This window comes from Aquibacillus koreensis, assembly GCF_025154055.1.
Lineage (GTDB): Bacteria > Bacillota > Bacilli > Bacillales > Amphibacillaceae > Aquibacillus_C > Aquibacillus_C koreensis.
Map to the genome: position 1 here is coordinate 57672 of NZ_JAOALK010000033.1, position 57003 is coordinate 114674.

65 protein-coding genes and 2 riboswitches (2 of these 67 running past the window's edge) are annotated in these 57003 nt (G+C 36.7%); of the genes, 17 read left to right on the forward strand and 48 right to left on the reverse strand.

Annotated features, from left to right (window positions below):
* On the reverse strand, positions 1-123 hold the 5' end (the start) of the coding sequence (mobA, locus tag NYQ66_RS08930; protein ID WP_259868956.1) for a molybdenum cofactor guanylyltransferase. Its footprint begins 477 nt before the window's first position; 123 of the gene's 600 nt are visible here — the first part of the coding sequence; its start codon is at positions 121-123; its stop codon lies beyond the left edge, outside the window.
* 194 nt (positions 124-317) lie between these two features.
* On the opposite strand from mobA, the gene NYQ66_RS08935 reads away from it, so the two are divergent.
* Positions 318-1043 carry a Crp/Fnr family transcriptional regulator gene (locus NYQ66_RS08935; protein WP_259868958.1) on the forward strand — a complete coding sequence of 242 codons (726 nt, stop codon included), beginning with the start codon at positions 318-320 and terminating at the stop codon, positions 1041-1043.
* Between the two features lie 26 nt (positions 1044-1069).
* Here NYQ66_RS08935 and mobB read toward each other — a convergent pair whose 3' ends face one another.
* From mobB to NYQ66_RS09015, 16 genes are all read right to left on the reverse strand, one after another.
* Positions 1070-1576: a molybdopterin-guanine dinucleotide biosynthesis protein B gene (gene mobB, locus NYQ66_RS08940; protein ID WP_259868959.1), complete on the reverse strand. Its 507-nt coding sequence runs from the start codon at positions 1574-1576 to the stop codon at positions 1070-1072.
* A 148-nt stretch (positions 1577-1724) separates the two neighbouring features.
* Entirely contained in the window at positions 1725-1958 is a 234-nt protein-coding gene (gene moaD, locus NYQ66_RS08945; protein WP_259868961.1) for a molybdopterin converting factor subunit 1, read from the reverse strand.
* A 6-nt stretch (positions 1959-1964) separates the two neighbouring features.
* Positions 1965-2429 (reverse strand): molybdenum cofactor biosynthesis protein MoaE, encoded by a 465-nt coding sequence (locus tag NYQ66_RS08950; RefSeq protein ID WP_259868963.1) that lies wholly within the window; start codon positions 2427-2429, stop codon positions 1965-1967.
* Positions 2430-2470: 41 nt separating this feature from the next.
* On the reverse strand, positions 2471-3730 hold the full coding sequence (locus NYQ66_RS08955; RefSeq protein WP_259868965.1) for a molybdopterin molybdotransferase MoeA: 1260 nt from the start codon (positions 3728-3730) through the stop codon (positions 2471-2473).
* A gap of 414 nt (positions 3731-4144) precedes the next feature.
* Positions 4145-5161, reverse strand: a complete 1017-nt coding sequence (gene moaA / locus NYQ66_RS08960) for a GTP 3',8-cyclase MoaA (RefSeq protein WP_259868967.1) — start codon at positions 5159-5161, stop codon at positions 4145-4147.
* Between the two features lie 129 nt (positions 5162-5290).
* Entirely contained in the window at positions 5291-7009 is a 1719-nt protein-coding gene (locus tag NYQ66_RS08965; protein WP_259868969.1) for a PAS domain-containing sensor histidine kinase, read from the reverse strand.
* Positions 7010-7025: 16 nt separating this feature from the next.
* The gene (locus NYQ66_RS08970; RefSeq protein ID WP_259868971.1) at positions 7026-7496 is read right to left on the reverse strand and encodes a GAF domain-containing protein; all 471 of its coding nucleotides are present in this window, start codon (positions 7494-7496) and stop codon (positions 7026-7028) included.
* Positions 7486-8139: a response regulator gene (locus NYQ66_RS08975; protein ID WP_259868973.1), complete on the reverse strand. Its 654-nt coding sequence runs from the start codon at positions 8137-8139 to the stop codon at positions 7486-7488. The genes NYQ66_RS08970 and NYQ66_RS08975 overlap by 11 nt, the downstream gene beginning before the upstream one ends.
* Positions 8140-8152: 13 nt before the next feature.
* Positions 8153-8806: a sensor histidine kinase gene (locus NYQ66_RS08980; protein ID WP_259868974.1), complete on the reverse strand. Its 654-nt coding sequence runs from the start codon at positions 8804-8806 to the stop codon at positions 8153-8155.
* A gap of 39 nt (positions 8807-8845) precedes the next feature.
* Complete coding sequence (locus tag NYQ66_RS08985) at positions 8846-9112, reverse strand: hypothetical protein (RefSeq protein WP_259868976.1); 267 nt, start codon at positions 9110-9112, stop codon at positions 8846-8848.
* Positions 9113-9126: 14 nt separating this feature from the next.
* Positions 9127-9411, reverse strand: coding sequence for a hypothetical protein (locus NYQ66_RS08990; RefSeq protein WP_259868977.1), 285 nt, complete (start codon positions 9409-9411; stop codon positions 9127-9129).
* Positions 9398-9607 carry a hypothetical protein gene (locus NYQ66_RS08995; RefSeq protein WP_259868978.1) on the reverse strand — a complete coding sequence of 70 codons (210 nt, stop codon included), beginning with the start codon at positions 9605-9607 and terminating at the stop codon, positions 9398-9400. Before NYQ66_RS08995 ends, NYQ66_RS08990 begins: the two co-directional genes overlap by 14 nt.
* Positions 9597-10121 (reverse strand): Rieske (2Fe-2S) protein, encoded by a 525-nt coding sequence (locus NYQ66_RS09000; RefSeq protein WP_259868979.1) that lies wholly within the window; start codon positions 10119-10121, stop codon positions 9597-9599. Before NYQ66_RS09000 ends, NYQ66_RS08995 begins: the two co-directional genes overlap by 11 nt.
* Positions 10122-10132: 11 nt before the next feature.
* A complete protein-coding gene (locus tag NYQ66_RS09005; RefSeq protein ID WP_259868981.1) occupies positions 10133-10735 on the reverse strand; it encodes a 4Fe-4S dicluster domain-containing protein in 603 nt (200 codons plus the stop codon).
* Positions 10736-12910 carry a molybdopterin oxidoreductase family protein gene (locus NYQ66_RS09010; RefSeq protein WP_259868983.1) on the reverse strand — a complete coding sequence of 725 codons (2175 nt, stop codon included), beginning with the start codon at positions 12908-12910 and terminating at the stop codon, positions 10736-10738. It abuts the gene before it with no gap.
* The gene (locus NYQ66_RS09015) at positions 12897-13994 is read right to left on the reverse strand and encodes a hypothetical protein (protein ID WP_259868985.1); all 1098 of its coding nucleotides are present in this window, start codon (positions 13992-13994) and stop codon (positions 12897-12899) included. Before NYQ66_RS09015 ends, NYQ66_RS09010 begins: the two co-directional genes overlap by 14 nt.
* Before the next feature lie 241 nt (positions 13995-14235).
* Here NYQ66_RS09015 and NYQ66_RS09020 point away from each other — a divergent pair, with 241 nt between their 5' ends.
* Positions 14236-15783, forward strand: coding sequence for a hypothetical protein (locus NYQ66_RS09020; RefSeq protein WP_259868987.1), 1548 nt, complete (start codon positions 14236-14238; stop codon positions 15781-15783).
* Positions 15784-16337: 554 nt separating this feature from the next.
* Here the strand turns inward: NYQ66_RS09020 and NYQ66_RS09025 are convergent.
* A complete protein-coding gene (locus NYQ66_RS09025) occupies positions 16338-16772 on the reverse strand; it encodes a DUF86 domain-containing protein (RefSeq protein WP_259868990.1) in 435 nt (144 codons plus the stop codon).
* A gap of 115 nt (positions 16773-16887) precedes the next feature.
* Here NYQ66_RS09025 and NYQ66_RS09030 point away from each other — a divergent pair, with 115 nt between their 5' ends.
* On the forward strand, positions 16888-17169 hold the full coding sequence (locus tag NYQ66_RS09030; protein ID WP_259868991.1) for a hypothetical protein: 282 nt from the start codon (positions 16888-16890) through the stop codon (positions 17167-17169).
* Between the two features lie 35 nt (positions 17170-17204).
* Here NYQ66_RS09030 and NYQ66_RS09035 read toward each other — a convergent pair whose 3' ends face one another.
* Positions 17205-17480, reverse strand: a complete 276-nt coding sequence (locus tag NYQ66_RS09035; RefSeq protein WP_259868992.1) for a YutD family protein — start codon at positions 17478-17480, stop codon at positions 17205-17207.
* Positions 17481-17636: 156 nt separating this feature from the next.
* On the opposite strand from NYQ66_RS09035, the gene NYQ66_RS09040 reads away from it, so the two are divergent.
* Together NYQ66_RS09040 and NYQ66_RS09045 are read left to right on the forward strand one after the other, a co-directional pair.
* Complete coding sequence (locus NYQ66_RS09040; RefSeq protein WP_259868994.1) at positions 17637-18245, forward strand: YhcN/YlaJ family sporulation lipoprotein; 609 nt, start codon at positions 17637-17639, stop codon at positions 18243-18245.
* A gap of 114 nt (positions 18246-18359) precedes the next feature.
* The gene (locus tag NYQ66_RS09045; RefSeq protein WP_259868995.1) at positions 18360-19328 is read left to right on the forward strand and encodes a M23 family metallopeptidase; all 969 of its coding nucleotides are present in this window, start codon (positions 18360-18362) and stop codon (positions 19326-19328) included.
* 74 nt (positions 19329-19402) lie between these two features.
* Here the strand turns inward: NYQ66_RS09045 and NYQ66_RS09050 are convergent, their stop codons facing one another.
* From NYQ66_RS09050 to NYQ66_RS09130, 17 genes are all read right to left on the reverse strand, one after another.
* On the reverse strand, positions 19403-19507 hold the full coding sequence (locus NYQ66_RS09050; protein ID WP_259868997.1) for a MetS family NSS transporter small subunit: 105 nt from the start codon (positions 19505-19507) through the stop codon (positions 19403-19405).
* On the reverse strand, positions 19507-21057 hold the full coding sequence (locus NYQ66_RS09055) for a sodium-dependent transporter (RefSeq protein ID WP_259868998.1): 1551 nt from the start codon (positions 21055-21057) through the stop codon (positions 19507-19509). The genes NYQ66_RS09050 and NYQ66_RS09055 overlap by 1 nt, the downstream gene beginning before the upstream one ends.
* A gap of 233 nt (positions 21058-21290) precedes the next feature.
* Positions 21291-22835: a Na+/H+ antiporter NhaC family protein gene (locus NYQ66_RS09060; RefSeq protein ID WP_259869000.1), complete on the reverse strand. Its 1545-nt coding sequence runs from the start codon at positions 22833-22835 to the stop codon at positions 21291-21293.
* A gap of 244 nt (positions 22836-23079) precedes the next feature.
* Positions 23080-23267, reverse strand: a riboswitch (Lysine riboswitch).
* Between the two features lie 55 nt (positions 23268-23322).
* Positions 23323-24108, reverse strand: coding sequence for a sporulation protein YunB (gene yunB, locus NYQ66_RS09065; RefSeq protein WP_259869001.1), 786 nt, complete (start codon positions 24106-24108; stop codon positions 23323-23325).
* A 55-nt stretch (positions 24109-24163) separates the two neighbouring features.
* Positions 24164-25261 (reverse strand): HD-GYP domain-containing protein, encoded by a 1098-nt coding sequence (locus tag NYQ66_RS09070; RefSeq protein ID WP_259869002.1) that lies wholly within the window; start codon positions 25259-25261, stop codon positions 24164-24166.
* 556 nt (positions 25262-25817) lie between these two features.
* Entirely contained in the window at positions 25818-26123 is a 306-nt protein-coding gene (locus NYQ66_RS09075; RefSeq protein ID WP_259869003.1) for a YunC family protein, read from the reverse strand.
* A 57-nt stretch (positions 26124-26180) separates the two neighbouring features.
* Positions 26181-27572 carry a bifunctional metallophosphatase/5'-nucleotidase gene (locus tag NYQ66_RS09080; protein ID WP_259869005.1) on the reverse strand — a complete coding sequence of 464 codons (1392 nt, stop codon included), beginning with the start codon at positions 27570-27572 and terminating at the stop codon, positions 26181-26183.
* 45 nt (positions 27573-27617) lie between these two features.
* Positions 27618-28451, reverse strand: coding sequence for a sulfite exporter TauE/SafE family protein (locus tag NYQ66_RS09085; protein WP_311202016.1), 834 nt, complete (start codon positions 28449-28451; stop codon positions 27618-27620).
* 236 nt (positions 28452-28687) lie between these two features.
* Positions 28688-30085 (reverse strand): Fe-S cluster assembly protein SufB, encoded by a 1398-nt coding sequence (sufB, locus tag NYQ66_RS09090; RefSeq protein ID WP_259869009.1) that lies wholly within the window; start codon positions 30083-30085, stop codon positions 28688-28690.
* 86 nt (positions 30086-30171) lie between these two features.
* The gene (sufU, locus tag NYQ66_RS09095) at positions 30172-30609 is read right to left on the reverse strand and encodes a Fe-S cluster assembly sulfur transfer protein SufU (RefSeq protein ID WP_259869011.1); all 438 of its coding nucleotides are present in this window, start codon (positions 30607-30609) and stop codon (positions 30172-30174) included.
* Entirely contained in the window at positions 30599-31819 is a 1221-nt protein-coding gene (locus tag NYQ66_RS09100; protein ID WP_259869013.1) for a cysteine desulfurase, read from the reverse strand. Before NYQ66_RS09100 ends, sufU begins: the two co-directional genes overlap by 11 nt.
* Positions 31819-33126, reverse strand: a complete 1308-nt coding sequence (sufD, locus tag NYQ66_RS09105; RefSeq protein WP_259869016.1) for a Fe-S cluster assembly protein SufD — start codon at positions 33124-33126, stop codon at positions 31819-31821. Before sufD ends, NYQ66_RS09100 begins: the two co-directional genes overlap by 1 nt.
* A gap of 17 nt (positions 33127-33143) precedes the next feature.
* Entirely contained in the window at positions 33144-33929 is a 786-nt protein-coding gene (sufC, locus tag NYQ66_RS09110; protein ID WP_259869017.1) for a Fe-S cluster assembly ATPase SufC, read from the reverse strand.
* Between the two features lie 286 nt (positions 33930-34215).
* Positions 34216-34356 carry a hypothetical protein gene (locus tag NYQ66_RS09115; RefSeq protein ID WP_259869182.1) on the reverse strand — a complete coding sequence of 47 codons (141 nt, stop codon included), beginning with the start codon at positions 34354-34356 and terminating at the stop codon, positions 34216-34218.
* 236 nt (positions 34357-34592) lie between these two features.
* Positions 34593-35498, reverse strand: coding sequence for a MetQ/NlpA family ABC transporter substrate-binding protein (locus NYQ66_RS09120; RefSeq protein ID WP_259869018.1), 906 nt, complete (start codon positions 35496-35498; stop codon positions 34593-34595).
* Positions 35499-35567: 69 nt separating this feature from the next.
* On the reverse strand, positions 35568-36236 hold the full coding sequence (locus NYQ66_RS09125) for a methionine ABC transporter permease (RefSeq protein ID WP_259869019.1): 669 nt from the start codon (positions 36234-36236) through the stop codon (positions 35568-35570).
* Positions 36229-37254: a methionine ABC transporter ATP-binding protein gene (locus tag NYQ66_RS09130; protein WP_259869020.1), complete on the reverse strand. Its 1026-nt coding sequence runs from the start codon at positions 37252-37254 to the stop codon at positions 36229-36231. Before NYQ66_RS09130 ends, NYQ66_RS09125 begins: the two co-directional genes overlap by 8 nt.
* A 161-nt stretch (positions 37255-37415) precedes the next feature.
* Positions 37416-37527: riboswitch (SAM riboswitch) on the reverse strand.
* Between the two features lie 233 nt (positions 37528-37760).
* Between NYQ66_RS09130 and NYQ66_RS09135 the strand changes: the two genes are divergently transcribed.
* Positions 37761-38186, forward strand: coding sequence for a TlpA family protein disulfide reductase (locus NYQ66_RS09135; RefSeq protein WP_259869021.1), 426 nt, complete (start codon positions 37761-37763; stop codon positions 38184-38186).
* 15 nt (positions 38187-38201) lie between these two features.
* Here the strand turns inward: NYQ66_RS09135 and NYQ66_RS09140 are convergent, their stop codons facing one another.
* The 7 genes from NYQ66_RS09140 to NYQ66_RS09170 all read right to left on the reverse strand — a co-directional run bounded on the left by NYQ66_RS09140 (position 38202) and on the right by NYQ66_RS09170 (position 46057).
* Entirely contained in the window at positions 38202-38495 is a 294-nt protein-coding gene (locus tag NYQ66_RS09140) for a thioredoxin family protein (RefSeq protein ID WP_259869022.1), read from the reverse strand.
* Between the two features lie 10 nt (positions 38496-38505).
* Positions 38506-38856, reverse strand: coding sequence for a toprim domain-containing protein (locus NYQ66_RS09145; RefSeq protein WP_259869023.1), 351 nt, complete (start codon positions 38854-38856; stop codon positions 38506-38508).
* Positions 38857-39078: 222 nt separating this feature from the next.
* Positions 39079-39462 (reverse strand): glycine cleavage system protein GcvH, encoded by a 384-nt coding sequence (gene gcvH, locus NYQ66_RS09150; RefSeq protein WP_259869024.1) that lies wholly within the window; start codon positions 39460-39462, stop codon positions 39079-39081.
* A 61-nt stretch (positions 39463-39523) separates the two neighbouring features.
* The gene (locus tag NYQ66_RS09155) at positions 39524-39880 is read right to left on the reverse strand and encodes an arsenate reductase family protein (RefSeq protein ID WP_259869026.1); all 357 of its coding nucleotides are present in this window, start codon (positions 39878-39880) and stop codon (positions 39524-39526) included.
* 775 nt (positions 39881-40655) lie between these two features.
* Positions 40656-42440 carry an acyl-CoA dehydrogenase family protein gene (locus NYQ66_RS09160; RefSeq protein WP_259869027.1) on the reverse strand — a complete coding sequence of 595 codons (1785 nt, stop codon included), beginning with the start codon at positions 42438-42440 and terminating at the stop codon, positions 40656-40658.
* Positions 42441-42454: 14 nt separating this feature from the next.
* A complete protein-coding gene (locus NYQ66_RS09165; RefSeq protein ID WP_259869028.1) occupies positions 42455-43630 on the reverse strand; it encodes an acetyl-CoA C-acetyltransferase in 1176 nt (391 codons plus the stop codon).
* Between the two features lie 27 nt (positions 43631-43657).
* Positions 43658-46057 (reverse strand): 3-hydroxyacyl-CoA dehydrogenase/enoyl-CoA hydratase family protein, encoded by a 2400-nt coding sequence (locus tag NYQ66_RS09170; protein ID WP_259869029.1) that lies wholly within the window; start codon positions 46055-46057, stop codon positions 43658-43660.
* A gap of 312 nt (positions 46058-46369) precedes the next feature.
* Here NYQ66_RS09170 and NYQ66_RS09175 point away from each other — a divergent pair, with 312 nt between their 5' ends.
* The 8 genes from NYQ66_RS09175 to crcB (NYQ66_RS09210) all read left to right on the forward strand — a co-directional run bounded on the left by NYQ66_RS09175 (position 46370) and on the right by crcB (NYQ66_RS09210) (position 50924).
* A complete protein-coding gene (locus tag NYQ66_RS09175; protein ID WP_259869030.1) occupies positions 46370-46642 on the forward strand; it encodes a hypothetical protein in 273 nt (90 codons plus the stop codon).
* A 15-nt stretch (positions 46643-46657) separates the two neighbouring features.
* Positions 46658-46984: a spore coat protein gene (locus NYQ66_RS09180; protein ID WP_259869031.1), complete on the forward strand. Its 327-nt coding sequence runs from the start codon at positions 46658-46660 to the stop codon at positions 46982-46984.
* A gap of 172 nt (positions 46985-47156) precedes the next feature.
* A complete protein-coding gene (locus NYQ66_RS09185) occupies positions 47157-48137 on the forward strand; it encodes a metal ABC transporter solute-binding protein, Zn/Mn family (RefSeq protein ID WP_259869032.1) in 981 nt (326 codons plus the stop codon).
* Positions 48138-48156: 19 nt separating this feature from the next.
* Positions 48157-48912, forward strand: a complete 756-nt coding sequence (locus NYQ66_RS09190) for a metal ABC transporter ATP-binding protein (RefSeq protein ID WP_259869034.1) — start codon at positions 48157-48159, stop codon at positions 48910-48912.
* Positions 48913-48926: 14 nt separating this feature from the next.
* Complete coding sequence (locus NYQ66_RS09195; RefSeq protein ID WP_259869035.1) at positions 48927-49781, forward strand: metal ABC transporter permease; 855 nt, start codon at positions 48927-48929, stop codon at positions 49779-49781.
* A complete protein-coding gene (locus NYQ66_RS09200; RefSeq protein ID WP_259869036.1) occupies positions 49778-50185 on the forward strand; it encodes a Fur family transcriptional regulator in 408 nt (135 codons plus the stop codon). The genes NYQ66_RS09195 and NYQ66_RS09200 overlap by 4 nt, the downstream gene beginning before the upstream one ends.
* Entirely contained in the window at positions 50176-50571 is a 396-nt protein-coding gene (gene crcB / locus NYQ66_RS09205) for a fluoride efflux transporter CrcB (protein WP_259869037.1), read from the forward strand. Before NYQ66_RS09200 ends, crcB (NYQ66_RS09205) begins: the two co-directional genes overlap by 10 nt.
* Positions 50568-50924 carry a fluoride efflux transporter CrcB gene (gene crcB, locus NYQ66_RS09210; RefSeq protein ID WP_259869038.1) on the forward strand — a complete coding sequence of 119 codons (357 nt, stop codon included), beginning with the start codon at positions 50568-50570 and terminating at the stop codon, positions 50922-50924. Before crcB (NYQ66_RS09205) ends, crcB (NYQ66_RS09210) begins: the two co-directional genes overlap by 4 nt.
* Before the next feature lie 37 nt (positions 50925-50961).
* On the opposite strand, the gene NYQ66_RS09215 is transcribed toward crcB (NYQ66_RS09210), so the two are convergent.
* Positions 50962-51762: a VLRF1 family aeRF1-type release factor gene (locus tag NYQ66_RS09215; RefSeq protein WP_259869039.1), complete on the reverse strand. Its 801-nt coding sequence runs from the start codon at positions 51760-51762 to the stop codon at positions 50962-50964.
* Positions 51763-51942: 180 nt separating this feature from the next.
* Here NYQ66_RS09215 and NYQ66_RS09220 point away from each other — a divergent pair, with 180 nt between their 5' ends.
* Positions 51943-52167: a DUF1657 domain-containing protein gene (locus NYQ66_RS09220; protein WP_311202014.1), complete on the forward strand. Its 225-nt coding sequence runs from the start codon at positions 51943-51945 to the stop codon at positions 52165-52167.
* 56 nt (positions 52168-52223) lie between these two features.
* Here NYQ66_RS09220 and NYQ66_RS09225 read toward each other — a convergent pair whose 3' ends face one another.
* Both NYQ66_RS09225 and NYQ66_RS09230 read right to left on the reverse strand, forming a co-directional pair.
* Positions 52224-52640, reverse strand: coding sequence for a universal stress protein (locus NYQ66_RS09225; RefSeq protein ID WP_259869040.1), 417 nt, complete (start codon positions 52638-52640; stop codon positions 52224-52226).
* A 92-nt stretch (positions 52641-52732) separates the two neighbouring features.
* Positions 52733-52948 (reverse strand): hypothetical protein, encoded by a 216-nt coding sequence (locus NYQ66_RS09230; RefSeq protein WP_259869041.1) that lies wholly within the window; start codon positions 52946-52948, stop codon positions 52733-52735.
* Positions 52949-53050: 102 nt separating this feature from the next.
* Between NYQ66_RS09230 and NYQ66_RS09235 the strand changes: the two genes are divergently transcribed.
* Together NYQ66_RS09235 and NYQ66_RS09240 are read left to right on the forward strand one after the other, a co-directional pair.
* Complete coding sequence (locus tag NYQ66_RS09235; protein ID WP_259869043.1) at positions 53051-53521, forward strand: YndM family protein; 471 nt, start codon at positions 53051-53053, stop codon at positions 53519-53521.
* A gap of 440 nt (positions 53522-53961) precedes the next feature.
* A complete protein-coding gene (locus NYQ66_RS09240; RefSeq protein WP_259869044.1) occupies positions 53962-55107 on the forward strand; it encodes a glycosyltransferase family 4 protein in 1146 nt (381 codons plus the stop codon).
* A 35-nt stretch (positions 55108-55142) separates the two neighbouring features.
* Here NYQ66_RS09240 and NYQ66_RS09245 read toward each other — a convergent pair whose 3' ends face one another.
* Both NYQ66_RS09245 and NYQ66_RS09250 read right to left on the reverse strand, forming a co-directional pair.
* A complete protein-coding gene (locus NYQ66_RS09245) occupies positions 55143-56072 on the reverse strand; it encodes a M14 family metallopeptidase (RefSeq protein WP_259869045.1) in 930 nt (309 codons plus the stop codon).
* 73 nt (positions 56073-56145) lie between these two features.
* Positions 56146-57003 carry the 3' portion of an acyl-CoA dehydrogenase family protein gene (locus NYQ66_RS09250; protein ID WP_259869046.1) on the reverse strand. Its footprint extends 303 nt past the window's final position, so 858 of the gene's 1161 nt are visible here — the last part of the coding sequence; its start codon lies off the right edge, out of view; the stop codon is at positions 56146-56148.

The following is a 57003-nucleotide window of genomic DNA, read 5'->3' on the forward strand; positions in this document are numbered from 1 at the left end:
ACTTTTCAAAGCATCAATCGAGTATTGGTAAAATGGAAGATTTCCACGTTTTGCGAATGCCTTTGGCGATCCAAAACGCCTTGACTGACCACCTGCGAGAATAATCCCAGCCACCTCATCCATTTTTGCCCCTCCTTTTCCTTAAAAATTCATACCTTTCTCACTCCACTATAATGGATCACTTTTAAAAGTGCTATGCTCGTGCACAAAAGTCATAATATTGTAACCTTCCCCCCATGTATGAACGCTTAGAAATGATAAGATAAGTATAGATACTATTTATACTTATAAGTGAAATAATGCGAAGAGGTGATGACATGGGATCAGCTTTACTTCAAAAACAAAGAAATAAAAAATCGGATTTAATTTCCAACGAATTAAGAGATTTATTAAAATCAATAGGCGTAACAAAAAAAATGCATAAAAATAGATATCTTTTCCGCGAAGGAACAGAAGCACATGAAATATACCTTATCCAATCTGGTATTGTTCAAATTGGTAAACTTACTGCTGAGGGAAAAGAGTTAACATTACGGATTTGTAAAGCAGACGATATTGTTGGAGAACTTACTTTGTTTTGTGATGATCCAAAATATATGCTCAGTTCTAAGATCATAGAAGCTGGTGAAGTATTGGTTATCAGTAAAGATCGATTAGAGCAAGAATTGATGTACAATCCTTCTCTCACCTTCGAATTTATGAAATGGACGAGTAATCATATGAGAAAACTACAATCCAAGATGAGAGACTTGCTTCTTAATGGCAAAAAAGGAGCACTATATTCTACATTAATTCGTTTGTCAAATAGTTACGGCATCATGCAACCAAATGGGATCTTAATTGATATCGTATTAACAAACAGTGAGCTTGCAAAGTTTTGTGTTGCAACACGCGAGAGTGTCAATCGTATGTTAAGTGAGCTTAGGAAATTAGGGATTGTTTCCATAGATGATAAAGGAAGAATTACAATCCACGACCTCCAATATTTAAGAAGAGAGATTGGTTGTGAAAATTGCCCAATTGAAATCTGTAACATTGACTAAGAAACGAGGCATCTTGTCTCGTTTTTTTATTCCTCATGTTTTGCAAATAAATGAAGGTTATGCATGATCCAATTGATTGCCGCATCTGATGTTTCAAAAACTTGGTATTGCTCTGACTGTTCAATGGCTACCATACTAACAACTGCTACAACATTAGAAAGTTGTTTAAGTAAATCTAGATCCTCTTCCTCTCGAATTAATACTACTTTTCCAAAATGTTGTTGCTTAAAGCCTTCTATTACAACAAGTTCTACTTCCATCAGTTGATAAAACGTTAATATTTTTTCAATATCCCATATTGATTGTGAAAGAGAAAGTTGTAAAACACCCGCTCCCTCGACACCCGATACGACCGCTCCAGCTGCAAGATGTTTTTCGCTATCTGTATTTTCAAACCCTAGTGGAACACCTCCGTGTCCATGATGTTTTAACGAGGCTACCTGTATCTTTCGTTCTTTTAATGCCGCTATTAATTGACAGGAAAATGTAGTCTTTCCACTATTTTTGTATCCTACTATTTGGATTGGAATCATATGTACACCTGTTCTTTCTATATTATAAATAATTATACAATTTTAAAAGTGAACTAAATCACAAAAACTAAAATTATTTTTTCCGAACTACCGTCAACCATATGCAAAAGGATGCACCGTATTTAGAACGTGCATCCTTTTTTGCATATTATCCTCCACTTACTGGAGGTATAATGGCCACTGTATCACCTTTTTTAATTACATCATCATCTAACGCGTATTCTTCATTAACAGCGACCATTACTTGATCGAGCTTTGAAAGATTATAATCGGATTGCAATCTTTCTTTTAATTCACGTACGTTTATTTCATCTATATTTAATTCTAGTTGATCCGTACCAGCATCTTCTTGTAATTGTGCAAATAAAAGTACTGTTATCACTCTATATCATTCCTTTATATGAGGTTTTCCTTCTGGATAAGGAACATTTTCTAATTGATCACCAAGCCAAGTTTCTCCGTTTTCCCAGTGTTCTTTTTTCCAAATTGGGACGATTTGTTTGATTCGTTCGATCGCATATTCATTTGCCTCATACGCCGCTTTTCGATGTGGGGAGGAAACTGCAATTACAACAGCTATATCCGAAATATCCAAACGCCCGACACGATGTGTAATCGCTACTTCTGTGTTCGGCCATTTAGTTTGTATCTCTTTTCCAATCGTTGTTAGCATTTTAATGGCCATAGGTTTGTAAGCTTGATACTCTAAATAAAGCGTCCGTTTTCCTTTTGTCCATTCTCTAACCGTACCAATGAAAGTAGTAATAGCTCCTGCATCTCTGCTCTCCACTTTTTTAACAATTTCATCTACTTGAATTGGTTCATCACTTATTTGAAAAAATTCCTGTGTCATTGTGATGCTCCTCTCCATCTTGTATTTATTTCATATAGAAATCAGGAAGTAGTTCCTTCCTGGTCCTCTAATAATAGTACATCGACACCCATACCTTTTTCGTATGCTCGTGTTCCTCCTGGTAATTGAATCAATACATTTGCATGAGCTAAGGAAGTCACAACATTGGATTTATCTAATCCAGAAGGTGTAGCAATAAGTTGTCCATTCTCATAACGAAGATGTCCTCGAACAAATCGATCAAATGGATTAGGCTTCGGAAAATCAGCACCGAGTATTGCAACCGTTTTGTTTACATAAGGTCTACTTGATTGGAGGTGCGTCCGAATAATTGGTCTAACAAACAACTCCATTCCTACATAACACGCGGATGGATTGCCAGATAGACCAAATAGTAGCTTTCCATTTATTTCTGCGATCGTTGTTACACTCCCAGGGCGCATCGCAATTTTATTAAAAAGCACATTTGCGCCTAGCATCTTATAAATCTCTGGCAAATAGTCATAGTCACCAACAGAAACCCCGCCAGTTGTTATGAGAAAATCTACTTTTTCTAACGTATTTTTCACTTGTTCATAACACACTTCTAATTCATCACTAAATTGCCCGAAATAAATGGGATGTCCTCCAGCACGTTCAATTTGTGCATGGACCATATAGGCATTACTATTTCGTATTTTCCCAGGTTGAAGCGGTTCATCGACTTGCAAGAGTTCGCTTCCAGTAGCAATAATGCCTATTGTTGGTTTCTTACTGACAGGAACATACTTATAACCAAACGTAGCTAATAGTGCAACAATACCAGGATTAATATAAGTGCCCTTTGATGCAAGTACAGTACCTTTTTTTGTATCTTCCCCTTGGAACGAAATGTTCTCACCAGACTTCATCTGTTTCTTTAAATCGAAATACGGTTTTCCACCCTGTTCGAATTCATTGGCCAGTTCTAACATCACAACCGCATCACAATCATCCGGCATTTGTGCACCTGTCATAATTCTAACCGCTTGTTTCTTACCGACAGGGCCTTCAAACACGCTACCCGCACCAATTTCGCCAATCACTTCAAGTGTCACTGGGTTATTTCTATTAGCTTCTTTCGTATCCTCTGCTCGAACAGCAAAGCCATCGTATGGCGAACGATCAAACATCGGGACATCATGGTCCGCAACTAGTTCTTCGCCTAAAAAACGTCCGTAGGCTTGTTCAATTGGAATCTCTTCGATTTGGCCTGTTTTTGCGTAAGCCATCACTTTTTTTATTGCTTCATTTACTTTGATCGGTCTTCTTTTCTCAACCATACGCTTCTCCTTTCTAATCACCAAATTATGTAAGAATGTATTCTAATGTGTATTTATTTAATTTACATAGTTGTTATAAAATGCTTATAAATAACACTGCGAGAGACGCAGATACTAGCGTAACGAGTTAAATTGGCGACACTCCTACGGGAACAGCGCGAGCCGAAGATCCACTCAGGAGCGCTCTTTGCGACTGAGTTAGCTGAGGCCGTGCCCGCAAGAGGAATCTGAACTTAGAAAAATCCGGGTTCTGGGATTTTTCGTGATTCCTCCTCGGAAAGGGAGCCAATTTCACTTGTGTAGCGGGTGCGACAGTTACTGCGGAGTTTATATGAACTATCCAATACGATTATCTACTGAAATGCTTTGAATACTATTTTAATAGATAAATTACTCTACTCGCAAAGCAAGAGCCTAGCCGCCGATATACGACATCTCAATCTTCTTTCTTGATCTAGCTGTTTCTTCTGTTCGTTCGTCGGAATAGCGATCTCCTCGCTTTTTCCACGTGGGCACAATTGCTTCCTTTAATGTTTCATCACTTACGTTTGAGCGAAGCACCTGCTTTAAGTCTAATCCATCAGAAGCAAATAAACACGTATAAAACTTCCCATCTGCTGCAATTCTTGCACGTGTGCATGTAGAACAAAATGACTCGGAAACGGAAGTAATAAACCCTACTTCTGCGTTAGTGCCGGCATATCGATAACGTTTAGCTACTTCTCCCACATAGGCAGGGTCAACAGGTTCTAATTCAAAGTGTTCTACTAATTGTTGGTATAGTTCCTTTTTGGTTACTACCTTTGTGAAATCCCAACCATTATGTTGGCCTACATCCATAAATTCAATAAAACGAAGTGTAATCCCTTGTTCTTTGAAGTATTTTGCCATTGGAACAACTTGACTATCATTTAACCCTTTTTTGACAACCATGTTCACTTTGACCTCTAAACCAACCTCTTGTGCTTTTTTTATACCTGAAAGAATACGCTCTGTCCCTACACCACTATCATTTATCGATTTAAATAAATCATCCTCTAAAGCATCCAAACTAACATTCACTCGCTGTAGACCAGCTTTCTTTAAACTTTCAGCTTTCTTTTCCAATAAGGCGCCATTTGTTGTTAATCCAATATCTTCTAAAGGCTCAATGGCAACAAGCTTTTGGATTAATAAATCGATATCTTTACGTAATAAAGGCTCGCCACCAGTTAAACGGATTTTTTTAACTCCTAATTTTACAAACACCTTCGCTACCCGTTCGATCTCTTCAAATGTTAATAAATGTTCTTTGGGCATAAACGCAAAATCTTTACCGAATACATCTCTAGGCATACAGTATGTACACCTGAAATTACAACGGTCGGTTACTGAGATACGAAGGTCGTGTAATTCCCTACCAAACTTATCTTGAATTGGAGTATTTGTCATGGAATGATCGCTCCTACTTTATTTTTTCAAATAATATTGATGACCAAAATTGTTTAATTAGTTAAAACGTCGCTACGAGGATGTAGCGACGCTTTAACTAATTACAACGCTAATGTATATGTTAGGTAGTTATGTTGTGATCTCCAATACAACTATTGTACCTTTCCCTGGTTCAGAACTGATATCAAAATCACCATTCACTGATTTTGCACGTTCCTCCATACTAATTAAACCGACACCTGCATTCAACTGATCTCTAACGAAACCTTTTCCTTCGTCTTCAATCACAACTCGAATGGTGTTTCCATCTTCTCTTAGTGTAACAGTGGCATGTTCTACTTCGGCATATTTCCGAATATTCGTAAGTGCTTCTTGAATAATACGATAGATGGTTATTTCTACATCACTAGAAGGCCTTTGATTTAAGTAGCAGTTAAATAAAACGTCAATCTGATAACTTTCCGAAAATCGATTTAGAAAAGAGCGGATCGCAGGGACTAGTCCTAAATCATCAAGTACAGAAGGACGTAATTCCCATGAAAAGTCTCTCACTTCTTGAATTAAATTTGTAGCTTCATCAAGCATTTGATTAACTAATGGGTGGTCCACTTCTACACTCAACCGGTTTATTGTAATCAGATGGCTATACAGGTTTTGTCCAATACCATCGTGGATCTCTCTTGATAAGCGTTTTCTCTCATCTTCCTCAACATCAATGATTCTTGTCATTGTTTTTTGGAGTTCTTCTTCTACTTTTTTTCGTTTGGTTATATCAAAACGAATCGATAAGTATTGATAAGGTTTACCGTCCTCATCAAGAAATGGAACAATCGTTGTATCTACCCAATAGTAGTTACCATCTTTCGCCTGGTTCTTAATTTCACCTTTCCACACCTTACCTGTTCCAATTGTTCTCCATAAGTCTTTAAAAAAGGAACGAGGATGAAACCCAGAATTAATGATGTTGTGTGTGTTCCCAATAAGTTCTTCCCGTGAATATTTTGATACACGAACAAACTGATCATTCACATACGTAATTCTACCGCGACGATCCGTTATTGCTACAATAGAAGATTCATCCAAAGCAAATTTAATATCGACTAATTCTTCCACTGATTTTTTCAATTCATTAACGACACGTTTATGCTCGGTTATTTCTTTACGGATAGCTAAATACTGATGTGGTTTTCCATCTGCAGTTAAGAATGGAACAATCGTTGTATCAACCCAATAATAGGAACCGTCTTTTGCCTTATTCTTAACTTCGCCTTTCCAAACCTTCCCATTTGCAATCGTGCGCCACAAGTTTTTTATAAATGATTTAGAGTGATAACCTGAATTGATGATACGATGATCTTGGCCAATCAATTCTTCTTCACTATATTGTGAGATTTCACAGAACTTTTCATTTACATATTTAATCTTTCCTCTTTGATCGGTTATCGCCACTATCGTTGATTGATCAAGCGCATATTTAATATCTAACAGTTCGGTGAGTACTCTCTGAGGCTCCATGCCAGAAACAGAAAAATCGTTTCCTCTATGCATAACAAGGATCCAATAGGCTTCGTTATTAATCCTAAATTTGTTTATACGCAAAAATAAAGGGAATCGTTTCCCTTCTCTGTTTATTAAGTAATGTTGGATTATGGTTCCTTCTTTGACCTGTGTTAAGTCAAGGTCAGGTAGAAGTTGTTGTAAGTCATTACCTGTGTACTCCTCTTCTCTGATGGAAAAGACTTGTGAGGCTTTTTGGTTAATCGAGTGAATTTTCCCTAAATGATTGATAACAATCGTTGCATCACCAGGAGCTTCACCTTGTACTTGTATTTCATCTGTCTTTCTCATTGTCAGGCGATCCCCCCTAGTTTTCCGCAAAATATAAAGGAAGTAATTTTTCCACTTTTTTACCAAGTTCTTTTAAATTAACGTAGTCGTTTTCTTCTAAACGATGTTTGCTTCGATAGCCGATTAAGAGTGCACCTTTTGGAGAACCCTGCCATAATAAAGGCATGGCATACGCAGTAATCATTTTTTCAGCAAGCATAATTGGATATTCTGTTGACTTACCAATAATATTATCAGGAAATTGCACTATTTCCATTGGACTGCCACTCGCGATAACTCTGCCAGCAATTCCTTTGCCATATCGAACGGTAATGTACTTGTATTTCTGATTTCGATTACCACTAACAAATGGCCAGGTAATATCCACACCTTGGATTTTCTGCAAAGCCACTCCGGTAAAATCACAAGAAAGCTGTTGCCTTAATTGATCACATACTAGCAAAAATTGTTGTTCTAATTCCTGTACTTGTTCTTCTTTATATTCCATATCCAATTAAACCTTTCTTCAAGGCAAAGGCTACCAGTTCTGGCCTCGTTCTCATTTGAAGCTTTTCCATTAGATTACTTTTATGCGTTTCGACTGTTTTCACACTAATGATTAGTTGCTCTGCAATTTCTTTATTAGAATAGCCTTTTGCAATTAATGTCAATACTTCTACTTCTCGATCTGACAACAACTGGTAATGATCAGAACCCTCTTGCCTTACTGATTCTAAATACTGCTCCATTAACCTTTTCGTAGCAGCGGGATGAAGATATGCATTTCCATTGCAAACAGACTTTATCGCTTCAATAAGCTCATGATGTGGAGCACTTTTTAATACACACCCTGAAGCCCCAGCTTGGATTGCTCTAAACAAGTATTCCTCGTCATCATGCATGGTGAGTATTAGTATTGATATATTTGGAAGTTGTTTTTTTAATTCTGTCGTTGCGGTTAAACCATCTTTGCCATGCGGCATACTAAGGTCCATCAATACAACATCCGGCTTCAATTCATTAGCCAATTTGATACCTTCATTTCCCTCAGAAGCTTCACCGACGACCTCCATATTCTCAACTGCATTTAATAAAACTTTCAACCCCATCCGAACAACAGCATGATCATCCACTAGTAGGATTTTAATCATTGTTAACCCCCTCTTATTTCTGGATCGTTAATATAAAGGAAACGGTAGTTCCTTCTCCTTCACCAGAAAATAGACATAGTTCACCACCTGCAATGGACATTCTCTGTTTCATTGCGGCAATTCCCTTACACTTATTTAACCTGATAATTTCTTGAAGATCGAATCCAACCCCATGATCCGATATATCTATTTTCAACCTTTTTTCTTCCCATGTAAAGTGCACGGTTGCTTCAGAAGTATCTGCATATTTTGCTATATTAATTAGCGCCTCTTGACATGATCGAAATATGGCCATACTCTTCTGTTCCGTTAACTCCATTTCATTGCCTACAGTGCTTATATTAATAATAATACCAAAAGTAGAGGTAAACAATTTAATATAACTTTTTAATGCTGCATATAGCCCTAACGTTTTTAATGTTGATGGATAGAGTTCCACGGAAAGTAAACGTACTTCTTGTAACGTGCGACTTACAAGATCGGACATCTCTTTTGTATAGTCTTTGAGATGATCTTGTTCAACACCTGTACGGAGAAACTCTAACCCAGTATATAAACTATAGAGGTTCTGACTAATACCTTCATGGAGCTCAAGCGCAATTCGCTTAATCTCCTCTTCTTGAGATTCAATGATATAGGTACTGCCTTTTACATCTTTAAGCTCCATGTCGCCAAGCCTCCTTGCTTTTATCCCGCTCGTTCAGTTTTATAAAATATTTATGGCGTAGTACAATTTAGCATCCTGGTCATACGCTATCCATTCATTTTCGTTTTGTTCTACCGAAGCATGTAAAGGTACCGCGAAAAAATAATGATCATCAAAGTAAATTCTGACATGTGTTTGATCTGGACACAATTCTACTTTATACACCTTCTTATCTTGCCATGGTGCTTGGTCTTCTCCCTGTTTCCCGTGAATACAAACCTTAACAGCAGCATTTTTAAATGTATCTAAATCTTGTAATTCAATCATTTTCAACACCCTTTTCATACTGGAAGTACTTGGAATTGATACCCTTGTAGTGTCTTCCAAAACAGTTCATCTGCATTCTCTTCCAGATAGTCAATCACTTCTTGCTCGGATTCAAAACGACTCATGCCTTTTACCTCTGCTACTACTATTTCAGCTCCTGACTCTTCCTTCGCATCGAGGTACCAATGAAGGCGTTCATACTTAAATAGCTCCTCAAACATCGCCTGCACTTTCGTTACTAAGTCTCCTGTAACTTCTTGTATAAAGCAAAAATCTAAGTATGTCTCACTCTTTTTCATGAGAATGATCCCCTTTATACTTCTCTTTTTTATAGATCCATAGCGCTAATGGAAATAGTAAAAACATAATACCCATATAAGTTAGAACTGCTACATAATTCTCGAAGTAGTATTGGTGTACTAATAATTGTAAAAATACAATATTCATTAGCAAGATCGCACACAGTAAAATGACACCGACAAAACTACGCTTCATAACGCTTCACCCTTACCGCATATACTGCCTCATCTTTCACTTCAACTACTATTCCTGGTAATGGACGCCTTGGTGGTCCTGCAGTCGGGGCACCTGTGTTCACATCAAACTTTCCTTTGTGACATGGGCAAACCATCGTATGTTTCTCTTTCACCCAATATACTGGACATCTTAAGTGTGTACATGCATTTTGATAAGCCACATATTTGTTTTGTTCTAGTCGAATTAGAACAGCACTATCATGTTCACTTGGAAAATAGAATTCTACAGAATCTCCAACCGCGATGTCTTTTACATCAACAATCTTTTTGTGTGGATATTCTTTATCCGATAACCCCATTAGTTCTTTTGCAGCCAGTGTTCCCCATGGAAGAGAAGCAACTGCAAATACGCCAGCAGCTCCTACTAGGGTTTTCATAAAGCCACGTCGATCAAGTGACCTTTCGTTATTTCTATTTATATTGTGTGTATAATTGTCTTCTTCAACAGGAATCTTTCTTTTTTGATCCGTCATAGTAACCCTCCTTAAAAGAGCTTCGTGGTTCCTTGTAATATACCTGGTAGATTAACTGTTACGTGTGTTTCACCTTCAAGATGAGGTAAGCTTGTTACCCATTTGTCGTTGTCTAGTTCATGTTTTTGTTTCTTTTCTGCAATTTCTTCTTCCGTTAACCATTGAAGTGTATTGGACGGACAAACACTCGCACACATTGGTGGGATATCATCTTTTGTTCGATCAATACACAAATCACATTTATACATAAGGTTTTCTTCTTCATCAAACTTAGGGATACCGTATGGACAAGCGATGGTACAGTTTTGACATCCGATACATTTCTCTACAAGTGCGGAAAGAACAGCACCCGTTTCATGAATTTGGATTGCTTGTGCTGGACAGCTTCTAGCACAAGCAGGATCCACACAGTGTAGACACATTAGTGGCATTGTTTGTCTGTTAACTAACGGGTTTACATCGTACACATAGTTTCGATTTTTTTCTTCATGTCCTCCACATTGCGTACACGCTGACAAACATGATCTGCAGCCAATACAGTTTTCTAGCTCCATATATAGTTTTCTTCTTGTTTTTGTTTGTTCTTCCTTTACTTCTGGCATTATAAAAGTCATTTAGAGCACCTTCCCTGATTCAAGTTTCTCTATCTGAGCAGCACATACCTTGAATTCTGGCATTCTTGACATCGGATCTAAGGCTGCAATCGTTAATAGGTTTATAGATTCATCACCGCCAAAATGATACGGTACAAACACAGTATCTTTTCGAATTGCTTCAGTAATTTTCACTTTGTAATTACTCTTCCCACGTCTTGTATATAGAAGCACAAACTCTTCATGCTTAATTCCGTATTTCTCTGCCGTTTCTGGATGGACTTCGACATAAGGGTCAGGACACATATCCTTTAAGAATTGAATTCTTCTCGTTTGGTTTCCAGATAAATAGTGATAGACTACTCGCCCTGTTGTTAAACGAAGTGGATAGTTTTCACATGGTTCTTCCGCTGGTGGACGGTATGGAAGTGCACATATTTTTGCTTTTCCATCTGGATGATAGAATTTGTTATCATCATCAGTAAACATATGAGGTGTTCCTTTGTCATCCTTGTCTTTACAAGGCCAGAACACACCATCTTGCTCGTCGATTTTATCCCATGTTGCTCCGTAATAATCAGCATTTCCACCTTTTGTTGCAAGTCGGAATTCATCCGCTACATCTTTGGCTGTCTTCAAATGAGAGAAATGCTTCCCTTTTCCTAAACGCTCGGCTAACTCAATTTGGATTTGCCAATCTGGTTTGGATTCTCCAATCGGCTCTTGTGCTTTGTTGATTTTGATAATTCTACCCTCAAGATTCGTAACAGTACCTTCGTCTTCTGACCACGTTACAGATGGTAGAATAACATCGGCAAATTCAGCTGACTCTGATAAGAAGAAATCGGCACAAACCATAAAGTCTAAACCTTTCATAGCCTCTCTTACTACATTTAGGTTTGGTGCAGAAACAGCAGGGTTCGAGCATAATAAATATAAGCCGCGAATCGTTTTATTTTGCATTAGCTCAAACATTTCATAAGCAGATACACCCGGCTCCGGCATGTCTTCTGGGTTAATCCCCCATACACCACTAACGTGTTCAACTGCTTTTGGATCAGTAATTTTACGATAGCCTGGTAGTAGGTCAGATTTTTGACCGTGCTCACGACCACCTTGACCATTTCCTTGTCCAGTAAACGTTGCGACACCCGCTTTTGGTCGACCAATTTTCCCTGTTACGAGTGCCATGTTGCAGTATGCAGACACATTGTCTACACCTTTATGTTGTTGTTCTACACCTCGAGCAAACATAACAATCGCATTCGGTGCTTTGCCGTAAATTTCAGCAGCACGTTCTATTTTTTCAACAGAAACACCTGTGATAAAACTTGTGTGTTCTGGTGTGAAATCTTTTACTAATTCTTTTGTTTCATCAAATCCATTTGTGTGTTTATTTATAAATGCTTCATCTGTATAACCATTTTTAATTAATAAATGTAGGATTCCATTTGCAAGTGCTAAATCTGTACCTGGTTTTAAATCCAAGTGAACATCTGCTCTTCTCGCCACTGGTGTTTCACGAGGGTCAGCAACGATTAAGTAACCACCACGCTCTTGAACTGCCCAAACACGGAACATAGAAGTAGGATGACACTCCGCTGTGTTACTACCTGCTATAAATAAGCAATCTGTTTCATGAATATCTGTCCAAGGTAATGTCGAACCACGATCGACTCCAAATGTTCTTAAGAAGCCACCTGCAGCACTTGCCATACAAAAACGACCGTTATAATCAATGTACCTTGTACCTAATGCTACACGTGCAAATTTACCAGTTAGATAACATTTTTCATTTGTCATGGATACGCCACTAAATACTGATAAACTGTCTTTTCCATAATTGTCTTGAAGCTCGGTGAACTTTTTCGTGATTAAAGCGTAGGCTTCTTCCCAGCTCGCTTCACGAAAACCTTCTTTTGTTCCTTTTAAGGATGCATCATCACGAATTAAAGGTTTTAGGATTCGATCATCGTGATTTGTTTGTTGGTATGCTGTCACGCCTTTCGGACACATCTTTCCAACGGTTACTGGCCAATCATATCTTGGCTCTACTCCAATAATTTTGTTCGTTGTCGTATTTACTCGTAAATTCATCCCACACTGCATACCACAATAACTGCAGTGCGTTTTTACTAATGTTTCATTCGGATGTGTTACATTTTCTATTTCACGAAAAAACTTATCCCTTTGCATTCTGATTTGCCTCCTTGACTGGTACTTCATGTGTAGCGAAACCTGAAAATCTAGAAATGCGATATTTTCTTCTGCAAGGCAGACATAGTTCTGCTAGATTAAAACCATCTTCCATATTGAACGCTAGGTTGTTTGTTTCTAATACTTGAATAACATCATTAGACTGTTCTGTTGATACAAAGCCTTCTCCACAAACCTTACAATCCTTCATTTCTTTCTCGCCATAGTGTTCACGATAGTTTCGTGCGAATACACTTAGTGGACGGAAAGGGATGTGGGCTAACTTTCCAAAAGGCAAATAAATAAGCGTAATAATTACTGAATATTGGTGAATGAGAGACATCACATAATGACCTGCACCAGCTAAAAATACATTACTAAACGTTAAAGCTAATCCTGTAATGCTTATAAATAACAACAAGTATAGAGGCATAAAATCATAGATGAAGTTCTGTTCCGCTCTTGCTTGCATATTTTTTAAGCGACGATACATCGCCATACAAACACCAGCAATAACCATGAGAGCACTAAGATTAAGTGCATTATAGGACATAAAGGCAATGACACCATCGGCAGGAACAGTGATAAAGTCCATTCCCATCAATACAATCGTATAATAACCACCTTCTGGCATCGTAAAATACATCCAACCAAAAACAAGCGGAAATGTAACTAAACATGCTAAAACGCATCCCCATCCGATAAGGATGTGCTGTGTCCATCGGTAAATTCCCCTATTCCAGATAAACTTGTACGTTGCTAAATGGTTTGTAGCTGTCTTCGGTGTACTTTTTCTAAATATTAATTTGAAGCCCTTTTTGATAATTATCTTTGTTGGTGGTCTTTCTCCCCAAGCAATAAACCTGTAGAAGAATCCTCCTAGGAATACAATTGTACCTACCATGTATCCATATAAATTTAAATCTACGTGTGTAAACATTCTTGTTCCAATAAAAGAAAGGATCACAATACCTGTTATTGTAAGAAACATTGACTTTGCAAACTTAGAAGCGAATGCGTTGTTAATAGCGTGTGACTGTTTTGGCGACATGTCTTTCATTACATTTACGTTGTTTTCTTCCATGTTTTTCTCTCCCTCACTAAGCTTGATGCGCTCTTTAATCATATAATTAAATTATAGGGAGTAAGTCTCGTTTTCGTAATCGGGGAACCTCCTCATCTTCTAGGGGAAATTCCCCTATATTAGATTCTTCTTATTGAAAAGGTAAATAGTCTGGCTTTTTGACTTCCCAATTTTTAAAAACAGTGTTAAGATTTCCTATATATGTAAGATTAAAAATTTTCAAAAAGAGAAGGTATAGGAAATGATTCTAAGAAAACAACTCCCTTGGTTATTACCAACCATATTAGTAGCAATCGTCGTAAGCATCTTATTCTTTCAGAATTTAGAAGAAGTAACAGAGGTACCTGAAGAGAATTGGAGTAGAGCACTTCCAATTGGAGAAACAACTTTAACAAAATATCCATTTGTTCGAACTAGTTCTGAAGGAGAAATAGCAATAACCCAGTATGAAAATAATGCAATTAACAATCAAATCTATGATGAGAATTTTGAGAAGTTGGAGCAATTTACCTTCCCTGATATTGAGGTCACAAAGTGGGTCGATGCCTATACAAATAATGATAATCTAATCTACTTTGATTACGACAACATCATTGATGGTACAAGCGGTGAAGTAATTACTGCGGCAAATAAGTTCTATCCACTTCCAAATAGCGTTTTGTATCTAAAAGACAAAAGCCTATTCAAAATGGACCCTGTCACAAGGGAATCTACTTCATTAATACAATTGGATCGTGAATTTGATCGGATTATACCGATAGAAACAACGGATGGTCCCATAATCTTGACCTATTACAAAAATGACGAAGAAGAGAATTTAGCTTTAAACCTAATGAAGGTTACTGATTCTGGAACAGAACAACTGTACAATCAGATTATTTCTGTTCCCTATGGCTCAAAGATAAGCCATGTTACTCTTGCAGCTGATCAAGATAGCTTTGCTTTTCTTTTTAATACAACAGTAAATCGTGGTAAAGGTGAGCCACCGCTTATTACAACTCATTTTTATAACTCTGATACTGAAGTAATGGACCAAATAACTTTCTATGATCCAATTACGAACGATCAACTTCAATCGATAGATGATATTAAACTTAGCTTCTTTGATGAACAAGTTCGAGCTCTTTTTGTTGCTAAGGGCCAATCAAACACTCGTTATAAGGAATCAACTGTCTTTAATATATATGAAGCATTTTTTACAAACGAGGGTATTGAAGTACATCGCAGAAGTAATACACCTAACTATTCAATAAAGCCACAATGGTTGGAGGAAAATACGATTGCTTGGGTAGACAGGAGTGGCGAGTCACATGAAATACTCGTTAGCTCTAGTGACGAAGCTATTATTGATCAAGCAAAAGGAGCAAGTAAAGACGACTATATTAATGCGATCGGCAAAACCTTAGGAGCACTTACTGCAAGTTCCTTAGGATTTTTACTCTCCTTAACATGGATCGTTGGACCAATTATTACATTACTTATATTCAACAAAAGGTTAATGGATAAAGATCCACAATGGATTTACTATATCGGGATAGGATCTTACTTCTTGTCTTTCGTTATATTTAAAGATTGGTTTTTTATTGATACGATATATGCACAAGCACCAGGCTATCTAACATTTACTGGAAGTGGCTATGTATATTTCCTTGGCCTTGGAATAGTAGCTTTCCTCATTTCACGAATTAGCTCACGCATCAAAGACTGGAGCATACCTGTTACATTATTTTACTTCGTATTTATGCATATGATTATGATGACTGTTTTATTTGGTGCTTATATTCTCTAATGGATAGAACAAGAACCTCTCATTTGATTGAGAGGTTCTTATTGTTTACCTAGAAAGCAGTATTTTTAAAGGTCTTAACTTATGATGTACGTCCATCCCACACTCGAGATGAACCGGACATATTTTCCGCTATTTATTTATTTTTACTGATGAGAACTTTTCACGGACATTTATTCCTTTATTACATGTAAATCATAAGAAAACTTCAACAAACTGATGAAATAGCGGATCAAATGTCCGCAAAAGTACCAAAACGTGAATTTTAGTACAAATAAAGGAAAAAATGTCCGCTTATAAACTGGCCATCGCTACTATCGAATGTCCGTATAAGATTCCTAAGTATAGTTGAATGCCTCCTGCGAAATTTATGCTTAACAAGTGGTTATTAATGAGAAAAAAAGGAACACGAGGGATTTACGAAGTCGAATAAAAAATGGTTAGTAAGCATTGCGGGGTTTTATTAGTAACGATCAGATAATTTGTGCAGTGTGAAATAGAAATGTAACAAAATAAAGGAAGAGGGTCGTCTAGAATTGGCGCCCTTCTTCCTTTATTTAATTGGAGAACGTATTAGCGACTCCCATTTCGTTATCAAGATAAACTCTGATATGAGAACTAAATTCCTCCAGTGTCGCTTGATTTTTACGTATCGTATCCATTAATACTTGATGATTTATGCTAAGATATTCTTTCACTAATATTTTTCTCAATGCAATAATCTCTTTAAAGTTATCCGACTGATCATCTGGTATTACACGTTCATCCACAAGAATATCGATTATATCGTCAAAACTTCCTGGGTCTCGCATGATAAATCCATCGATCATTAAGTTTCCAACATCCAACATGGACTCAATTGTCATATGTATCATTCTTTCGAATCCAAATTTCTCCACTTGAGAATTGAATTCTTGGCTTGTCAATTCTTGCATTAATCCTTCCATATATAAGAGCGTTCTTTCAATTTGGCCTCGATCTACAAAATACATCCTGCTTACCTCCAAATTTTCGTATGAAATAATCATATCACACCGAGGAAGAAGGTTAAAACTTTTCATATTTACAGAAAAAAAGGTGACATTATATAAAAAGGAGGAATCAAAAATGGTTAAGAAGGAAGAAAAGAAGTACACAGATTTCTCGAATGTGGAAGACATGAAAAATTATTTAGTTCCTGAACAAACACCAGAAGGCCCCTACGGATCTCCGATTAACAAAGATACATTGGTATCAAATAAAAGTACACCTTGGCAAGAAGGGCAAAGGTATCATAGCGCATTTAATTATCCAAATAAAGACTTACATGAAGATTTACCTCGTCAAATAGACGGCGCTCACCCACTCCATGACCATGAAGGAGACGTAAAGCCAGAAGAAGAGTCTTAACAATGAAGGAAGCTACCCATTCTTTGGGTAGCTTTTTATTGAACGATCCGTTTTATCACAAAATAGGCACACCCAAAATTACAGTATTCATACAAATAATCATCCAACGTACTAATTTTAGTATCAAAAGAAGCTTTTGGATTTTGATCATCGTAAAATCCTTTTAGTCTTAATTGATCATAACCCCAATCGCCAACAATAAAATCATATTTACTTAAAATTTCACTATAACGCTCTTCAAATTTTTCATTTTGAAAACCATTTTTGTGATCCTCAATCATTTCATATTTATTGCCCTGTACTTCAATCATGGTCTCATCCACTCCTTAAACTGTATATAGTTTACCATGTTTTTCTTTGTTTAACTACCTACTACGTATTACAATGGTTATTATTTTTAGGTATGGATATATATATAAAGTTCACAATAAGAAATGGGGACAATTATTGATCAGGAGGTTATACCATTGATCTCAAAAAAAATCTTATACCCAACGTTATGTGCTATCACGTTAACCATTTCAGGCTGTACATCAAATGATGAGGCAGGCGATATGTTAGATCGATCCATCGATGGAAATAACGAATTTGATCAGTTCCAAGCACCAGATGCCAATAACGAAAACAATGAAATATCATCTCAACTTGGTTATGTTCACTACACGGAGGATGAAGTAAAGCTTGATCGTGAAACAGACCATTATATTTCCATTGACCGCAATCGATTAGCTGATACGATTACAAGGTTAATTCTACAATATGACGGATTTGAGGATGTGGCAACATTAGTCACAGATGAAGAAGTTTTAATAGCGTATGATAAACCTGAGGATATAGAAACCGAAAAAGCAGCATCGATGGTGAAAAAGTCAGCGGTGTCCGTTTTACCAAGTTTTTTTAATGTGTATGTTTCAGACCAACCTGTGACATTTAGAGACATACAAAGTCTAAAGAATTCTACAACAGTAGACGATGACTACGAAAACACGTTAGAGAATATCATTACAGAAATGAAGAAGTCACCTCAAGGCGAAGAGTACGATCATGTAAATGAGCATCTTAATGATGAAATGTAAACGAATAGCACCCAACCCATTTAAATGGGAAGGGTGCTTTTTCCATTTATGATTCTTAGAGAATTGTACACAATACTAACTAGAAAAGTCCAAATTCATTTGGGAGGTGAGACCATGAAAAAGCTAATACCGATTATGATTTACGCTGTATTCTTTCTATTTTTATTACCTCCGTTTATTTATGCAGAGGAAGATGAACAAAAAGTGGATCAAGAAAAGATGGCCCTATACAAAAAAACTGCAGCAATTACACAGATTCCATGGTACTACTTAGCTGCGATTGATCAATTTGAAGAAAATACACAAAAAGAAACAGCATCCGATGACTTAATAGCCATAACAATTGATCAGAATAGATGGTTCGGTATAGGCAATTCTATTCACAATACATCTATTGCTTGGGTATCGTTATTTAGTGGGTTTGGACAAGATGGAAATGGTGACAACTTAGCAGATCCTACAAATGATGAAGATATTCTATATTCTATGGCACATTATATCGAAAAAGAAGGTACATCTCATCGTGATATAAAAATTGCCTTATGGAATTACTACAAAAGGGATTTATCAGTACAAACAATCATGAATATAGCTAAAGTATATAAGCAGTTTGGTACGATTAGCTTAAATAAGACGGACTTCCCAATTCCATTACAACATAATTACAGTTATAAAAACACATGGGGAGATGCTAGAGGGTTTGGAGGAAGAAGAATCCATGAGGGTACAGATATCTTTGCAAACTATGGTGTTCCTGTAAAGTCAACTACCTATGGGGTTGTAGAATTAAAAGGGTGGAACAGATATGGCGGATGGCGAATTGGAATTCGTGATATTTATAACCGCTATCACTATTACGCCCATTTAAACGGATATAAAGATGGCCTCAAAGTTGGAGATGTGGTAGAGCCTGGAGATATAATCGGTTCTGTTGGTTCAACTGGATATGGACCTCCGGGCACAGCTGGTAAGTTTCCGCCTCACTTGCATTATGGCATGTATAAAGATAATGGATATAGTGAGTGGTCTTTTGATCCTTATCCTTATTTAAGAAAATGGGAACGAGCAGCGAGGAACCGGTAATTTTTCCTCTTTCATTAAAAGCATAAAACCCTTACCAAATCATGTTTGGTAAGGGTTTTGAATATATCCCATTATTATTGTTGTTTAGAAGTTCTTACCGCATGTACAACACTAGCAATAAGTCCTCCCCAGATGACTACGACTCCAATAACTGCCATTGTAATTGCTCCAACTGTCATTATTGAGCCACCTCCTCATCTTCAGACTCATTAGCTTTAGCTTCAGCAGTATTTTTAGGCCACTTTTTCAATGTGAATAGTGCACCAGCAAACATTGCAGCAATAGCTACAACCCAACCAAAATTAAACAAGAAATCGATTGGATAACCTTCATAGAAGACACGAGTACCTTCATCATTAACAGTACCAATTATTTCAGCTCTAAGGTTTTGGATCATCATATACCCTAGTACTACTGGTGTGATAAAGCTTAAACAAACTCTCCACCAAACACCAAGCTTAATGTCAGAAACACTATCTGCATGCTTCTGTAAATTTTTAAGTTCTTTCGCAAACCATGCAATTGCTACTACTTCAAATAGACCAGCTAATGCTACACCATAACTATTTATAAAGTGGTCAACCGTATCTAGAAGGAATAGTCCACCTTGATTAGCAAATGCTAATGAAATTACGGCTGCAAGACCGCCACCAAATGCAATAGCCTTCCCACGGGAGACATTAAATTTTTCTTGAACACCAGCGATATATGTCTCTGAAATCGAGATCATGGAAGATAAACCCGCTAATACTAAAGATCCAAAGAATAAGACTCCAAACAACCCAGATAAAGGCATTTGACTAATGATCTCAGGGAATACCATAAATGCTAAACCAATTCCACCAGCTACTACTTCTGATACTTCTTGACTGTTTTGTGAAGCCAAGAAACCAAGTGCAGCAAATACACCAATACCAGCTAATAACTCAAATGATGAGTTTGCGAAACCTGTAATAAATGCGTTATTTGTTATATCCGATTTCTTAGGTAAATAAGAAGCATACGTAATCATAATTGCAAATGCAATCGATAAACTAAAGAAAATTTGTCCGTAAGCAGCTACCCATACAGATCCATCTCTTAAACTGCTCCAATCTGGTGCAAAAAAGGCATCAAGACCTTCAAGAGCCCCTTCCAAAGTCACAGCACGAACAACAATAATTAGAAAAATAACTGCTAATAAAGGAATAAAGATTTTGTTCGCGACCTCGATACCTTTCTTAATACCACGACCAAGGACGAATAGTACAATTGCCCACACAGCAATAAGTGGTAAAAGAACGCTAGGTAAAAATTCACCGAACACGCCTGGTTCAGATAGGTTTAAGTAATCCCCCGTAAAGAACGCAGTTGCACTTTCTGAGTTTTCCCAGCTTTGTCCGAATGAAAAATAAGAATACATAATTGCCCAAGCAATAATTACCGGATAATAAGTTGAGATAATGAAAGATACAGCTACTTGCCACCAACCAATCCATTCCATACCCTTGCTTACTTTACTGTACGATCTCGGTGCAGATCCACGAAACTTATGTCCAATTGTGTATTCCATGATCAGTAACGGAATACCTGCTGTTAGAAGCGCGAATAAGTATGGTAAGAAAAAAGCGCCTCCTCCATTTTCATAAGCTGTTGCAGGAAATCGCCAGATGTTTCCTAGTCCAATTGCAGAACCCATCGCTGCAAGTAGAAAACCTAGACGCGTTCCCCATTGTGAACGGTTTTCCATAGTAACTTCCCCTTCCTGATTTGAAACTTACTAAAATCCTATGCATCTCTCTCTTTAGGAATGTTTCAAATTTTTCTTTTTTTCTGATATTTTAGATTATATCGATACGTTTATATGATGTCAAAGGAATATTCTACAATTAGATCAAATATTTTTTTTGGTGCAACATTCTTGTCAGAATTTATTACAATAAAAGAAACTTCTTCCAATCTTGAAAGAAGTTTCTTTCCATTTTACCTTTTTACAATTGCTTTTAAGGCAAGAGCAATAACGATCGTTGCAACCAGAGCGGCTAGTAATGACAAGATTAATTGTCCAGTCAAACCTAATATTAAATAACCAATGGCTGATGCGATGGCACAAATAAATGCATATGGTAACTGTGTAATCACGTGATCGATATGATTCGATCCTGCACCAGTTGATGACAAGATGGATGTATCCGAGATTGGTGAACAATGATCACCAAATACTGCACCCGCTAGAACAGCTGCCATGGCTGGTAAAACTAGATCCACGTCTGTAACGGCAGCAATTTCCCCAGCAATCGGAAGCATAATACCAAATGTGCCCCAAGAAGTTCCGGTAGCAAACGCCATAAAGCTTGCAACAACAAACAATAAAAGCGGAATATAATTAGCATCAATCGAAGCTTCTTGTACAAGTTCAGCAAGGTACTGACCTGTACCTAGACTGTTAATAATGGAACCAATCATCCAAGCTAAAAGCAGAATATAGATAGCTGGTAACATTGCTTTGAAACCTTCCTTGAAAATTTTGAAAGTGGAAGATTTTGGAATAGATTGTTCCATATATAATACTAGTGCAACGAGCACTGCAGATAACCCACCAATAAATAAAGAGAAGTTTACATCTGTATTTTCAAAAATGGATAAAATGCTCGCTTTGCCATCCGTATTTAAGATGCCAGTTATAACCATGGTCACTACTGTTCCTATAATTAACAACCCAATAGGAACAAGCAAATGATAAATTTTTCCTCCCTTGTGACTTTCTAACGCATCTTTTAAGTCACCAGGTATATTTCCTTTCTCCATATCAAACAATTCACCAGTAAGCTTTGCTTTATCTTCATGTTTTTTCATCGGTCCAACATTTAGATCTAATAAGATTACGATAAATACAAGGACTATCGCTGTAATAGCATACATATTAAAGGGAATCATTTTAACAAAAGCTTCTAGCGGTTGATAGCCAATAATTTCATTCGCTGTTAGAATGCCTCCAATTGTCCCTATAATGTAAGCTCCCCAACTTGAAATTGGTGATATAACCGTAATTGGCGCCGAAGTTGAATCAATAAAATAAGCTAGTTTCACACGCGACACTTTTTGACGATCCGTTACAGGACGAGCAACTTGACCAACTGCTAAGCTATTAAAATAATCATCAATAAAGATAATAATTCCCAAAATTGCTGGTAACAGTTGTGCACCTTTTCTTGTTTTTATTTTTCGAATTGCCCAGTCTCCAAATGCTTTACTACCACCAGAAGCTGTCATAAACGCTGTCGTTACACCAAGCAGTAATAAGAAACCTAATAAATAGATGCTGCCTGTATTTAATGCGCCATCTTCAAAAAATATTCCTAAGAATACTTGTACAATCTCATTGAAAGATGAAACTATATTAAATTCATGAAGCACAAAAGCACCAACTAAAACACCTACGCCAAGAGATAACAAGACACGTCTCGTTACTAGTACAAGTACAAGCATCAATAAGGCAGGTATTAATGAATAGACTGTCCCTTCCATTTGTAAACCTCCAAATATATTAGTAAGAAATTGAAGAAGTTTCAAGGTTATTATGTGTTAGTAATCCTAGCAAGATTCCTTACATGACAAGGTAATCCATTTTTGTTCATAAAATCACATATGGATACTGATCTTTTTTGCACACAAAAAGGCAGCAATAGAAAATAACTATTGCTGCCTGTAAGTGATAATGTTTTAGATTAAGAAAAAACATATCGATACAAAACGTTTCGTTATCGTCCATTCGATCAGTAGCTCTTCATGTAGGCTTAATTACGAACCACACATGACAGTACATTCCTTATTCAAGAATATACCAGTAAGAGAAAGTTTGACGACTCTTCCCTACTTCGGCAAAGAACCCTTTCACCAATCATCATCACAGTCAGTTCCTATTGGTTACTTATGTTATTTTGCACCTCTACCTCACCGATCTGATAAGGTATACCTATTCAATTTCCTCCGATATTATATCAACACAGATACCTTATTGCAAGGGGTCTATGGGAATGGAAAAATCTGTGTTACCTTCACTTGACCCACTATTATAAAACTCAGGAACTTCACCTTTATAACCGCCGCTACCTATTGGGATAATCTGTTCGATCTTAGCAACCTTTGATGCAAATGGAATAACAGTTCTAATTTCTACAATAATATGCACTACTGATTCAATATGCACATTATTGATCCCTACTTTTTCCACCCTTGTTTCTACTTCCGTACTTACATATCCCATTGATTCTAACTTAACAGGAACTTTAGGACCAAAGTTAGCTAGTAAAGGAATACCTAATACTTGGCCTAAAGGGATCTCCACTAAGCTAGTATTTTCCTTGGTAGCTTCAATGGATGTATCTTCTTCCCCTTCTAAATTAATATCAAATGGTTCATTTGATTTCGGTACATTTCCCTTTTCTAATTCACGCAAGAAGTTTTCTATTCTATTATGGATGCTATATTGCAAGCGATTTTGAACAGAAGCATCAATTTCATAGCTTACCGGGGTACCATTATCATCATATGTGTATTTAATTAGTTCCCCCTCTGCCAATTCATCATTCAATTTTTTATTGACTGCAATTCCCATTGCTAAATTAACGTATTGTTCATTTTTAGCTTGTGCTATGTTAATTAAAGTAGGTTTAATCCCTTCATTTACAATTAATATACTTACCGCCGTTGAAATGACAAAAAAGAGAAATGTTATCACAAAAATCGTTCTAGCTGGAGGCGGTGTTATTTGTCTTTTAAATTTTGGTCCTTTTCGCATAAAAAAACCCCCTCAAAAAACAATATGCATTTTGATTAGGGGTTAGAATTCCATATTAAACTTTATTTACGACACCTAAGTCGCAATTCACAATCATCACATTTAAAACTTTAGCTAAATCAATATCATATGGTTTAACATCTTGACCAAATTCTCTGATAATCCTTATAACAGGTCTTTCATATAGATTCTTATTTTGCTTTACTACAATTCCCTCTCGCCCATCACTTAATTCAACTTCAATCCCATTCGGGTAGACAGCGATCGTCTTTCTAAACGCTTCGACCATACCTCGATCAAATAAAGTTCCTGATCCGGAATATAGAATTTCAAGTCCTTCATGAGGAAGCATTGCATCTCGATATACTCGATTACTTGTAACAGCATCAAATACATCAGCAACCGCCAACAATTTACCATATGGATGGATATCATTTTCCATTATTCCTCTTGGATAACCTGAACCATCTAATCTTTCATGATGTTGGTAAGCACAGTGAGCAACTAACAAAGGTACCGTTGATGCTTTTCTTAGGAAATTGAAACCTTCTTCCGAATGTGTTTTTATTATATCAAATTCATGATTTGTTAATCTTCCCGCTTTGTTTAAGATTGGTTCAGGTATAAATACTTTACCTACATCATGTAACATGGCGCCTAAACCAATATGTTCGATTTTCTTAGGGGAATAGTTCAACTCGGATGCAATCGCTAATGCATATATGGTTACATTAATCGAATGCGAAAATATGTAATCATCACTAATCAGTATATCTGACATGATGGAAATGACTTCATCACGATTACTTACTTCATTTACAATATTGCCTACCATGTCTGCCATTTTGGCACTTGTTTTTTCAAATAAATAGGCATTCCTATTAAATCCCTGTTTTCTTATTTCATCAAAAGAAGTTCGCACCATTTGAACTGCTTCAATACGCAATTCTTCTGGTATTGGAGGGTCTATGATGATGTCTTCAGTAAAGGCGTCTTTAATATAGACATACGTAATACCCAAGTCCTGAAGACGTTTAAGCATTCTTTTGGTAAGTTTTATATCTCTTTGGATTAACACTTGCCCATTATCATTATAGATTGTTTTAGCTAGCTCGGATCCATCTCGAATTGTTTTCGTAGCTACTAGTCTCATATTGTTCTCCTAACTAATATGATATCATTAGACACCTTCTTTTAAATATTATCAAAAAAATGAATGTTAATCTACAAATTACTACATTTTCCCTCGTATTATTTCAAATTATTTATTGTTACGCTTATTTTTGATTTAATTTCTATAGATATGAGGCTAGTGTTTTTGGAAGATCAATGATAAAGATTATCTATTTAAGGTTGTTGTTGACGGTTTATGTATAGTCCTCGTCGTAACGTAAAGATGATGAGTGAATACAACGCAAGCGGTCATGAGATCCCTTATTTCCTTGTTTTTAGCCAATTTTGAATTTAAGCGGCTATACAGTACGCTATTTTAGCAAATTGACCACGTAATCAATGAAATCAGGGCAAATAAGGGCTCTGATAGCCGCTAAAATAATATACACTTAGATTTCGCACAAATAACGGATCTCATAGCCGACAAAATTGACCATAGATTAGCGGCTGCTATAGTTACGACAGATTTTATATCAAAAAAGAATAACTATGTACTAAAAAAAGGATCGTCTATGACGATCCTTTTTCCACATGTATTATTCCGCAATCTTCAATAACGCTTCTTTTGCAGGCATACCTTCATACCAACCTTTATTTTCTGCTTCAAGTGTCACCTTATCTAGTGGAGCATCTAGTAATTGTTCAATTGTTTTCACACCGGTAGCTCGTGCTGCTACAATTTTTCTTTCTGCAAGCTTATCATTAAGTAAGTCGACATCAAGTGCACCGCACATTATATAGCCAACTTCATTTGAGATTACCAGCAAATTTGTTTTAGGTAACTCTACACGAATTGCGGTAAAAGGATAGTTCTCAATGATTAAAGGTTTTACTGAAATCATTCACATGCACTCCCTTCTCCTTTCAATATATGGAGGATTAGGAGAGATGTGCACTATTTATTTAAACTTTTTCAATGTTTCGACTAATAGATCTCGTAGTAATTCAGGCATGAAAAACTGTTTCGATTTCGCTCTTGAAATTTCTGGTAATAGCTTACCAAATGTAAACATATCGGGTGTTGCTACTTTATACAACTTATCCTTTTGCAATGGTTCACCATTCATCATAACTGACTTCACGTGTATATCTTCTTTTTCCTTTTCCACCAATTCGACTTCAAGCCCTGCAAACACCATTCGTCCAATGACTTTTCCTCTAAAGCCAAAACCCTTAAGCTCTAATTCCATTAAAGCTTTCGTATAACTACCACGAACTACCTCAAGCAGTTCATTTCCTTTAAGCTCTACGACACAAGGATTAATTGGATGTGGACATATTCGATGTATGTCCCCGTAACTTACAGGACCAGCTTCTAGCCGATCTAAAATGACCCCTGCATTTAGTAATGCACAATCAGCTTTTGTCCAATCCTTTAGGGTTTCTACCAAATGCCTTATTATTGTCGTTTCTTTAAACCAATCCACTTCTAATGGTTCAGTTAAAGTTATTATAGAACGTTCAAGTAATGCATTAGAAGTTTGTGTGAATTTTTCTATATGATCAATAGTTACCTGATCTTTTTCTAAATGATCTATATTAGTAGTATAGGCTTCTTTTTTCACTAACATTTCACGCTGATGATTCCATGTTAAAATCACTTCACCAACATATTTGCCATGCTTTCCTGCTGCCGACAATAATGTTTTATTTATATACTCTCCAGTTCGGAAAAGATGGTGGGTATGACCACCAACAATTACATCCACCTCTGGATATCTTCTAGCTATTTCTTCATCTTCATTTATCCCAAGATGAGAGAGTAATATAACGATATCTGACTCATCGGCCAATTGTTTTATGTGTTTATCTAATGTTTCAAATGGAGACGCAACATGCCAGCCTAATAAATTGTAAAAAGCATTAAATGGAGCAGTTAATCCAATTATTCCAATAGTGACTCCACTCTTTGTTGTTAATTGATGCGTTGCCTCTAACCATTCAGGATTATGCTTGTTATTACTCTGTAAATTAGCACAAACCACTTTAAAATTTGCCTCATCATATAAGTGAAATAAATCATTATAATCTAAGGTAATTCCTTCATTATTGCCTAATGTTGCAACATCATAATTAGCATGATTTAGTAGCTGCACATTGGCTTTTCCTAAAAGTGCTTCCGCAATAATATGGACCCTGTCAACGTGATCTCCATTATCCAAAATAAAATAATCCTGATTTTCTCGCTGTCTTTGTATCTTTTTTTGATTCAGAAATTGAATCACCTTAGTCCAATTTTCAAAGTGGCTGTGAATATCACTTGTATAGTAAAAAAATATTTTTTCTTCCATAAACACGTACCCCTTTACATTATGACAGCAGTGTTAACTCCCACTTTATTGTAATCCTTGCCAAATAAGGCGAATACCGATAATCAGTAATAATATTCTTAAAAAGCCTTCAACTGTACTAGCCTTCATTTTTTGATTTACTTTTGCACCGATCGTCCCACCAAGCCATGCACCAGGGATAAATAACCAAACATATTCCCAATTCACATGTCCTAAGACAACATGAGTAATCGAGCTAAACATACTTAGAAAAACAATAATAAACATGGATGTTGCAGTTGCAATATGAGCAGGAAAGTGAAAAAGTAACATCATTGCAGGTACCATCAGTGAGCCACCACCAATACCAAATAACCCCGAAAGTACTCCAACTAGAAATGCAACTACCATTACAGCTAAAATGGAGAATCCATAATGGTACGTATTACCCTTCATATGTATTGTTCGCTCAACCATCCATACCCCAGTATGTTCGACTTGTTTTTGTGGTGTCTTTTTTCGAATAAAAAAGAAAAAGAACATCGCTATCATTAGTAAACCAAAATATAGTGTAAAACGATCCGTATTTATAAACGCATTTAACCAGGAACCTAGCATCCCACCTGGTACACCAAAAGCAACGAAAATAAAACCACTTTTATAATCTATTCTATTCTTTTTATAATAAGAAATGCTTGAAGATATAGCCGTGAAGATCATAACGATTAAAGAAATACTCACAATGTTCTGAGATGTAGCCCATGAAAAGCTATCGAATAATTCATAAAATATTAGCAAAGTCGGAACTAAAATTACGCCTCCACCTAAACCAGCAATACTGCCTACAAAAGCAGATAAAAATCCAACAAGGATACAGATAACAAAAAACAAAGTGACCACAACCATCCAATTTCTTAATTCATTTTCCCATTGTACCATTATAACAGGAATTAACACTATTTAAATATGATATGACTGTGGACAATTGTTGTTTTGCGACGCGTACTTACGGCTTTCCCCTATTTTTGCGTCGCTTACCTTAAATACAACTAACATCATTTCTATGATTACAAAACCAAAACTAAAAGAACAAAAAGAAAAAGCAGTGGCACAAGACCACTGCATAAAAAGTTATATTAACCGATTGAACCTTCCATCTCAAATTTAATCAGACGGTTCATTTCAACTGCATATTCCATTGGTAATTCTTTTGTGAATGGTTCAATGAATCCCATTACGATCATTTCTGTAGCTTCTTCTTCAGAAATACCACGGCTCATTAGGTAGAATAACTGTTCCTCTGATACTTTCGATACTTTTGCCTCGTGTTCTAATGAAATATTTTCATTTAAAATTTCATTGTAAGGAATCGTATCGGAAGTGGATTTGTTATCCATAATTAATGTGTCACACTCGATGTTTGAACGCGCACCATCTGCTTTACGTCCAAAATGAACGATACCACGGTACGTTACTTTACCACCTTGTTTAGAAATGGATTTCGAAACGATCGTTGATGACGTATTTGGTGCTAGGTGATGCATTTTCGCACCCGCATCTTGGTGTTGACCTTTACCAGCTAGTGCGATCGAAAGTGTCATACCACGTGAACCTTGACCTTTTAAGATGACAGCTGGATATTTCATTGTTAACTTGGAACCAATGTTACCATCGATCCATTCCATTGTTGCATTCTCATCACAGATCGCACGCTTCGTCACTAGGTTATATACGTTATTTGCCCAGTTTTGAATGGTCGTGTAACGGCAGTAAGCATCTTTCTTAATAAAGATTTCAACTACTGCACTGTGTAATGAATTAGTGGTATAAACTGGAGCTGTACAACCTTCTACATAGTGTACAGATGCACCTTCATCCACAATAATAAGTGTACGCTCAAACTGACCCATATTTTCAGAGTTAATACGGAAGTATGCTTGTAATGGTGTTTCACACTTCACACCTTTTGGTACGTAGATAAATGATCCACCAGACCATACAGCAGAGTTTAATGCTGAGAACTTGTTATCTGAAGAAGGGATTACTTTACCAAAATACTCTTTAAACAGATCCTCATTTTCTTTAAGAGCTGTATCCGTATCTTTAAAGACAATACCCAAATCTTGAAGGTCTTGTTTTAGGTTATGGTAAACAACCTCTGATTCATACTGAGCAGATACACCAGCTAGATACTTTTGCTCTGCTTCAGGGATACCAAGCTTATCAAATGTGTTTTTAATTTCTTCAGGAACTTCATCCCACGAACGTTCTGATCTTTCTGATGGTTTTACATAGTACGTAATTTCATCAAAGTTTAATTCAGCAAGATCGCCACCCCATTGTGGCATTGGTTTTTTATAGAATTGCTCTAACGCTTTTAAACGGTAATCAAGCATCCACTGTGGTTCTTCTTTCATTTTAGAGATTTCTTCAACGACAGCTTTCGTTAAACCTTTTTCAGTACGAAAGATGGATATATCTCTGTCGGAGAAACCATATTTATATTCGCCAACTTCAGGCGCCTTCTTTGCCATTATAAAACCTCCTATTTCAGGTTAGTGAGAATTCGGCCTATTCGTACACCAGGATTCTCATTCTTTCACGAAGTAGCATTAACCTACTATTGTTCGTGGTTAACACCTTTTTCCATAGCCTTCCAAGCTAAGGTTGCACATTTAATACGTGCCGGAAACTTTGCTACACCTTGTAAAGCTTCTATATCACCTAATTCTAAACCTTCCGGATCGATCTCTTCACCAAGCATCATATCCGAAAAGAGTTTAGACATTTTTAAAGCATCTTCTACTGGCTGACCTTTTATCGCTTGGGTCATCATGGAAGCAGAGGAAAGGCTAATAGAACAACCTTCACCTTCAAATTTGGCGTCTTCAACTTTACCATCTTCAATTTGCAAATGAATTTGGATTCGATCCCCACAAGTAGGATTATTCATGTCAATCGTTAATGATTCATCATCTAATGATCCACGATTGCGAGGATTTTTATAATGATCCATAATCACCTGTCTATATAACGTATCGAGGTTATTAAAAGACATCACCAAAGTACTCCTTTGTTTTATTTAGTCCCGCTACTAATCGGTCTACATCTTCTTCTGTATTATAAAGATAGAAGCTTGCACGTGCAGTTGCCGTAACGTCTAACCACTTCATTAGTGGTTGGGCACAATGGTGACCTGCACGAACAGCGATTCCTTCTGCATCTAATACAGTTGCAGTATCATGTGGATGAACGCTATCTAGATTAAATGTAATTAGACCAGCACGTTTTTCTGGACCATAGATGTCAATCCCGTCAATAGTGCGAAGTTGCTTTAATGCGTACTCTACTAATTTAGATTCATGTTCCTCAATTTCATCTAAACCTATTTCTGTTAAGAAATCAATAGCTGCACCTAGACCAATTGCCCCAGCAATAATCGGTGTTCCACCTTCAAACTTCCAAGGTAGTTCTTTCCATGTTGATTCATACAAATGAACAAAATCAATCATTTCACCACCGAATTCCACTGGTTCCATAGCTTCTAATAATTCACGCTTGCCGTAAAGAACACCTATTCCAGTTGGTCCACACATCTTGTGAGCAGAGAAAGCATAAAAATCACAATCTAAATCTTGAACATCTACTTTCATATGTGGAACACCTTGAGCACCATCAACCAGCATAACCGCCCCTTGCTCATGGGCAATAGCTGCGACTTCTTTAACTGGATTGATTGTACCTAATACATTCGATACATGCATCATAGCTACCATCTTTGTTTTATCCGTAATCGTTTCACGAACATCATCGAGTGAAATCGTGCCGTCAGCTTGCAATGGTATATACTTTAATGTTGCACCTGTTACCTTAGCTACTTGTTGCCAAGGTATGATGTTACTATGATGTTCCATTGGGGTAATAACGATCTCATCACCTTCGGATAAATTACTACGACCATAACTGTGAGCAACGGTATTGATCGCTGTCGTCGTACCTCTTGTGAAAATTACTTGTTTCTCACTTTTTGCGTTAATAAAACGTCTTACTTTTTCTCTTGCACCTTCGTATTTATCAGTAGCTCTCGTTCCTAAAGTGTGAACACCTCTATGAACATTAGAGTTATCAAATTTGTAATAATCATTTAGTGCTTGAATGACAGACAACGGTTTTTGAGAAGTTGCCGATGAGTCTAGATAAACTAAAGGATTTCCATTCACTTCTTGGTCTAAGATTGGGAATAATTGACGAATGGACTTAGCATCCATTAATATACTTTCCCTTCAATTACTTGCGTTAATTGATTTCTAACAGCCTCAATAGGGATTTCATTTACTACAGGTGCTAAGAAACCGTGGATAATTAAACGCTCCGCTTCTTTTTGTGAAATTCCTCGACTCATCAAGTAATACAATTGTATTGGATCCACACGGCCAACAGATGCAGCGTGTCCTGCAGTTACATCATCTTCATCAATTAACAGGATTGGATTTGCATCTCCTCGAGCATCTTTACTTAGCATAAGAACACGAGATTCCTGTTCTGCGTTTGATTTAGAAGCACCATGTTCGATTTTCCCAATACCATTAAAAATGGCTGAAGCCTTATCCTTTTGCACACCATGTTGCAAGATATACCCTTCAGAACCTTGACCAAAGTGTACAATCCTAGCGGTAAAGTTCTGGATCTGGTCTCCACGACCTACCGTAACTGTTTTTGCATGAGACAAGGATTGGTCACCAATCAAATGAGTAATGTTTTCAGATGCTGTATTTCCATCATTCATCTGACCAAGTGCCCATTCAATTGTAGCATTTCTATACGCTACACCACGACGGTTTACATAAACTGTTGTACCTCTGGCAAAATTATCTACTGCGCCAAAAGAGATCTTTGCATTATCGTGCGCAATAACTTCTGTCACTATATTTGCAACCGCTTCTGTTTCTTTGTTATGAGAGATGTAGTTCTCTACATAAGTTAATTTACTATTTTCTTCTGCTACTACAATGACGTGGTTGAATGTTGCTGCTTCTTCATCTTCCTGCCAGAAAATTGCTTGAAGCGGCTCTTCTACTTCCACGTTTTTGGGCACATAGACGAACACGCCGCCGTTCATAAGAGCGGTATGAAGTGCACTAAGACGATTTTCATCAATCGAAACTGCATCTTTCATATAATAGCGTTGTACTAGTTCGCTATGTTCTTGCATTGCAGTTGTAATATCCGTTAGAATAACACCTTTATCTTTTAAAGAAGAAGATAAAGATTTATACGCAACAGACTGGTTACGTTGAATTACTAAATTTTTATCCTGGTTATCCATATCGATAAAAACTTTGATGTCTGCTGGTAATTCATCTAATGACTGAATGCTTTGCCCTTCAGCTTTATGTTTAAACTTATCAAAGTTCCACTTTGTAATGTTTGTTTTATCCGGCTTTGGCATTGGTAATGTATCAGCAAGTTCCAATGCTTGAAGGCGTAATGACTCCATCCATTCCGGTTCATTTCTTTCTTTTGAAAAATTGCTAACATAGTCCTTCTCATATGGTAGCTTTGTATCCACAGTCATACAACCCCTCCTTACTGTTACGCTTTTTGGCCTACAGTTTCTTCTTCAATTCCTAATTCCTTCTTAATCCAATCATAACCTTCAGCTTCCAATCGTTGTGCAAGTTCAGGTCCACCAGATTTCACAACACGTCCTTGCATCATTACGTGTACATAATCAGGAGTAATGTAATCTAATAAACGTTGGTAGTGTGTAATCATTAAACAACCAAAATCTTCACTACGTAATTTGTTAATTCCTTTCGATACGACTTTAAGTGCATCGATATCAAGACCAGAGTCAATCTCATCTAAAATTCCGATCGCAGGTTTTATCATCATCAACTGAAGAATTTCGTTTCGTTTCTTTTCCCCACCAGAGAATCCTTCGTTAAGATAACGTTGAGCCATGTTTTTATCCATTTCTAGATAATCCATTGCTGCATCCATTTCTTTAATAAACTTCATTAGTGGAATTTCGTCACCTTCTTCACGATGTGCATTAATCGAAGAACGTAAGAAATCTGAAGTCGTAACACCACTAATTTCACTTGGATATTGCATTGCTAAGAAAAGACCAGCTTGCGCACGCTCATCTACTTCCATTTCTAAAACATCTTCACCGTCAAGTAGAATACTACCTTGTGTAATTTCATATTTAGGATGCCCCATAATCGCAGATGCTAGTGTAGATTTTCCTGTTCCGTTTGGTCCCATGACCGCATGAAACTCTCCACCTTTTATCGTTAGGTTAACCCCTTTTAATATCTCTTGATCCTCAATAGCTACATGAAGATCCTTAATTTCTAATGTTGATCCAGCCATACTGATACCTCCAAAACAAAGTTATTTATCTTATTGTGATATGGAACGTTATATCCATTCTCAATTTATTCTCATTACAATCTTATACTATTTCGAATCTATATTCAACAATTTCACTAACCATTTGACAGCTTTTTAAACATGTATTTTTAAAAAGTAAAGTAGAAAATGTGAAAATTTTGTATCAATATCTTTCTCACCCTATTAATGTATATCATTATCTTTATTTTAACCAATTTCTACTGTAATACAAAAACCCTTGCACAAAGGCAAGGGTTTTATAACGTTATTTGTGAATAAGACGCTCTACTTCGTGAACAATCTTCTGGCTTTCTTTATGATCATTTTCTCTTTCTTTTTCTACATGTAGTCTTTTTGAAAGTTTTCTACTATATTCAGCATATCCTAGTCCGTGAGACTGTTGCATCGCTTTTTCCATCTCTGAAGTGTAGTTCAAATTCAAATGATCACTAATAATGAATCCATCCTTTCATGATTTACATTAAAAAGTGTACCATTTGTAGATGGTATCTTACAAAAAGGATGTATCCTTGTTAGAAAGACTCAAGATCGATACAATCCCTTGTGAGAAATTTACATGCATTATCTTTACTTTTTGTAGCTTTTCATTTGTTTTTGTTAGTTTTTCTAACAAATCGCTAATTAGTTTTCTCCACCTACAGCGACAACTTCACCATTATACGTTTCCGAGATAAAGTTTTGGATTTCTTCTGATTGAAGAACTTCAACTAATTTTAAAAGAGCTTCATTGTTCTCATCTTCAGAACGCACAGCAATGACGTTTACATATGGTGAATCTGCACCTTCAACAAATAATGAGTCATCTAGAGGTGAAAGACCTGCTTCAATTGCATAGTTTGTATTGATTGCAACTAGAGCATCTTCTTCTCTTTCATACATTTCAGGTAAAACAGCAGCATCAACATCTGGCGAGAACTCTAAGTTTAATTCATTTTCAACGATATCATCGATTGTTGCTTCAGCTTTATTAACACTTTCGTCTAATTTAATTAAACCTTGTGATTCAAATAGTGCTAAGATGCGGCCGTGATCCGGAACAGATCGGCTAATAATAACTTCAGTTCCTTCAGGAATATCCTCTACACTTGTGATGTTTGTAGAATATACACCCATTGGCTCTACATGAATTCCACCAAGGTTAACAAAGTCATATTCAAATTCAGCAATTTGTGATTCTAGGTAAGGGATGTGTTGGAAATAATTTGCATCCAACTCACCATTTGATAAATCTTGGTTTGGTAAAATATAGTCTTGGTACTCTTCAATTACTAATTCAATTCCTTCTGCAGCTAATAATTCTTTCGCTTCATCTAAAACTTCTGCATGCGGAACACTAGTTGCGCCAACTTTAATTTCTACAGTTTCTTCTGCTTCTGTGTTTTCATCTGTTGCTTCTGTACCTTCTGTTTCTGTTGCATTTTCGTCTGTATCGCCTGCTGATGTGTTGTTCTCATCGTCAGCAGTTCCACAAGCTGCAAGTACTAAGACAAGAAATGCAACTAGTAATAAACTTAATAATTTTTTCATTTTGATTGATCCCCTTTTTCCTATTTTTTTATATTTAACTTATCTATGGTGAGATAAGGTTAAAGCCTTTTACCGTTTATCTAGCTTACTTGTAATAAGGTCCCCAATAAATTGGAAAATAAATACGATAATTACGATTAACACAGTACATACGAAAACCACATCTGTAGCTCTGCGCTGGAATCCATAAAAGTATGCAAAGTCGCCCAAACCACCTGCACCAATAACACCCGCAACAGCTGTGTACCCAATCAAAGCAATAGCTGTAACAGTTAAACCAGATACTAAGGCCGGCATTGATTCTGGTAGCAATACTTTAAAGATAATTGTTCTTGTTTTAGCACCCATCGCTTTAGCAGCTTCCACAACACCTTTGTCAACTTCTCTTAACGCTATTTCGACCAATCTTCCATAGAACGGTGCAGACCCAATAATTAGGGCTGGTAACGCAGCTTTTGGTCCCCTGATTGTATCCATTAAGAAATCGGTGAATGGGATTAATAATAGTATTAATATGATAAATGGAATTGCTCGAAATATATTTACAATTGCTGCAACGATGAAATGTAGTGTTTTGTTTTCCCACAAACCTCCGCGGGCAGTTAAATATAATAAAAGACCTAATAATATACCAAATATTAATGTTCCAACTAACGAAATAAGCGTCATATAGAATGTTTCATACGTCGCTACCCATAAATCATCCATCTGTACATTCGGGAATAGTTCACTAAGCATGATGAACCACCTCCACTTCGACTGGTGTAGATGCAATGTAGTCTATTGCTTTATTGATTTCCTCATCATCACCATCGATATGAACAACCAATGTACCATAGGCTCCCTTGCGCGTTTGTGTAATTTTCCCCTGTAGAATGCTAATATCTACTTGATATTTCTTAGCAACACTACTAATTAACGCTTGATTTGTTACTTCCCCAACAAAATGAAGTTTTGTGATTTTTCCAGTTGCAAAACCTTCTATTACATCACCTAAGCCATCGTCTTGTTGGTTTTCACCCATAACTTGCTCCACAAACTTTTTCGTAACCTGTGATTTTGGGTGTGAGAATACATCCAATACTTCGCCTTGTTCGACAACTTGTCCAGCTTCCATTACCGCCACTCGATGACAAATCTTTCTGATCACATGCATTTCGTGTGTGATTAATATAATAGTAAGCCCTAGATTTTTGTTAATATCAATTAACAGCTTTAAGATAGAGTCTGTTGTTTCAGGGTCTAGTGCAGATGTCGCTTCATCACACAATAATACTTTTGGGTCATTAGCTAACGCTCTTGCAATTCCCACTCGTTGTTTCTGGCCACCACTAAGTTCCGATGGATAAGCATTTTCCCTACCTGTTAAACCTACTAACTTAATTAACTCATCCACACGTTCCCTTCTTGTCTGTTTAGGGACCCCAGCGATCTCAAGTGGAAATGCAATATTTTCTCTTACTGTCCTTGACCACAACAGGTTAAAATGTTGAAAAATCATGCCAATTTCTTGCCTAGATAGACGTAACTTATTTTTCTTAAGTGCTGTTATATCTTCTCCATCAATAATTACTTGACCTTCTGTTGGATCTTCTAACCTATTAATCAATCGGATGAAAGTACTCTTACCTGCTCCACTATAGCCAATCACACCGAATATTTCGCCCTTTTCAATTTCTAAATTAAGATCATTGACAGCATTGATCGTATTTGACTTTGTACGATAAATCTTGGATAGATTTTTGATCGTTATCAATGTTCCCCCTCCTTCTACTTAACCAACTCGCTTCTCATGTATCGTTAAGCTCTTTCCTAAGATAACCAAAATATGAATCTATATGAAGACAATCGATGTACATAATAAAAGCGTCTTCCTGTTCAAGAGAACAGAAAGACGCAAATAAATTCTTTCGTGTTCTCTCATCTGCCAAAGCAAATTGCTTCGCAGGAATTGGCACCTTTTTAAACAAAAATGTTTAACGGTTGCCGGGCTTCATCGGGCCAGTCCCTCCACCTCTCTTGATAAGAGATTATATGTGATTCATTTGTAGTTTTAGCGATAATCAAGATTCTAGCATGGGGATAAGCATGTGTCAATTGATTTTTTCAGAACGTTTCGTATATGTAAAAATTAACAACACGACATAGCACTCTCTTAGAAATCATCTATATAATGAACTCTATACTTTGAAAGAAGTCCCGCTTACGCTAGGATAAACATAGGGGGTTTATAAAAGAAATAAAGAAAGGAGTTACTAGCTGATGAAAGCACACAGGTTTACGTTACCTTACCTAGATCAAGAGGGATCTTATACATTAGAAGAAGATATTGGAAAAATCATACTCATTACTTTTTGGGCATCATGGTGTTCTGCATGTGGAGTGGATTTGCCAAAAAAAGAACAACTTCACCAGTCTATCGACCCTAATGTGGTGAAGATGTTAACTATTAATGTTAAAGCAAGAGAAAGAGATATGAACGCCGCTTTAACGTATAAAAATAAATATTTATCTCAACTAGCACTTGTTGATGATGGTCGGTTTGTCTATGACCAATATCAGTGCAATGGGGTTCCTACAACTGTGATCGTTGATCGTAATGGCGATATCTATAGCAAGTTCGATGATCAATCTGACTTTTTGCAAATCGTACAAAGTTTAGGAGAACTATTAAAAGAGCATGCTTAATTAAAGCCTGTACAATTACTCATATTCATTTATTTTGTTTAAAATATGAACGACAGAATGAAAAGCATATATTCTCTCTTTGATCATGCCTTGTTTTTTTATTAGAAGACATGGCACACTTGCTATCTCCTGTTGTTGCATAAACGTTGGAAAAAGGGATGCATTCATTTCCAAGAAGGAAGTGTCTGCTTTCATTTCTTCCACCGTCTCTAGCATCTTTCTTGCAACCTGGCAAGTACCACAAAACGGGGTATGAATAAATATAATACAGTCTTTCGCATATTCGATTTCATTTTTTATTTCTTTCATTTTGTCCACCTTAAAAAAGAAAAATGGGGTTTATACCAAAACTTCTGCTGAGTAAAGCTGTTGCCAATTCAGATTCGGGTGTTGCAGCTACCTCTCGAAATGTTTTGTCAATATAGATGTGTTCTGCATGTGGAAGTTCTTTTGCCAGTTGCTTTCTTAATTTATGACCGGCACTATCTTCATCCACTAAGATAAAGACATCTTTATTATCTAAATCATAGTCCGTAATTAGTTGCTCTAATCTCTCAATCCCGAGTGTTCCATTTGTGCATATAATGTCCACTTCTTCTTCTAGAATCTTTTCAATTTGCTTCTTATCTGTACGTCCTTCAACAATAATAACTTTCTCCGTGTCCAACATTCGTTCACCTGCTTTATTTATAAAGATAAATAATGATACAAGCTTAGATAACGTTTAGGCGGTACTCTTATAAGACCAACAATGCCTTATAGTAATTACTATACTATGGTTAGCAATAATCCCTTGTTACTCTTTTTGTAACAAGGGATTAAATTGAGCTCTTATAACATTGTATTTCTTTCTTTACTTTTCATGCATATACAAGGAAAAATAAGAGATTATCTATTCTTCCTCTATCATTTCTTTATATTGATCTGCAGTCATTAAATCATCTAATTGTGAACGATCACTAGGCTCTACCACAATCATCCAAGCTTTTTCATATGGTGATTCATTAACAAATTCAGGGCTATCATCCAATTCTTCATTAACTTCAACCACTTTACCACTTACTGGTGCATATAACTCTGAAACAGTTTTCACTGATTCTACACTACCAAATGGCTCGTCTGCTTCCACTTCGTCACCAACTTCTGGTAGTTCTACAAAAACAATGTCGCCAAGTTCTGACTGTGCATGCTCTGTAATCCCTATTCTTACTTTGTCTCCTTCTTCTTTTACCCATTCGTGCTCTTCTGAATAACGTAAATCTTTTGGTAAATTCATGTTCAAAAACCTCCATTATTAAAATCTGTTATGTAGTTAAAGCATTCTGTTAGCTTAACCTTTATTTCCAAGTTTGCTCAAAAGTCTCTTCATTAAAACCTACGGTAACGCTCGAACCGTCTGTTGTGATAGGTCTTTTGATTAGCATACCATCTGATGCTAACCATTCTAACATATCATCTTCACTTGCTTCCTTCAATTTGTCTTTCAAGCCTAGCTCACGATATTTTTTTCCACTCGTATTAAAAAACTTTTTGAGTGGAAGTTGGCTTTTATCAACAAGTGTTTTCAATTCTTGCTTAGTTGGTGGATTGTCCACTATATGTATAGCATTATAATCAATATTATTATGTTCTATCCACTTCTTTGCTTTTTGACATGTACCACACTTTGGGTACCAATAAAAAGTTAGTGCCATAACTCAACCTCCTCTTCGACATATTTTATCATATTAACCATTATTTGTTTATTCATACGATTTAATTGTTGCTACTCTTGTGTACGCAAATGATTTCGTTACTGATATATATTAATGTCTCCTACCTCGTCTTATTTATTGATCTGATGTTTTGTGAAGAACGAATGTTTATTACTATTTTTATATAAACTCCGTCTTAACTTTCGGTTTGTTTTCTTCCATCCTTTTCAAGATGAGTGGTGATACCGTCGCTGCAGAAAAGTGCTCGCTTTCCGTGGGGAACGCTTCAGCCTCCTCGCTCGCACAGATCGCTCACTGTGGGGTCTTCAGACTGTTCCTTTCCCACAGGAGTCTCGCACTTTTCTTCCGCTAGGATAGGCTTTCTAGCTAAGTGAGAAGTAAGCCAGTATTATACACATAGTTAAAATACTAAAAGTAAACTATTAAAATGGAATCCTGGATCAGTGGAGGCAGAATGCGTAGACTCCTATGGGAAAAGCACGAGTCTGAAGACCCCGGAAGAAGCGCTCTTTGCTTCTGAGGAGGCTGAAGCCGGGCCCATAAGAGGAATCTGAACTTAGAAAAATCCGGGTTTAGGGATTTTTCGTGATTCCTCCTCGGAAAGCGATGTATTCTGCCGGAACGGTTTCATAGCAGTTACCTTTTTTTATAAAAGTACTACGTCGCATTTTATATCAAATACGAAGTAACAGCTGCTCCCTAAACCCACTGCATCAAAAAACCCTTATCTATAAAGATAAGGATTTTTCGGTACTTATACGATATATTTTTCCTCTTTTAATATGTTTCTCGCAATCTCTCTTTTCTTAGCAATTACATTCGTTGGATCGTGTCTTGTTAACTTTCGCATGGCAGATAAAGTAATTCTTTGTGTATCTCCCGTTTCACTTGCAATAACCGTTTCTTTTGCATGTGCTTCAATACGGTTAAATGCTTCTTGTACATAAACCTCGGTATAAAGAATCTTCTGTCCCGATTTTTCTTCTCCTTGGTTTTGAATTGCTTTTTCCGTTCTTAAAATTGCTGATTCCATATGATAGACTTCAGCCACAATATCAGCGATGTTAACTAAGATTTCTTGCTCTTGCTCTAATTTAGTGCCATATTTTTGAGCTGCTAAACCAGCTGCAAGCAATCCAATTTTCTTTGCATTTTTCAGTAAATATTTCTCTTTTTCTAGTGTAGCAGTACCTACTTCTTCCGGCATCATCATCATGAGTTCTTCCTGCAGTGCTTGTGCTTTTGCTAATATTGGAAGCTCTCCTTTTAACGCTTTTTTCAATAATGTCCCTGGAATAAGCAAGCGATTTATTTCATTCGTCCCTTCAAAGATTCGTTGTATCCGTGAATCACGGTACATTCTCTCTACTTCGTACTCTTGCATAAATCCGTAACCACCATGGATCTGTACAGCTTCATCTGCAACATAATCCATTAATTCAGTTGAAAATACTTTGTTAAGCGAACACTCCAATTGGTATTCCGCAATGGATTTTGCAACTTCTTTTCCATCGTTCAATTCATCCTGTGTTAGATTCCCCATCCGCTGTTCAAATAATCCAACTGTTCGATACACGGCACTTTCATTTGCATACGTATCGGTTGCCATGGAACCTAGTTTTTCTTGGATAAGGGTAAAGTTAGCAATCGCTGTTTTAAATTGTTTTCGTTGGTTTGCATAAGTGGCTGATAGCTCAATTCCACGCTTCGCACCACCAATTCCGCCAACGGCTAACTTGTATCTACCTACATTTAATATATTAAAAGCAATGACATGCCCCCTTCCTATTTCACCTAGAACGTTCTCGACAGGAACTTCTGCATCCTCTAGGATAACGGTTCTTGTCGAAGAGCTCTTGATCCCCATTTTCTTTTCTTCCGGTCCTGTCGATACCCCAGGAAAATCACGTTCCACTATAAACGCTGTGAACTTATCTCCATCGACTTGCGCATATACAATAAATACATCTGCGAAAGCTGCATTCGTAATCCACTGCTTTTCACCATTTAAAATATAATGGGTACCAGCTTCGTTTAACTTAGCATTTGTTTTTGCACCTAATGCGTCTGAACCAGATCCAGGTTCGGTAAGTGCATAAGCCGCTAACTTCTCGCCAGTTGCCAATTGTGGTAAGTACTTTTGCTTTTGATTCTCGTTTCCAAAAAACACAATTGGTAAAGACCCGATGCCAACATGTGCGCCATGTGTGACAGAAAAACCACCAGCCCGCGAGAATTTTTCTGTAATAATGGAAGAACTAATTTTGTCTAAACCAAGACCTCCATATTCTTCTGGAACATCAACACCTAACAATCCTAGTTCACCCGCTTGCTTTAACAAGCTTACGGAATGCTCAAACTCATGATTCTCAAGGTTATCTATTTTAGGAAGGACTTCCCCAACAATAAAATCTTCTGTCGTCTTCGCAATCATTTGATGTTCATCATTAAAGTCTTCTGGGGTCATAATATCTTCTGGTTGAAAATCATCAACAATAAATGCGCCACCTTTAAAAATTTTTGCTTTTGTTTCTCCCATCTCATTCACTCCCCTTATAATAGTTCAAAGACTCCGGCAGCACCCATACCGCCACCAATACACATCGTTACCACACCAAACTGCTCATTTCTTCGTTTCATTTCATGGATTAAACTAAGCGTTAGCTTTGTTCCTGTACAACCGAGCGGATGCCCTAATGCAATTGCGCCTCCATTTACATTCACTTTATCTTCATCTAAATTCAGTTCACGAATAACACGAATGGCTTGTGATGCAAATGCCTCATTTAACTCAAATAAACCAATATCAGACAAGGACAAACCTGCCTGTTCCACAGCTTTTGGAATTGCTTTTACAGGACCAACGCCCATAATTTCTGGTTCCACCCCAGCAACTGCAAAAGAACGAAACTTAACTAATGGCTTCAACCCCTCTGCCAATGCTTTTTCTTTTTCCATCACTAACACAGATGCAGCACCATCACTCATCTGTGATGCATTACCTGCAGTAACCGTACCTTTTAGCGCAAAAGCAGGTCTCAATTTCGCTAATCCTTGCACGCTTGTTTCTGGACGAACGCCTTCATCCATTTCAAACAAAACTTTACGCTCTTGCACACGATTTTCGGCATCTATTTGTCGATGCATCACTTCTACTGGAACAATTTCGTCTATAAATTTTCTTTCTTGTAAAGCTCTTGTTGCCCGTTGATGGCTTCTTGTAGCAAAAGCATCTTGATCCTCTCTAGAAATAGCAAACCGTTTTGCTACTTCTTCTGCCGTATGTCCCATAGCCATATAATAGCCAGGCGCATGCTCTACCAAAGTCAAGTTAGGCTTAATTACATGACCACCCATCGGTATTAAACTCATCGATTCAGCCCCACCTGCAATCACGGTATTACTTGTTCCTAACATAATTCGTTCAGCAGCATAAGCAATACTTTGCAGTCCAGATGAGCAATAACGGTTAATGGTAATCCCAGGAACCGTAATAGGAAGTCCTGCTAAACCAACGATATTTCTTGCCATGTTCATCCCTTGTTCCGCCTCTGGCATGGCACAACCTATAATGATATCATCAATATTACCCTCATAATTCCCAGCTCTTTTTAGCGTTTCTTTTATGGTTAAGGCTGCTAGATCATCTGGACGAACGTGCGCAAGAGATCCTTTTTTTGCTTTGCCTACTGGTGTGCGAGCTCCTGAAACGATAACAGCTTCCTTCACAATCCTTCCCCTCTTTCCTTTTCGAATTTAGTTACGTAATGGGTTACCCTTCATTAGCATGTGCTGCATTCGTGCTTGCGTTTTCGGTTCTCCAATTAAACTTAAGAACGCTTCTCTTTCTATATCCAGTAAATATTGTTCATCTACGTAAGTACCTTGCTTAATTTTCCCTCCCGCAATCACAAACGCTAATTTCTCAGCCATTTTCAAATCATGTTCGGATGCATAGCCACCCTGTGCTAGATGCTTTGCTCCTAGAAGCATTGCTGCATATCCCGCTTCACCTACAACTGGAACTTTTTCAGCTTCAGGAGCAACATATCCCGCTTTTCGTAAGCTAAGCACCTTTTGTTTTGCGTCATGGATTAAATGACTTTGATTAGTCGATATTCCATCTTGTCTATTAAGGAAACCATTTTCCCTTGCTTCCTGTGCAGAGGTAGATACCTTTGCCATGGCAATCGTTTCAAAGACGGTATTTGCTATTTGAAGTAAATCCATCTCTTTTACATCAGGTAAATTCCTTATATGTTTGAGGTATAGCTCCTTGTTACCGCCTCCACCAGGGATTAATCCAACACCAAACTCTACTAATCCCATATATGTTTCTTGCGCAGCTTGAAGCGAGCTTGCTGGTAAGGAAACTTCAGCGCCTCCACCAAGTGTCATGCCAAATGGTGCTACAACGACAGGTTTAGAAGCGTATTTAATCTGCATCATCGTATTTTGGAACTTACGAACGACCATATCAATCTCAAAGAAGTTGCCATCTTGTGCTTCCATTAACATCATCGCGATGTTTGCTCCAACACAGAAATTTTTTCCTTGATTCCCGATCACGAGCCCCTCATAATTTTTGTCTACCTCTTCAATGGATTGGTTGATCATTTGAAGAATATCCATTCCAATCGCATTACTTTTCGATTGAAACTCTAAACAAGCTACTCCATCACCTATGTCGATTAAACTTGCTCCGGTATTCTGTTTAATCACACCACGTTTTTGTTTCGTTAAATGTAAGTTGATTTCTTTATGATTAAAGACTTGCTCTTTGTATTCACCTTTATCATAAAAATGAATACAGCCATTTTCCTTTTTATAGAAGCTTTCCACATTACGATCCTTCATTTCTGTTATCCAATCTGGTACTACTTCACCTTCATCAACCATTCTATTTAATGTAGCTTCAAATCCTAGTGCATCCCATAACTCAAAAGGGCCTAACTCCCATCCAAATCCCCATCGCATTGCTTGATCTATGGAAAGAATATCGTCAGCAATGACACCTTTAAGTTCAGCAGAATACATTAGTACTGGCTTAATGATAGACCAAACAAAATTACTAGCAGGATCACCCGGCACAGATAAAAGCGCTTTCATTTTTCGCTTTGTTCCTTTTTCTTGTTTAGCAAGCGCTGTCGCTTTTGTTTTTAATGCTACATTATCTTCATATTCCATTGTTTGTGGGTTCAATTGATAGATAATGCTTTTACCTTCTTTTTTCTGCTTAAGAAAGAATCCTTGCCCGGTTTTTGCCCCTAACCATTTATGATCGAGCATTTTTGCCATAAAATCCGGTATTCGGAATATTTCTTTTTCTTTGCCGTCCACTTGTTCAAACACGTTGTTAGCGACATGTGCAAATGTGTCTAATCCAACAACATCCAAAGTTCGAAAAGTAGCGCTTTTCGGACGTCCAATCATTGGCCCAGTAACAGAGTCGACTTCTCCGACAGATAGTCCTTGTTCTAACATCTCTCTAACTGTTACTAACAAGCCATAAGTACCGATTCGATTAGCTATAAAGTTTGGAGTATCTTTTGCTTCGACAACACCTTTACCTAAACGATCTTCTCCAAATTGCTTCATGTAGGATAAGACATTATCATTTGTCCATTTTGTAGGGATGACTTCCAGTAGTTTTAAATATCTTGGTGGATTAAAGAAATGAGTGCCTAAGAAGTTTTCCTTCAAGTCATCGGAACAATCACGAACCATTTGTTCTAGGGAAATACCTGAAGTATTAGAGCTTACGATGCTTCCTGTCTTTCTGTGCTCATCAATTATATTTAGAACTTTTTTCTTTACGGATAAATTTTCAACCACAACTTCTATGATCCAATCAACCTCAGCTAATTTGTCTAAATCGTCCTCTAAGTTTCCCGTAGAAATAAGTTCTAGACTTTTTTTAGTTGTAATCGGAGATGGTTTTTGTTTCGTTAATGCTTTTTTACTTTTGTCACTTAAACGATTTCGAACAGCTTTACTTTCTAATGATAAGCGATTACTTTCTTCCTCAGCCGTTAACGCTTGAGGTACAATATCGAGCATTAATGTTGGTATGCCTATATTCGCTAAATGAGCTGCAATCCCTGATCCCATAATTCCTGATCCAATCACAGCAGCACGACGAATCTGATGCTCCATTCCACTTCCCCCTAACTTATTTGAATGAATACTCATTCATAATTGGTTGTTAAAAAAAGAAGATAACCGTTTCGTATCTTCATCTACTTAATACTATAAGTTATTTTCTGACTTTTCGCAATCATTTTTAGGGATATTTGATGCTTTTTTAACTTTCCCTTCAATAACTCTCTTATGACTTGTTTTGAAAGTTTTCTATTGGATAGTCAATATTCCGCCACATGTTCGAAAGTTTTCCAAGCATATTATCCTTTTCGAAAGGAGAACTTAATATTGATTTGATTGAGTTTTTTACCAAGGAGGTTAACAACTATGCAACAGCAAGAACAAAATCAAATGATGGGTCAAAACCAAAATCAAATAATGCCGCAACCGCCCAATCAAGTAAGTTCGAAAGACTTACTATATTTAACAGATATGCTTTCATGGAATCTTAATGCGACTAAAAAGGCACACTTTTTCGCTCAACAATGTACAATCCCAGAAGTGAAAAATGCATTAGAACAGGTTTGCCAAATGCACCAAAATCACTACAACAAGATTTTACAGCACTTAAATAATCAAAATCAGCAATCCTTAATGTAAGAAAGGAGATTCCAAATGAATCAGCAAAGTCAAAAAATTAAAAATCCTGAAACACAAGTCCCTAAGACGCCACAAATGAACGATCGAGATTTTGTGAATGATATGCTTACTACCGAAAAATATATGACTGACGCATATAGCACTGCACTAAATGAGGCAAGTAACCAGGCAATTTATCAAGACGTTGCTTCTATTTTCCGAGAAACACAAGATTGCCAGAGAAACCTCTATAATCTAATGTTTAAAAATGGTTGGTATAGCTTAGAGGCTGCAGATCAAAATAAAATACAGCAAGCACACCAACAGTTTACAGGCTATACAAGCCAATTTCCAATTCATTAGAATAGAAGTGGTCCTATTCATTAGGACCACTTCTTCTTTACATGCTTCTAAAAATTCTCCCTTATTAATCAAATCGAAACAATTCTCATTTACAAATAGGAATGATTACGATAGAATGACATTGGGCATAACGCACAAATATTATTTAACAGAATGACATGAGGGAGAACTAATGAAGAAATCTATTATATTATGTATTTCGTTTTTTATTATTCTATTAGCAGGATGTAACCAAGCATCTAGCACAAATCAGGATACTGAGAAACCAATCATTTATACAACTATATATCCTATCCAATATATTGTCGACCAATTAGCAGGAGAGACGGTGGAAACAGTTTCAATCTATCCACCTGGAACAGACGCACATTCTTATGAACCTTCAGCAAAAAACATGACTGACATTGCTAAAGGTGATGCATTTATTTATCTTGGTTCCAACTTAGAAGCATTTTCAGATACAATCGCTAATGCTTTAAATGGAGAGAATACCAACTTAATAGAAGTTGGCTTACACGAAGAGCTGTTTGAAGACCTATCCGATTCACAAGGTCACGGAGATGACCATGATGAATCACACGATCATGGCAGCCATGAAGATGATGTTCACGATGATGGGCATGCACACGGGGATCACGATCCACACATCTGGTTAGATCCAATCCGTATGATTACTTTAGCATCGATTGTAAAAGCTGAACTTAACGAGTTGTTACCTGAACAAGAAATGAAAATAAACGATAACTTCCACGCCTTGGAAAAAGAGCTACAACAATTAGATTCAAATTTCCAAGATGTATTAGCAGATAAAGAACAGAAAAAAATATTAGTATCCCACGCAGCATATGGATACTGGGAACAACGATATGGTTTAGAACAAATTGCAGTTAAAGGCGTAGCAGCAAATAATGAGCCTTCACAGCAAGAACTGGTGCGCATTATGGACCAAGCGAAGCAATATAATTTAAACTATATGATATTTGAACAAAATATATCTGAAAAAGTTGCTAAAAACATTCAAAATGAAATTGGGGCTAGTTCTTTGTTCATTCACAATTTAGCTGTCCTTACAGATGAAGATATAAAAAACAGTGAAGATTACTTCTCTCTTATGGAAAAAAATATCGAAGTAATTGACCAAGCGACTAAATAGAAAGATAGGAGAATGTATAATGTCGAATCCTATTGTTGAAATGAAAGATGTTAGTTACACCTATGAAAATAAGCATGCTTTAGATCATATTAATTTTACGATTCAAAAACAGGCTTTTATTGGGCTTGTCGGACCAAACGGCGGGGGAAAAACAACACTCATTAAACTGTTACTTGGTATTAATAAATTGCAGAGTGGTTCTATTCACCTATTTGGTGAGCCAATTCATAAGTTTAAACAGTGGAACAAGATTGGTTTTGTCTCACAAAAGGCAAATGCTTTTAATCGCGGATTTCCTGCTACTGTGCAAGAAGTCGTATCGATGGGCTTAACGCCAAAAGTCGGATATCTTAAATTTTTCACAAAAGCGCATAAGCAGAAGATTGAAGAAGCAGTTGAACAGGTTGGGATGTCAGAATATCTACATGAAAATATAGGAGACTTATCTGGTGGTCAACAACAACGTGTATTTATTGCACGAGCTTTAGTTAGTAATCCTGCATTGCTAATCTTAGATGAGCCAACCGTCGGTGTGGACGCGGAAAACGTGAAAAAGTTTTATGATTTATTACATCATTTGAATGAAAAACAACAAATTACATTGTTACTAGTCACACACGATATCGGAACCATGACTCACCACGCTACGGATATTGTTTGTTTGAATAAAGCTTTACATTTCCACGGAAATCCAACTGAGTTTACTCGTTTATCTGAACATGACCTTTCTCATTTTTACGGGCATCCGTTAAACGTCGTGACCCACAACCATTAAACGGAGGACATGATATGATTGCAGATTTTTTTGAATATGAATTTTTACAAAACACGTTATATACAGGATTACTAATTGGACTTATTGGCCCATTACTCGGCACATTTATTGTTGTAAGACGATTATCTCTTATTGCCGATGCTCTCTCCCATGTGACACTTGCTGGAATTGCATTCGGGCTTTTTCTTGAAAAAAAATATATGGTTACTTTTATCACCCCATTTTATGCAGGAATGGGATTTTCAGTTATAGGATCTGTGTTTGTCGAGCGATTGCGTCGCGTGTACAAAGCTTACCAAGAACTTGCCATTCCCATTATCCTATCCGGTGGGGTTGGGTTAAGTGTCGTATTCATCTCACTTGCAGACGGGTTTAACACAGATTTATATAGTTATTTATTTGGTTCGGTTTCTGCGGTAAGCCGAAATGATTTCTTCTCTATTCTCGTTATTGCAATCATTGTTATTACTGTTTTGCTTTTATTTTATAAAGAACTATTTATGCTCTCCTTTGATGAAGAACACGCGGTAGTATCCGGGATCCATGCTAAAAGAATACACTTCCTTTTTATCGTTTTAACTGCCCTAGTTATTGCAGCATCCATACGAATTGTTGGTGTACTTTTAGTTTCTGCACTTATGACGTTACCTGTAGCAGCGAGTATCCGGATTGCAAAAGGCTTTAAGCAATCGATTTTATTTTCTGTTATTTTTGGCGAAATATCTGTTATTATAGGATTAGTAGCTGGGTATTATTTCGAAATACCTCCTGGTGGAACGATTGTATTAACTTCAGTCTTAATCTTAATCATTACGATCTTATACAAACGGCTAAAGCTTACACGTTTAAAAAGGAAGGCGATCGCATGAACGTTCAAGAAGCATTAAATATACTCAAAGAAAAAGGTTATAAATATACTGGAAAAAGAGAAGAAATGCTTACTTTCTTTGCGGTAGAGAACCGCTATCGAACGGCGAAGGACCTATTGCAATATATGGAGCCAAACTATGAAGGCATTAGTTTCGATACAATCTATAGGAATCTTCATTTATTTAGTGACGTGGATATTCTAGAAGCAACAGAATTAAATGGAGAAAAACATTTTCGAATGAAGTGTGACCATCACCATCATCATCACTTTATTTGCAAAGAATGTGGTGTAACAAAAGAAATCCACAGATGCCCAATGGATGATATTCAAGAGGAATTGAAAAGTTTCGCCATCCAAGATCATAAATTCGAAATCTATGGATTATGTCCAGGATGTCAATAACACGAAGCCGATTCAGTTTATTCCTTTTAATTGGACTAGGTGGCGCATTAGGTGCATCTGCTCGGTACTGGATTTCAGGGATAACCTACTCGGAGGGTTTCCCTTATGCTACGCTTATGGTGAACGTAATTGGTTGTTTTTTGTTGGCTTTCATTACGAATCATATTGTCTTACGTAAACTGCTACCTCCAATTCTTATAACAGCGGTTACCTCGGGATTCATCGGCTCTTTTACCACATTTTCTACCTTTTCGGTGGAAACAATCAACCTGTGGCATCAGAGCTATTACATAAGTATATTATACGTATTTGCTCAAGTTTTTGGCGGTCTATTCTGTTGTTACCTTGGATATACACTCTCAACTAGAAAGGAGAAAAACAAGTGAACTTATTACTTGTTGCTTCTGGTGGATTTATAGGTGCAATTTGTAGATATCAAATTAGTTTGGCTTTTAATCGAACCCCGTTAAAGCCATATGGTACATGGATTGCTAATATTAGCGGCTCACTTTTACTCGGACTGCTTTTTGTGTTTTGGGAAAAGGAATATTTACATGCTGACTTATGGCTACTTTTTGGTACTGGTTTTTGTGGTTCCTACACAACATTTTCAACGTTTGGTACGGAGACATTAACGATGTTGCAAGCGGGCCATCTAAAACAAGCATTTATTTATATACTTACATCCTTATTTATAAGTTTTAGTGCTGTCATTCTCATTTTTATAATATTGACGTAAAAGACCATCCTAACCAATAGATCAGGATGGTCTTCTTTTATGCTACAACTTGCTCAATCACTTTTAACTCATCATGTTCAAGAATATTTCGATTCTCCAATTTATCAATTGGCTTATTCATATAATGAGCGATATCTTTGGCTTCATCTTTGTCACCAGCAATATAAATTCTCATCCATCCGTGGTCCTTGGCGAGCTTGTCCAACTTAGGAGCAATGCTTTTGTACCAACGCTTCTGATTGGCTTTAAACCGCTCATCAAAATGATCCGTCTGTAGATTCTTTCCGCCTTTCCCCGTATCTGAATGGGGTCTCGGTCCAGCATGTTGGCGCCAATCTTCCGTATCTATATCTAGTTCATAATGCTCAGTATTTAAAATACTTCCTAACTCTGCTTCAATAACCTTCACTTGGCTTTGTTGTACTAAAATAATACCTAATTTAGGGAACATGGATTTTAGTTGATATAATTGATCGGTTACCGGGGATTCCTGCCAGAAAAACTCTGTCCTTACACGCATCTGCAAACTCTCTGCGAACCATACTGACTGATCCGGGGAGGCAAAAAGGATTACACTCTTTTGAAATTTCATGTGATTATGATTAACATAATCATCAACTTGTTTGCGTACTTTTCTAAAGTTCTTTAATTCCTCTTTGTCATCACTACGCTCTAAATAATTCTCAAAACTGTTTAAACCATTTTTTAACTGTATCCTCCATTGCGATCCCTGACCTTCAGGATCAGCTGGATCTGTGTTTAAGTACATGCTAAACACACTGTTTGGTTTTTCTAACTCTACGTTCTGTAATTCCTTTAATTTTCCTTCTAGCTTCATTAAAATCCCTCCCTATAGTTTCGGCTAGATAGAAGCTATAGTAGTTCTATTTCCTAAATGATATGGACTCAAACATCATTTTGTCGATGGAATTTATTCTATTCGTCAAAAATTTATAAATTTCTTCAAATAGGGAGATTAAATAAATTTCATAATACAACTTATCAGGGGAAACATGTTATGGAGGAGGTGATTACATTGACTGTAGGTACACAAATGCAACAAGCAATTTCTAGTTGTGAAAGTGCCCTAGCGAGTTTACACAGCTTTGCGCTAGAAACACAAGATCAAACGGCTAAACAAATGTTTCAAAATTTAGGTAATCAACAGCAACAAATTCTAGATAACTTGAAAGCTCGTTTACAATACATCGAGTCACAAGAGCCACAATATAAAAACCAATAACCAATTTTCTCCTACTACCAAAAAAAACAGAACTAGGCATGTCGGTGCCTAGTTCTTCATTTCACAATCATAACAGGACATGCTACTCGTTTTGCAACCTTATGACTTACGCTTCCAAGTACCATTTCTTGAAGTGAATGTAAGCCTCTGCTTCCAATAACACAAATATCTACATCATTTTCATTTGCATATTTTACGATGGTGGGACCAGCTTCACCAGATAGTATCTTTACTTCATATTTCACATTTTCTCGTTTCATCTTTTGCTCTGTTAACATTAGGAGCTCTTTACGATTACGCTCTACACAAATCGAGTTTCTATTATGTAATACATTAGCTTTTGACTTTTTAATATCAACGACATAAGCTATTGTTATTTTTGCATGAATATTTCTTGCTAGGGCTATTGCGTTATCCGCAGCTCTTATTGCGTGTTCAGATCCATCCGAAGCTAATAGTATCTTATTGAACATTCCAATATCTCCTAACCAAAGGTTTAACATAATTATAGCAGAATAATAACTCGTTCAACGTTTGATCATTAAAATTCACGATATTGTCTTATTTAATTATCCGAGCTTTTGTTGACAGCTTCATAATTCGCATAAGCTTTCCCCTTTAACAAGGCTAAATAAGGGATGATTTGTTTCATTTGTTCCATATCCTCTGATTCGAAAAGTTTTTTTCTAAACGCTTCATATTTTTTTATATCTTCTTTTGACAAGTATTTTATATATTCACCTTCCATAACATCACCCACTAGTAGCATTACCATTATCAAGTTAATTTCTACCTATATCCTGGATAAAATATGGTTTAGGTTTATTACATAGCTCTTGAATTTTTGTAAATAATAGTAGTAATTTCTTGAAAGGTGGTCAACATGAAACATTTAAAAGCATTAGCTATAAAATTCATTGTCATCAGCATTGTTTTATTTTCAATTTTAGCAGTGTTCTATTCAGCTTCGTTGGCCGATATTTTTGTCCTAAGTGTGTTAGTAACAGGCTTGGCATATGTAATAGGGGATTTGTACATTTTACCAAGGTTTGGGAATTTGATTGCTACCATTTCTGATTTCGGATTATCATTTATAGCTATTTGGTTACTTAGTAACATGCTATTTGAACCACCAGGAAACGGAATTCTCTTCCTCTCCTTTTTTAGTGCCATCTTAATCAGTTCTTCTGAAGCAGTATTTCACTTGTATATGCAAAATAAAGTATTAGGAGAAGAAGAAGTAATTTATGTTAATAGAAGCTATACAGCAAACAATTTTCAAACCGAATTTTCAGAAGAACAACCGGATAAAGACATAATTGAACTGCATAAAAAGAGGGATGAAGATCACTAATAACATATGCCTTTTATAAAGGGATTCTTTTAAGAAGAATCCCTTTCTTATCTGCTGCTTTTGCCAGTTTCTATATTACATGCGCCGTATTCCAGTTCATTTTGCCAACCACAAGTAATGAATCTTCTGGTCCTGTAGATTAAATGCTAGAACATTGTATGTTCATAGATTTTGATCAAATAAGGGCTTTCATGACCGCCAAAATCCTCTTGCGGCAATGAACCCTTATTTACATAACAATCACTGTTTTCATCCCGATAATAGAGAGAATACTCGCATTTCCATCACAAACCACATAAAAAATAATCTCCTATAGAATAAAAATATTAATTGAAGTAAACAGAATCTTAACGGTTTCTTAACTAAATAAGGTCGAATTTAACATTTTGCCTTTATATCTTTATTATAGGAACAATTTATTCAACAGAGGAGTGATGAATATGAATATAGCGATCTTTACGGATACTTATAGTCCTGATGTGAATGGGGTTGCGAAAACGCTGCAGCGTTTCACCGATTTCTTAGAATTGTGCGGACATAACTATAAAGTATTTGCACCTAAGAGCTCTAAAACAGTAGGAGGTTCAGCAAATATTTACCATCACACGAGTATCCCATTTCTTCTTTATCCTGAGTGTCGTTTTTCCATTCCAAATTGGTTACATGTGAAAGCAGAGCTAAAGCAATTTGCTCCAGATATTATCCATGTTGCTACACCGTTCAGTATTGGATTATGCGGAATTAAATACGCACAAAAGTTTAACATCCCTTTAGTCGGTTCTTATCATACGGATTTTGATAAATATTTAACGTACTATAAGTTAGGAAAACTATCGAATGCATTATGGAAATACCTTACGTGGTTTCATCGTCCAATGGAAAAAATATTTGTTCCTTCCTTAGACACATTACACCAGTTAAAGCGTAGAGGTTTTAATAACCTTGAGATATGGGAAAGAGGTATAGATCGTTCACAATTTCATTCGAACTATAGTCATCAACACCTTCGTGAGAAATATCAAATAAAAGAGAAATATATACTATCGTATGTAGGAAGACTCTCCCCTGAAAAAGATATTCCTTGTTTAGTTAATATTATAAAATCCTTACCAATCGAGGTTTCTAAACAAATTCATTGGCTAATTGTTGGTGACGGTCCTTTGAAACAAGACTTAACAGACCAACTTGCCTCGTCTTCTGTCACCTTAACTGGCTACTTACACGGAAAAGATTTGGCTACCGTTTATGCTGCATCTGATTTATTTGTATTCCCTTCCTCTACCGAAACATTTGGCAACGTAGTATTAGAGGCATTAGCATCAGGAACACCCGCTATTGGTGCAAATGCTGGTGGTGTGAAACATATCATTCAACACAACAAAAACGGCATGCTATGTAATCCTCTAGATACGAAAAGCTTTATGGACGCGATCACTAGTTTGCTTACAGATGAAAAGAAGAGAAGACATATGTCTGAAAATGCAATTATCTATGCACAATCAAAAACTTGGAATCATATATTTCATTTGCTACTAAGCGAATATGAAGATGTCATTATGCATGAATTACAACGGAAGCATGCATAATCCATACAAAAGGAGAAAGGGTTACCCTTTCTCCTTTACCTTTTTTCTTTATTAAGATTCACTTCATGCGCTAGCATTAATCCCACTTCTTTATTGTCGTTCCAAATTTTATCATAGTTTTCTAAAGGAACTGGCCTCGGACCAACCAATGGTGAGATTTCTGGTGTAAAACCTGGTTGTTTTATATGTGTCAAAAACCAATCGGTATATCCTCCACCACTCGGATTTTGTCCTGGAAAAACTAATTCATAACCCGTTTTATCACAAATCATTTCTGCCAGTCGCCTAGATGTATTTAAAAGCTCTCCACTGATTTTATATTTCCAGAACAATTCTTCCCCTGATGAATGATAAGCTACGGCTGTTTTAAAATCATGTTTTAAAGTGAAATCAACCATTGCCTTGGATTCTGGTTCACTTAATGGATATGGACCTTTATACATCATTGGACCAGGTTTTCCCGTATCATCAGCAATCTCATCCCAATCAGCTGGATACTGCCGATTTAAATCTACACCTCGGATATTTGATTTCCAAGACGAAAAGTCAGCACTCCCATCATTAAGTAGCAACACTTTTTCTGGATTGCTAGCACTTTTATGTCCCTGTTGTACAAGCATTACCCCATCTGGATTCACCATCGGCACAAACCATACGGCTGTGTTAGATAAAATATGATGCGCATCATAAGCACCTATCTTCGCTTTGTTTGTATATGCTTTACTGTAGGTCTCTAGCATATGCATTAATAAACATGTGGTTAGCCATTCCCTTGCATGATGTGCACCGTTCAAAAATATTTCAGCTTTTCCTGTACCTAACTTTATTGCATATATGTTTCTTCCATCAACAGAATAACCAATAACTTCTTTTGTAATGATATCTGGATATGTTTGTTGTAACATATCGATGTCTTTTTCCATTTGTTCATAAGTGTACTCCTGTTTAGGGTTTACGATAGCCAATATAATCCCCTCCATCATCTATATATTTATATTACGATGTGGAGCAATACGCTATGAACAAAATTTGAAAAGTTTAATCTCTTAGCGCGTTACCTGCGAGCATTTGAATAACCATGTCATCCATAGGTGGATTATGTAATCCAGCTCTTACATCTCGGTAATACTGTTCAAAAGCAAGGTTTTTAGATAAGCCTCTGCCACCCACTATTCGCATAGCAAGATCTACGACTTCATTGGCAATATTTGTCGCAACTGTCTTAACTGCCGCAAGCTCTGCACCTAAACTTTCTCGTTGTTCCGGATATTGATCCCATCTTTCTGCAATAGCATACATGAAGTGGCGGGCTTGCATTAGTTTTAAGTCCATTTCACCGATTTTTTGTCTTACATGGGGTACCTCTGAAATAGGCGTTTTTAAACTATTCGGTTGGAAATTCTTAGCGAATTCAATTGCATCATTTCTTGCAGCAATAGCTATTCCTAGGTAACAAGCAGGTATATGTAATAACCAACCTTTAGGTGCCGACTTCTTCTTCTGGTTAACTTCCACTAACATATCTTCCTTCAAGACAACATTCTCTAATACTAAGTCATCACTACCTGTTCCTCTCATCCCTAACGTATCCCATGTATGCTCTACTCGAATTCCTGGGGTATCTTTATGAATGAGAAACCATCCTACAGCACCTTGATCTTCTACAAATGCAGATACAATAAAATAATCTAATACGCTAGCCATCGTTGTAAATGTTTTTCTACCATTAATTGTGTACGTATCACCGTTTCGAATTGCTTTGGTTTCAGGAATTCCACCTCTTGTTGGACTTCCAGTTGCTGGTTCTGTAGCCGCTCGGTTTAATACCGCTTTTTGTTCGCTTATTTCTTTTGCAATCATGATAAACTTGTCATCTGACCAAAGTGCTTGTTCACT

What these genes read in the sequence shown, in the direction of transcription:
- NYQ66_RS09125 (WP_259869019.1), bottom strand. Translation starts at nt 36,236, where the DNA reads ATGCTTAGTGAACTATTCCCGAATGTACAGATGGATGATTTATGGGTA.
- crcB (WP_259869037.1), top strand. Translation starts at nt 50,176, where the DNA reads ATGTCAATAACACGAAGCCGATTCAGTTTATTCCTTTTAATTGGACTA.
- NYQ66_RS09075 (WP_259869003.1), bottom strand. Translation starts at nt 26,123, where the DNA reads ATGATTTCAGTAAAACCTTTAATCATTGAGAACTATCCTTTTACCGCA.
- NYQ66_RS09145 (WP_259869023.1), bottom strand. Translation starts at nt 38,856, where the DNA reads ATGTTGGACACGGAGAAAGTTATTATTGTTGAAGGACGTACAGATAAG.
- NYQ66_RS09050 (WP_259868997.1), bottom strand. Translation starts at nt 19,507, where the DNA reads ATGACAGTTGGAGCAATTACAATGGCAGTTATTGGAGTCGTAGTCATC.
- NYQ66_RS09200 (WP_259869036.1), top strand. Translation starts at nt 49,778, where the DNA reads ATGAACGTTCAAGAAGCATTAAATATACTCAAAGAAAAAGGTTATAAA.
- sufD (WP_259869016.1), bottom strand. Translation starts at nt 33,126, where the DNA reads ATGACTGTGGATACAAAGCTACCATATGAGAAGGACTATGTTAGCAAT.
- mobB (WP_259868959.1), bottom strand. Translation starts at nt 1,576, where the DNA reads ATGATTCCAATCCAAATAGTAGGATACAAAAATAGTGGAAAGACTACA.
- NYQ66_RS09240 (WP_259869044.1), top strand. Translation starts at nt 53,962, where the DNA reads ATGAATATAGCGATCTTTACGGATACTTATAGTCCTGATGTGAATGGG.
- NYQ66_RS08950 (WP_259868963.1), bottom strand. Translation starts at nt 2,429, where the DNA reads ATGACACAGGAATTTTTTCAAATAAGTGATGAACCAATTCAAGTAGAT.
- NYQ66_RS08970 (WP_259868971.1), bottom strand. Translation starts at nt 7,496, where the DNA reads ATGGAATATAAAGAAGAACAAGTACAGGAATTAGAACAACAATTTTTG.
- NYQ66_RS09190 (WP_259869034.1), top strand. Translation starts at nt 48,157, where the DNA reads ATGTCGAATCCTATTGTTGAAATGAAAGATGTTAGTTACACCTATGAA.
- NYQ66_RS09015 (WP_259868985.1), bottom strand. Translation starts at nt 13,994, where the DNA reads ATGGAAGAAAACAACGTAAATGTAATGAAAGACATGTCGCCAAAACAG.
- yunB (WP_259869001.1), bottom strand. Translation starts at nt 24,108, where the DNA reads ATGCGAAAAGGACCAAAATTTAAAAGACAAATAACACCGCCTCCAGCT.
- NYQ66_RS09135 (WP_259869021.1), top strand. Translation starts at nt 37,761, where the DNA reads ATGAAAGCACACAGGTTTACGTTACCTTACCTAGATCAAGAGGGATCT.
- sufU (WP_259869011.1), bottom strand. Translation starts at nt 30,609, where the DNA reads ATGTCTTTTAATAACCTCGATACGTTATATAGACAGGTGATTATGGAT.
- NYQ66_RS09055 (WP_259868998.1), bottom strand. Translation starts at nt 21,057, where the DNA reads ATGGAAAACCGTTCACAATGGGGAACGCGTCTAGGTTTTCTACTTGCA.
- NYQ66_RS09000 (WP_259868979.1), bottom strand. Translation starts at nt 10,121, where the DNA reads ATGACGGATCAAAAAAGAAAGATTCCTGTTGAAGAAGACAATTATACA.
- NYQ66_RS09070 (WP_259869002.1), bottom strand. Translation starts at nt 25,261, where the DNA reads ATGAGACTAGTAGCTACGAAAACAATTCGAGATGGATCCGAGCTAGCT.
- NYQ66_RS08965 (WP_259868969.1), bottom strand. Translation starts at nt 7,009, where the DNA reads ATGAGAAAGACAGATGAAATACAAGTACAAGGTGAAGCTCCTGGTGAT.
- NYQ66_RS09025 (WP_259868990.1), bottom strand. Translation starts at nt 16,772, where the DNA reads ATGTATTTTGTAGATCGAGGCCAAATTGAAAGAACGCTCTTATATATG.
- gcvH (WP_259869024.1), bottom strand. Translation starts at nt 39,462, where the DNA reads ATGAATTTACCAAAAGATTTACGTTATTCAGAAGAGCACGAATGGGTA.
- NYQ66_RS09140 (WP_259869022.1), bottom strand. Translation starts at nt 38,495, where the DNA reads ATGAAAGAAATAAAAAATGAAATCGAATATGCGAAAGACTGTATTATA.
- moaA (WP_259868967.1), bottom strand. Translation starts at nt 5,161, where the DNA reads ATGACAAATACTCCAATTCAAGATAAGTTTGGTAGGGAATTACACGAC.
- NYQ66_RS09020 (WP_259868987.1), top strand. Translation starts at nt 14,236, where the DNA reads ATGATTCTAAGAAAACAACTCCCTTGGTTATTACCAACCATATTAGTA.
- NYQ66_RS09010 (WP_259868983.1), bottom strand. Translation starts at nt 12,910, where the DNA reads ATGCAAAGGGATAAGTTTTTTCGTGAAATAGAAAATGTAACACATCCG.
- NYQ66_RS08935 (WP_259868958.1), top strand. Translation starts at nt 318, where the DNA reads ATGGGATCAGCTTTACTTCAAAAACAAAGAAATAAAAAATCGGATTTA.
- NYQ66_RS09195 (WP_259869035.1), top strand. Translation starts at nt 48,927, where the DNA reads ATGATTGCAGATTTTTTTGAATATGAATTTTTACAAAACACGTTATAT.
- NYQ66_RS09185 (WP_259869032.1), top strand. Translation starts at nt 47,157, where the DNA reads ATGAAGAAATCTATTATATTATGTATTTCGTTTTTTATTATTCTATTA.
- NYQ66_RS09115 (WP_259869182.1), bottom strand. Translation starts at nt 34,356, where the DNA reads ATGCAACAGTCTCACGGACTAGGATATGCTGAATATAGTAGAAAACTT.
- sufC (WP_259869017.1), bottom strand. Translation starts at nt 33,929, where the DNA reads ATGGCTGGATCAACATTAGAAATTAAGGATCTTCATGTAGCTATTGAG.
- NYQ66_RS08995 (WP_259868978.1), bottom strand. Translation starts at nt 9,607, where the DNA reads ATGAAGCGTAGTTTTGTCGGTGTCATTTTACTGTGTGCGATCTTGCTA.
- NYQ66_RS09155 (WP_259869026.1), bottom strand. Translation starts at nt 39,880, where the DNA reads ATGGCACTAACTTTTTATTGGTACCCAAAGTGTGGTACATGTCAAAAA.
- NYQ66_RS09060 (WP_259869000.1), bottom strand. Translation starts at nt 22,835, where the DNA reads ATGGAAGGGACAGTCTATTCATTAATACCTGCCTTATTGATGCTTGTA.
- NYQ66_RS09080 (WP_259869005.1), bottom strand. Translation starts at nt 27,572, where the DNA reads ATGGAAGAAAAAATATTTTTTTACTATACAAGTGATATTCACAGCCAC.
- NYQ66_RS09035 (WP_259868992.1), bottom strand. Translation starts at nt 17,480, where the DNA reads ATGATTGAAGTACAGGGCAATAAATATGAAATGATTGAGGATCACAAA.
- NYQ66_RS08975 (WP_259868973.1), bottom strand. Translation starts at nt 8,139, where the DNA reads ATGATTAAAATCCTACTAGTGGATGATCATGCTGTTGTTCGGATGGGG.
- NYQ66_RS09180 (WP_259869031.1), top strand. Translation starts at nt 46,658, where the DNA reads ATGAATCAGCAAAGTCAAAAAATTAAAAATCCTGAAACACAAGTCCCT.
- NYQ66_RS09220 (WP_311202014.1), top strand. Translation starts at nt 51,943, where the DNA reads ATGGAGGAGGTGATTACATTGACTGTAGGTACACAAATGCAACAAGCA.
- NYQ66_RS09100 (WP_259869013.1), bottom strand. Translation starts at nt 31,819, where the DNA reads ATGGATGCTAAGTCCATTCGTCAATTATTCCCAATCTTAGACCAAGAA.
- sufB (WP_259869009.1), bottom strand. Translation starts at nt 30,085, where the DNA reads ATGGCAAAGAAGGCGCCTGAAGTTGGCGAATATAAATATGGTTTCTCC.
- NYQ66_RS09170 (WP_259869029.1), bottom strand. Translation starts at nt 46,057, where the DNA reads ATGGAGCATCAGATTCGTCGTGCTGCTGTGATTGGATCAGGAATTATG.
- NYQ66_RS08985 (WP_259868976.1), bottom strand. Translation starts at nt 9,112, where the DNA reads ATGATTGAATTACAAGATTTAGATACATTTAAAAATGCTGCTGTTAAG.
- NYQ66_RS09045 (WP_259868995.1), top strand. Translation starts at nt 18,360, where the DNA reads ATGAAAAAGCTAATACCGATTATGATTTACGCTGTATTCTTTCTATTT.
- NYQ66_RS09225 (WP_259869040.1), bottom strand. Translation starts at nt 52,640, where the DNA reads ATGTTCAATAAGATACTATTAGCTTCGGATGGATCTGAACACGCAATA.
- NYQ66_RS09005 (WP_259868981.1), bottom strand. Translation starts at nt 10,735, where the DNA reads ATGACTTTTATAATGCCAGAAGTAAAGGAAGAACAAACAAAAACAAGA.
- NYQ66_RS09175 (WP_259869030.1), top strand. Translation starts at nt 46,370, where the DNA reads ATGCAACAGCAAGAACAAAATCAAATGATGGGTCAAAACCAAAATCAA.
- NYQ66_RS09215 (WP_259869039.1), bottom strand. Translation starts at nt 51,762, where the DNA reads ATGAAGCTAGAAGGAAAATTAAAGGAATTACAGAACGTAGAGTTAGAA.
- NYQ66_RS09235 (WP_259869043.1), top strand. Translation starts at nt 53,051, where the DNA reads ATGAAACATTTAAAAGCATTAGCTATAAAATTCATTGTCATCAGCATT.
- NYQ66_RS09120 (WP_259869018.1), bottom strand. Translation starts at nt 35,498, where the DNA reads ATGAAAAAATTATTAAGTTTATTACTAGTTGCATTTCTTGTCTTAGTA.
- NYQ66_RS08980 (WP_259868974.1), bottom strand. Translation starts at nt 8,806, where the DNA reads ATGGAGCTTAAAGATGTAAAAGGCAGTACCTATATCATTGAATCTCAA.
- NYQ66_RS08990 (WP_259868977.1), bottom strand. Translation starts at nt 9,411, where the DNA reads ATGAAAAAGAGTGAGACATACTTAGATTTTTGCTTTATACAAGAAGTT.
- NYQ66_RS09030 (WP_259868991.1), top strand. Translation starts at nt 16,888, where the DNA reads ATGGTTAAGAAGGAAGAAAAGAAGTACACAGATTTCTCGAATGTGGAA.
- NYQ66_RS09160 (WP_259869027.1), bottom strand. Translation starts at nt 42,440, where the DNA reads ATGGGAGAAACAAAAGCAAAAATTTTTAAAGGTGGCGCATTTATTGTT.
- NYQ66_RS08955 (WP_259868965.1), bottom strand. Translation starts at nt 3,730, where the DNA reads ATGGTTGAGAAAAGAAGACCGATCAAAGTAAATGAAGCAATAAAAAAA.